46 protein-coding genes (2 of these 46 only partly in view) are annotated in these 57,671 nt (G+C 59.9%); 16 read left to right on the forward strand and 30 right to left on the reverse strand.

Features of this window, described 5'->3' with window-relative positions:
- The 4 genes in view from mukB to cmoM are tightly spaced (each overlapping or abutting the next) and all read right to left on the reverse strand, a layout consistent with a single transcriptional unit that may run on beyond the window.
- Window positions 1–1,888 carry the beginning of a chromosome partition protein MukB gene (gene mukB, locus WCL58_RS04035; protein ID WP_087762279.1) on the reverse strand. Its footprint begins 2,561 nt before the window's first position, so only the first 1,888 of its 4,449 coding nucleotides appear in the window; its start codon is at window positions 1,886–1,888; its stop codon lies off the left edge, out of view.
- Window positions 1,885–2,613 carry a chromosome partition protein MukE gene (gene mukE / locus WCL58_RS04040; RefSeq protein WP_033637863.1) on the reverse strand — a complete coding sequence of 243 codons (729 nt, stop codon included), beginning with the start codon at window positions 2,611–2,613 and terminating at the stop codon, window positions 1,885–1,887. The genes mukB and mukE overlap by 4 nt, the downstream gene beginning before the upstream one ends.
- Window positions 2,594–3,916: a chromosome partition protein MukF gene (mukF, locus tag WCL58_RS04045; RefSeq protein ID WP_004928228.1), complete on the reverse strand. Its 1,323-nt coding sequence runs from the start codon at window positions 3,914–3,916 to the stop codon at window positions 2,594–2,596. The genes mukE and mukF overlap by 20 nt, the downstream gene beginning before the upstream one ends.
- Window positions 3,913–4,698 carry a tRNA uridine 5-oxyacetic acid(34) methyltransferase CmoM gene (gene cmoM, locus WCL58_RS04050; protein WP_336850578.1) on the reverse strand — a complete coding sequence of 262 codons (786 nt, stop codon included), beginning with the start codon at window positions 4,696–4,698 and terminating at the stop codon, window positions 3,913–3,915. Before cmoM ends, mukF begins: the two co-directional genes overlap by 4 nt.
- Before the next feature lie 152 nt (window positions 4,699–4,850).
- On the opposite strand from cmoM, the gene elyC reads away from it, so the two are divergent.
- Window positions 4,851–5,624 carry an envelope biogenesis factor ElyC gene (elyC, locus tag WCL58_RS04055; RefSeq protein WP_336850579.1) on the forward strand — a complete coding sequence of 258 codons (774 nt, stop codon included), beginning with the start codon at window positions 4,851–4,853 and terminating at the stop codon, window positions 5,622–5,624.
- 7 nt (window positions 5,625–5,631) lie between these two features.
- Here elyC and WCL58_RS04060 read toward each other — a convergent pair whose 3' ends face one another.
- The 6 genes from WCL58_RS04060 to cspE all read right to left on the reverse strand — a co-directional run bounded on the left by WCL58_RS04060 (window position 5,632) and on the right by cspE (window position 9,896).
- Window positions 5,632–6,528, reverse strand: coding sequence for a YcbJ family phosphotransferase (locus tag WCL58_RS04060; protein WP_060421759.1), 897 nt, complete (start codon window positions 6,526–6,528; stop codon window positions 5,632–5,634).
- Between the two features lie 150 nt (window positions 6,529–6,678).
- Complete coding sequence (gene kdsB / locus WCL58_RS04065; protein ID WP_004928235.1) at window positions 6,679–7,428, reverse strand: 3-deoxy-manno-octulosonate cytidylyltransferase; 750 nt, start codon at window positions 7,426–7,428, stop codon at window positions 6,679–6,681.
- The gene (locus tag WCL58_RS04070; protein ID WP_004928237.1) at window positions 7,425–7,607 is read right to left on the reverse strand and encodes a Trm112 family protein; all 183 of its coding nucleotides are present in this window, start codon (window positions 7,605–7,607) and stop codon (window positions 7,425–7,427) included. The genes kdsB and WCL58_RS04070 overlap by 4 nt, the downstream gene beginning before the upstream one ends.
- A gap of 295 nt (window positions 7,608–7,902) precedes the next feature.
- Window positions 7,903–9,129: a winged helix-turn-helix domain-containing protein gene (locus tag WCL58_RS04075; protein ID WP_336850580.1), complete on the reverse strand. Its 1,227-nt coding sequence runs from the start codon at window positions 9,127–9,129 to the stop codon at window positions 7,903–7,905.
- Window positions 9,130–9,242: 113 nt separating this feature from the next.
- Window positions 9,243–9,464 (reverse strand): cold-shock protein, encoded by a 222-nt coding sequence (locus WCL58_RS04080; RefSeq protein WP_004928241.1) that lies wholly within the window; start codon window positions 9,462–9,464, stop codon window positions 9,243–9,245.
- Between the two features lie 222 nt (window positions 9,465–9,686).
- Window positions 9,687–9,896: a transcription antiterminator/RNA stability regulator CspE gene (cspE, locus tag WCL58_RS04085; RefSeq protein ID WP_019454537.1), complete on the reverse strand. Its 210-nt coding sequence runs from the start codon at window positions 9,894–9,896 to the stop codon at window positions 9,687–9,689.
- 525 nt (window positions 9,897–10,421) lie between these two features.
- Between cspE and hglS the strand changes: the two genes are divergently transcribed.
- Complete coding sequence (gene hglS, locus WCL58_RS04090) at window positions 10,422–11,828, forward strand: 2-oxoadipate dioxygenase/decarboxylase HglS (protein WP_060440278.1); 1,407 nt, start codon at window positions 10,422–10,424, stop codon at window positions 11,826–11,828.
- Window positions 11,829–11,830: 2 nt separating this feature from the next.
- Here hglS and lpxK read toward each other — a convergent pair whose 3' ends face one another.
- The 9 genes from lpxK to ansB form a co-directional block, all read right to left on the reverse strand.
- Entirely contained in the window at window positions 11,831–12,811 is a 981-nt protein-coding gene (lpxK, locus tag WCL58_RS04095) for a tetraacyldisaccharide 4'-kinase (protein ID WP_060421751.1), read from the reverse strand.
- Window positions 12,811–14,559: a lipid A ABC transporter ATP-binding protein/permease MsbA gene (gene msbA / locus WCL58_RS04100; RefSeq protein ID WP_047727931.1), complete on the reverse strand. Its 1,749-nt coding sequence runs from the start codon at window positions 14,557–14,559 to the stop codon at window positions 12,811–12,813. The genes lpxK and msbA overlap by 1 nt, the downstream gene beginning before the upstream one ends.
- 35 nt (window positions 14,560–14,594) lie before the next feature.
- Entirely contained in the window at window positions 14,595–16,865 is a 2,271-nt protein-coding gene (locus WCL58_RS04105) for a ComEC family protein (protein ID WP_336850778.1), read from the reverse strand.
- A gap of 276 nt (window positions 16,866–17,141) precedes the next feature.
- Window positions 17,142–17,426, reverse strand: a complete 285-nt coding sequence (gene ihfB / locus WCL58_RS04110; protein ID WP_004928264.1) for an integration host factor subunit beta — start codon at window positions 17,424–17,426, stop codon at window positions 17,142–17,144.
- A 62-nt stretch (window positions 17,427–17,488) separates the two neighbouring features.
- Window positions 17,489–19,162 (reverse strand): 30S ribosomal protein S1, encoded by a 1,674-nt coding sequence (gene rpsA / locus WCL58_RS04115; RefSeq protein WP_004928267.1) that lies wholly within the window; start codon window positions 19,160–19,162, stop codon window positions 17,489–17,491.
- A gap of 184 nt (window positions 19,163–19,346) precedes the next feature.
- The gene (cmk, locus tag WCL58_RS04120; RefSeq protein WP_004928270.1) at window positions 19,347–20,036 is read right to left on the reverse strand and encodes a (d)CMP kinase; all 690 of its coding nucleotides are present in this window, start codon (window positions 20,034–20,036) and stop codon (window positions 19,347–19,349) included.
- Window positions 20,037–20,302: 266 nt separating this feature from the next.
- A complete protein-coding gene (gene aroA / locus WCL58_RS04125; RefSeq protein ID WP_048233255.1) occupies window positions 20,303–21,589 on the reverse strand; it encodes a 3-phosphoshikimate 1-carboxyvinyltransferase in 1,287 nt (428 codons plus the stop codon).
- Between the two features lie 113 nt (window positions 21,590–21,702).
- Complete coding sequence (serC, locus tag WCL58_RS04130) at window positions 21,703–22,788, reverse strand: 3-phosphoserine/phosphohydroxythreonine transaminase (RefSeq protein ID WP_033637853.1); 1,086 nt, start codon at window positions 22,786–22,788, stop codon at window positions 21,703–21,705.
- A gap of 303 nt (window positions 22,789–23,091) precedes the next feature.
- The gene (gene ansB / locus WCL58_RS04135) at window positions 23,092–24,138 is read right to left on the reverse strand and encodes an L-asparaginase 2 (protein WP_070913952.1); all 1,047 of its coding nucleotides are present in this window, start codon (window positions 24,136–24,138) and stop codon (window positions 23,092–23,094) included.
- A 148-nt stretch (window positions 24,139–24,286) separates the two neighbouring features.
- On the opposite strand from ansB, the gene ycaO reads away from it, so the two are divergent.
- The 4 genes from ycaO (at window position 24,287) to pflA (ending at window position 30,731) form a co-directional block, all read left to right on the forward strand.
- Entirely contained in the window at window positions 24,287–26,050 is a 1,764-nt protein-coding gene (gene ycaO, locus WCL58_RS04140; protein WP_060421733.1) for a 30S ribosomal protein S12 methylthiotransferase accessory factor YcaO, read from the forward strand.
- A gap of 461 nt (window positions 26,051–26,511) precedes the next feature.
- Window positions 26,512–27,372 carry a formate transporter FocA gene (gene focA / locus WCL58_RS04145; RefSeq protein WP_019454548.1) on the forward strand — a complete coding sequence of 287 codons (861 nt, stop codon included), beginning with the start codon at window positions 26,512–26,514 and terminating at the stop codon, window positions 27,370–27,372.
- Window positions 27,373–27,426: 54 nt separating this feature from the next.
- Complete coding sequence (gene pflB / locus WCL58_RS04150; protein WP_016928324.1) at window positions 27,427–29,709, forward strand: formate C-acetyltransferase; 2,283 nt, start codon at window positions 27,427–27,429, stop codon at window positions 29,707–29,709.
- A 281-nt stretch (window positions 29,710–29,990) separates the two neighbouring features.
- Complete coding sequence (gene pflA / locus WCL58_RS04155; protein ID WP_015377324.1) at window positions 29,991–30,731, forward strand: pyruvate formate lyase 1-activating protein; 741 nt, start codon at window positions 29,991–29,993, stop codon at window positions 30,729–30,731.
- Between the two features lie 48 nt (window positions 30,732–30,779).
- Here the strand turns inward: pflA and WCL58_RS04160 are convergent, their stop codons facing one another.
- A complete protein-coding gene (locus WCL58_RS04160) occupies window positions 30,780–31,931 on the reverse strand; it encodes an MFS transporter (protein ID WP_033637849.1) in 1,152 nt (383 codons plus the stop codon).
- A 163-nt stretch (window positions 31,932–32,094) separates the two neighbouring features.
- Between WCL58_RS04160 and WCL58_RS04165 the strand changes: the two genes are divergently transcribed.
- On the forward strand, window positions 32,095–32,460 hold the full coding sequence (locus WCL58_RS04165) for a DUF1801 domain-containing protein (protein ID WP_102984912.1): 366 nt from the start codon (window positions 32,095–32,097) through the stop codon (window positions 32,458–32,460).
- A gap of 51 nt (window positions 32,461–32,511) precedes the next feature.
- Here WCL58_RS04165 and serS read toward each other — a convergent pair whose 3' ends face one another.
- From serS to lrp, 5 genes are all read right to left on the reverse strand, one after another.
- A complete protein-coding gene (serS, locus tag WCL58_RS04170) occupies window positions 32,512–33,804 on the reverse strand; it encodes a serine--tRNA ligase (RefSeq protein ID WP_038880767.1) in 1,293 nt (430 codons plus the stop codon).
- A 109-nt stretch (window positions 33,805–33,913) separates the two neighbouring features.
- Window positions 33,914–35,200 carry a replication-associated recombination protein A gene (locus WCL58_RS04175; RefSeq protein ID WP_060421860.1) on the reverse strand — a complete coding sequence of 429 codons (1,287 nt, stop codon included), beginning with the start codon at window positions 35,198–35,200 and terminating at the stop codon, window positions 33,914–33,916.
- A 67-nt stretch (window positions 35,201–35,267) separates the two neighbouring features.
- On the reverse strand, window positions 35,268–35,879 hold the full coding sequence (lolA, locus tag WCL58_RS04180; RefSeq protein WP_019454555.1) for an outer membrane lipoprotein chaperone LolA: 612 nt from the start codon (window positions 35,877–35,879) through the stop codon (window positions 35,268–35,270).
- 198 nt (window positions 35,880–36,077) lie between these two features.
- Entirely contained in the window at window positions 36,078–39,728 is a 3,651-nt protein-coding gene (locus tag WCL58_RS04185; RefSeq protein WP_336850583.1) for a DNA translocase FtsK 4TM domain-containing protein, read from the reverse strand.
- Between the two features lie 120 nt (window positions 39,729–39,848).
- Window positions 39,849–40,343 carry a leucine-responsive transcriptional regulator Lrp gene (gene lrp, locus WCL58_RS04190; RefSeq protein ID WP_004928318.1) on the reverse strand — a complete coding sequence of 165 codons (495 nt, stop codon included), beginning with the start codon at window positions 40,341–40,343 and terminating at the stop codon, window positions 39,849–39,851.
- A gap of 654 nt (window positions 40,344–40,997) precedes the next feature.
- On the opposite strand from lrp, the gene trxB reads away from it, so the two are divergent.
- The 5 genes from trxB (at window position 40,998) to infA (ending at window position 46,796) form a co-directional block, all read left to right on the forward strand.
- Window positions 40,998–41,969 carry a thioredoxin-disulfide reductase gene (gene trxB, locus WCL58_RS04195; RefSeq protein WP_047727946.1) on the forward strand — a complete coding sequence of 324 codons (972 nt, stop codon included), beginning with the start codon at window positions 40,998–41,000 and terminating at the stop codon, window positions 41,967–41,969.
- A 239-nt stretch (window positions 41,970–42,208) separates the two neighbouring features.
- On the forward strand, window positions 42,209–43,975 hold the full coding sequence (cydD, locus tag WCL58_RS04200; protein WP_070913958.1) for a heme ABC transporter permease/ATP-binding protein CydD: 1,767 nt from the start codon (window positions 42,209–42,211) through the stop codon (window positions 43,973–43,975).
- 2 nt (window positions 43,976–43,977) lie between these two features.
- Window positions 43,978–45,717, forward strand: coding sequence for a heme ABC transporter ATP-binding protein/permease CydC (gene cydC, locus WCL58_RS04205; protein WP_102984914.1), 1,740 nt, complete (start codon window positions 43,978–43,980; stop codon window positions 45,715–45,717).
- A gap of 29 nt (window positions 45,718–45,746) precedes the next feature.
- A complete protein-coding gene (gene aat, locus WCL58_RS04210; protein WP_084826495.1) occupies window positions 45,747–46,472 on the forward strand; it encodes a leucyl/phenylalanyl-tRNA--protein transferase in 726 nt (241 codons plus the stop codon).
- A 105-nt stretch (window positions 46,473–46,577) separates the two neighbouring features.
- Window positions 46,578–46,796 (forward strand): translation initiation factor IF-1, encoded by a 219-nt coding sequence (gene infA, locus WCL58_RS04215; protein ID WP_002211347.1) that lies wholly within the window; start codon window positions 46,578–46,580, stop codon window positions 46,794–46,796.
- 205 nt (window positions 46,797–47,001) lie between these two features.
- Here the strand turns inward: infA and clpA are convergent, their stop codons facing one another.
- Window positions 47,002–49,281, reverse strand: coding sequence for an ATP-dependent Clp protease ATP-binding subunit ClpA (gene clpA / locus WCL58_RS04220; RefSeq protein ID WP_004928343.1), 2,280 nt, complete (start codon window positions 49,279–49,281; stop codon window positions 47,002–47,004).
- A gap of 27 nt (window positions 49,282–49,308) precedes the next feature.
- Window positions 49,309–49,629 carry an ATP-dependent Clp protease adapter ClpS gene (gene clpS / locus WCL58_RS04225; RefSeq protein ID WP_004928347.1) on the reverse strand — a complete coding sequence of 107 codons (321 nt, stop codon included), beginning with the start codon at window positions 49,627–49,629 and terminating at the stop codon, window positions 49,309–49,311.
- Between the two features lie 356 nt (window positions 49,630–49,985).
- Here clpS and cspD point away from each other — a divergent pair, with 356 nt between their 5' ends.
- The gene (gene cspD, locus WCL58_RS04230) at window positions 49,986–50,207 is read left to right on the forward strand and encodes a cold shock-like protein CspD (protein ID WP_004928349.1); all 222 of its coding nucleotides are present in this window, start codon (window positions 49,986–49,988) and stop codon (window positions 50,205–50,207) included.
- Window positions 50,208–50,294: 87 nt separating this feature from the next.
- On the opposite strand, the gene macB is transcribed toward cspD, so the two are convergent.
- Both macB and macA read right to left on the reverse strand, forming a co-directional pair.
- Window positions 50,295–52,241, reverse strand: coding sequence for a macrolide ABC transporter ATP-binding protein/permease MacB (macB, locus tag WCL58_RS04235; protein ID WP_089185759.1), 1,947 nt, complete (start codon window positions 52,239–52,241; stop codon window positions 50,295–50,297).
- A complete protein-coding gene (gene macA / locus WCL58_RS04240; protein ID WP_060440293.1) occupies window positions 52,241–53,356 on the reverse strand; it encodes a macrolide transporter subunit MacA in 1,116 nt (371 codons plus the stop codon). The genes macB and macA overlap by 1 nt, the downstream gene beginning before the upstream one ends.
- A 194-nt stretch (window positions 53,357–53,550) precedes the next feature.
- Here macA and WCL58_RS04245 point away from each other — a divergent pair, with 194 nt between their 5' ends.
- On the forward strand, window positions 53,551–54,504 hold the full coding sequence (locus WCL58_RS04245) for a VirK/YbjX family protein (protein WP_060421702.1): 954 nt from the start codon (window positions 53,551–53,553) through the stop codon (window positions 54,502–54,504).
- Window positions 54,505–54,518: 14 nt separating this feature from the next.
- Here the strand turns inward: WCL58_RS04245 and WCL58_RS04250 are convergent, their stop codons facing one another.
- A complete protein-coding gene (locus tag WCL58_RS04250; protein WP_038880734.1) occupies window positions 54,519–56,177 on the reverse strand; it encodes an ATP-dependent endonuclease in 1,659 nt (552 codons plus the stop codon).
- Between the two features lie 187 nt (window positions 56,178–56,364).
- On the opposite strand from WCL58_RS04250, the gene WCL58_RS04255 reads away from it, so the two are divergent.
- Entirely contained in the window at window positions 56,365–57,261 is an 897-nt protein-coding gene (locus tag WCL58_RS04255; protein ID WP_197784657.1) for a LysO family transporter, read from the forward strand.
- Window positions 57,262–57,441: 180 nt separating this feature from the next.
- A protein-coding gene (gene hcp / locus WCL58_RS04260; RefSeq protein WP_197784656.1) for a hydroxylamine reductase crosses the window boundary here: on the forward strand, window positions 57,442–57,671 show its start. It continues 1,420 nt past the right edge of the window; 230 of the gene's 1,650 nt are visible here — the first part of the coding sequence; the start codon lies at window positions 57,442–57,444; its stop codon lies off the right edge, out of view.

Here is a 57,671-nt window from a genome sequence, read left to right on the forward strand (position 1 = left end):
CGGTCACCTGCTGGCTGTTTTCCAGCGGCTCTCCGCTCTGATCGCTGAGCTGGCCCAGGGCGTCCTGCGCCGCCAGCCACACCGGCGCGCGCGCCGTCAGCTCACGGATGCGCTGCTGGATCTGCTCCAGCTCCTGGCGCATCTCCATGCGGCGTTCGCCGGCTTCGCTGACGTTCTGCGACAGCGCTTCCAGGCGCTCTTCCAGCTCCTGCTGCAGCATATCGAGATCGTCAGGCTGGTACTCTTGGCCATGGCGTTTGCAAAACTCTTGCAGCAGACGCTCGGCGTCCTGCTGCGAGCGCAGGCGCTGTTCCAGTTCGCTCAGGCGCAGGCGCAGCGGCTGAACGCGCTCGGCGAGGTGCTGCTGCGAAGGCCAGTCGCGCAGCAATTCGCGCGCGCACTGCCAGGCTTCGCTGCGGCTGACCTGGCCGGCGATTTTCCCCACCAGCTGATAGGCCTGTTCGAACTGGCCGTGCGCGGCGTCGGCCACGCTCAGCTTCTGTTCCAGCATCAGCAACGCTTCGGTCGCTTCCTGTTCGCGGGCCTGGAAGGTGTCTAGCCACTGTTCGGCGTTATCGGCGGTCAGATCCGGCAGTTGGCACAGGGCGCGTGCGCGTTCCAACGCCTGCAGCGCCTGCTGGTACTGAATGGCGCGGGTCTGCTGCACGTCGAGCGCCTGCTGGTAGTCGGCCAGCTGGCTCTTCAGCTCATCCACTTCCAGCTCGGCCGCTTCGGCGCGCGCTTCGTTTTCGGCCTGCTGCTCGCTCGCCTCGGCCACCACTTCGTTCTGCTCTTCCAGACGGTAGGTCAGCTCTTCCAGATCGGCTTCATAGCGTTCGATCTTCTCCTGCTGACGCATCGCCGTCTGCACCAGATTCAGGTGATCGCTGGCGGCCTGGTAATCGGTTTCCAGATCGGATTCGGCACCGCTCTGTTCGCTCAGCTCACGCGCCATTTCCACATGGCGATACTGTTCGGCGGCCAGCTGCTTGCGGCTGCCCAACAGATCGCTGCGCAGCGCCAGCGCGCCGTCCAGATGGATGCGGCGTTCGTTGGCGTGGCGCATATAGTCCGCCGCCACATAGGAAGTGGCCTCGGAAATCAGATGTTTGAACAGATCGCGGTCCGACTGGGTGACGCGAATCGCCTCCAGCGTCATGCGGTTTTCGCGCAGCGCCGCTTCCATGTCCTGAAACGCCTTACGCACGCCGCTGTTTTCCGGCAGCAGGTAATCGCGCAGCGAGCGGGTGATGGCGCTGGAAATACCGCCGTACAGCGACGCTTCAATCAGACGGTAGAACTTGCTGCGATCGGCGGACGAACGAAGGCGTTTCGGGATCACGCCCAGATCGAACATCAGCGAGTGGTAATCGGTGATGGAGTTGAACTGCTTGAACTGCACCCCCTCCATCTCTTCCACGCGATCCTTCAGCTCCTGCAACGACAGCACGCGCGCCTGGCGATCCCCCACGGTCTGGGTCAGCAGCTCGGTCGGCTGCACCGCGGTCGGCAGGCCCTGGATGGTGAACGGTTTGATGTCGACCTTGCGATCGCGCCCCGCCACCTGCTGCAGGCGCACGCCCACCACCACGCGCTGGTGGCGCGAGTTGACGACGTCGAGAGTCGAGTAACACACGCCGGCACGCAGCTTGCCGTGCAGGCCTTTATCGCGCGAGCCGCTGGTGGCGCCCGCTTCGGTGGTGTTACGGAAGTGCAGCAGCGTCAGATCGGGGATCAGTGCGGTGACGAAGGCCGCCATGGTGGTGGATTTCCCTGCCCCGTTACCGCCGGACAGCGTGGTCACCAGCTCATCCAGATCAAAGGTGCGGGCGAAGAAGCCGTTCCAGTTAACCAGCGTCAGCGAGCGAAATTTACCGCGTTCAATCATTCCTGTTCATCCTCTGCACCGTCAGGAGCGTTATCAACCTGCTGATCCTCAGCCTCATTCTCATCGTTCAGCGACAGGCTGGTTTCAACCGGCATCGCCTCGCCGTCGCGAATCATGCGCAGCTGCGCTTCACGCGGATCGTCGCCGCTGCGCACGTCGGCGCCGAAGCGGAACACCGCCTCGGTAATGCGGAACTTGCTGCTGTCATTGCCCATGAAGTAGACCATGCCGAGGCGGCGCAGGCGGTTCAGCGAGGTGCGCACCTTTTCGTGCAGCTTCTGCCGATCGAGATCCGAGCCGGTGGAGCGCTGGTTGACGAACTTCAGCAGCTTGTTCTCATCGGCCAGGCTCAGCAGCTCGTCGTACAGCTCCTGATGGCTGAAAATACCCTCATGCGCCAGGCGCTCGGGGCTGAGATACAGGTAGCACAAGATTTTACCGACCATCATATCCAGCTCGGACAGCACCGAACGCGGGATCAGCGTGGTGGAGCGCGGGCGCAAATAGAAGAAACCTTCCGGCGCCCGAATCAGCTCGACGCTGTAACGGGTGTAAAATTCTTCCAGCTCATCCTGGAAATCCATTAAAAAGGCGTGGTTGTCCAGCTCATCGATACCGATGTGACGACCCGCGCGCAGTTGGCTGTCCAGCGCCGGGAACAGCGAGTTGGACAGTGCCTTGGCCAGCTTGACTGGCATTACTTGTTCAATATTTGTCGATGACATGGGCCTGGACCTTGGCTCCGTAATCATTGATTGCCTGCCATTCCGCCGGCAACCCTGAGAAATCTGCTTCAGCCACACCGAGGCGCACTGCCTGGTCGACCACTAAGCGTGCCACGTCGAAATGACGCGCACGCGGATATTGCGCCAGATAATCGCGCATCACCGCTGCAAGGTTGAGCGGCATCTGCTGTTCCTGATACACCTTCAGCGCCTCTTCGATCATCGCCGCCAGCTGTTCGCGAATTTCGCTGAACTCTTCGAACTCCAGATCCGGCGGCAGTTCCCCGGTCACTTCCTCACTGCGCAGTGCCAGTTCTTCGTCGCGCATGTCCAGCAGACGATCGGCATTGGCATGGGTCAGCGCCCACGGGTGGTCGAAATAGGTTTGCACCGACTGGCGCAGGCGTTGGGCGAACACGCGGTTTTTATCCATATCGATAGCGGTACGGATAAATTTATGTACGTGGCGATCGTAGCCGATCCACAGGTCGATCGCCTGCTGGCCCCAGCTGATGATGCGATCCAGCTTGCTCTGCAGATCGAACACCAGCTTGTCGACGAAGCCCAGCTCCACGTTGCCGAGGGTCGCGTCCTGGATGCGCAGCAGGTTGGCCTGCAGCTTATCGCCCGCCGCATCCAACGTATCCTGCAGCTCGCGCAGGGTGCCCGAGGTTTCCGACAGCAGCATCTCGCAGCTGGAGATCGCCGCCCGCCAGTCTTTGCTCAGCAGCGCCGCGATGTCGTTTTTCACGCTCTGCTGCTGCTCGTCCATCACGCGTTGGGTCATGTCTATGCTGTCGAAGATTTCCGCCACCGAATATTTCAACGGCGCGAACACGTTGCGGTGCCAATGGAAATCGTCGCCGCCCTCGTCGGCGGCGTCGGCGGCGCGCTTGAGTTCCTGCGCCACGATCGACAGCTGCATCGACAGACGCAGCGTGGAGAATTCGCGTTGGCGAATATAGTAATCGGTAATGCCGATACCCAGCGGCGTGAGGCGGTAAATCGCATTGCCGTCCGCCAGTTCGCTGGTAAAGCGGTTCAACAGGCGCTGGCGCACCATGTCGTTGATCGCATTGTTGGCGCGCATCGCCACCGTTTCATGCGTCTGTTCAAAACCCTTGCTGACATGGCGAAATGCATCAACCAGCTCACCTTCGCTCATCTCGCCGTCCAGCCGTTCGCCGTTCAGGGTGGCGATGGCGAGCAGAAATGCGAGACGCTCCGTAGGGAGCGAAATAGAGAAATCATTTTTCCGTGCCCAGGCGACCAGTTCGGGTACTGTCTGGGAAAATTCACTCATAGTTCGTCCTTCAGGTTTGGTTTATGCGCCATGACGTGAATATAGCGCCCCAAACTCACGTACGGCTCCTGCCGGCAATAGTGCTGTTCAAGCGCCAGTAACTCTTCAAATTTTTGTGTTTGCAGCTGTCTGCTCTGCAGATAGTCGTGGAACACCCGCACGCCGGTTTTACCGCCGATACGCATGCCCAGCTGTTCCAGCCAACCGTAGACCAATAGCGGATCGTGCGGATATTGCGGCGACAGCGAACGCTTGCGGCGCCGCCTGACCTCGGGATCCACCAGTTGGAAATTACCCAACACCACGTTGCGCATCAAGAGGCCGTTGGCGTTGAAGAACATCAGCGACAGCGCGCCGCCCGGCGTCAGGCAGTCATACAACGCCTGCAGCGCCGCTTCGGGCTCGGCGATCCATTCAAGCACTGCATGAAACAATATCAGATCAACCGGCTGTTCCAAATGTTGAGCGATATCCTGCGCAGAACTTTGTACGAATTGCATGTTCTGGCTCACACCTTTCTGTTCCGCCAGCTGCGCGGCGCGCTGGATCATCTCACCAGAAAGATCGCACAACAACACCTGATGTCCTAATTCTGCCAGCTGGCAGGCCACATGGCCTTCACCGCCCCCGGCGTCGAGGATGCGCAGCGGCCGCTGCGGCAACTGCGCCAGCAGCCCGGTCAGATCCTGCCAAACCACCGCCTGGCGGATTTTTCCTTTCGTGGTGCCGTAAATATTACGCGCAAATTTTTCAGCAATATCGTCAAAATTGCGATCCTGCATGGACAACGGCTCCGCTGATCTCATTCTTGTCGGCGGCAAAGCGCACGCCCATTCAAACCTGCTATTTTGGCACAGACTGGCTTAGAATGTATCTTCTTGCGGCCTGTTTATGCCTGGATGCCGCTTTTTCACCCAAAAGGATCTGATTTTCGATGCTGTTCAACCTGAAAAAGTTCTTTGGCGCCATGCTGATGCCGCTGCCGCTGTTGATGCTGCTGATGGGGCTGGCGCTGCTGCTGCTGTGGTTCACCCACTGGCAAAAAAGCGGTAAGACGATTTTTACGCTGAGCTGGCTGTTTTTACTGCTTTTCAGCCTGCAGCCGGTGGCCGACCGGCTGCTGAGGCCGATCGAAGCCCAATACCAGACTTATCGCGGCAACGATCCGGTCAGTTACATCGTGGTGTTGGGCGGGGGCTATACCTACAATCCCGATTGGGCACCCAGCTCGAATTTGCTCGGCAACAGCCTGCCGCGCGTGACGGAAGGCGTGCGGCTTTACCTTGCGCATCCCGGCGCCAGAATGGTGTTTACCGGCGCATCCGCCGGCAGCATGCAAAGCAACGCCGCCACGGCGGCGCTGGTGGCCGAAAGCCTGGGCGTGCCGCGCAGCGATATGGTGATCCTGAGGGAACCGCGCGATACCGAGGAAGAAGCCGCTCAGGTCGCCAAGTTGGTCGGCGAGCAACCGTTCATTCTGGTGACCTCCGCCAACCATCTGCCGCGCGCCATGCGCTTCTTCGAGGCGAAAGGCCTGCACCCGATCCCGGCGCCGGCCAACCAGTTGGCGATCGACTCGCCGCTGAATATCTGGGATCGCGCCACACCGTCCTCGATGTTCCTCGGCCATACCGAACGTGCCTGGTATGAAACGCTGGGCAGCCTGTGGCAGTGGCTGAAAGGCGCGGATCGCGCCGGCGCCGAGTAAGGCCCGTTCAACCGGCCAGCCAGGGCAGCAGCTGTTGCGACGCATAGTCGAACGGCCGCCGCTCCAGCTTGCCGGTATGAACCAAGCGCCCTACCGCTTCCCACACCACATACAGCCAGCGCCGCGCCAGGAAAGCGTCGGCGACCGGCGCGCGCTGCAGATAGCGGAACAGCAGTTGGCTGGGCATGCCCGCCTCGCACAGGCGAAAAAGATCGTATTCGCGCGGCGCCCACAGCACCACGCCGGGATTGAGCATCGCCAGCAGCTGATCGCTTTTGGGATCCTTCAGCATGCTGCGCAGCGACAGGTTACCGTGCACCAGAACACAGGGATCGTCGAAGCCGACGAAGAAATGGGTCAGCGCTTCGCGCGTGCGGTACAGCAAACGCCGATCCGCCATGGTCAGCTGCGGGGTGGTGAGATTGACTACCGTCGCCCACAGCACTTCGACCCGCTGTTGATACCAGCAAAACCAGTCGTTCTCCTGCGTGCTGTCAACGCTGCCGACGCTGCCGTGGCTGTCGATGCGGTGCCAGGCCAATATCCCGTCAACGATCTGTTCCATCAGCATGTTCCAGCGATCCGGCGAGCGCGTCGGCGCTTCAGCCGACACGCCGCGCAGGCGCTCGATCAGCAGGATTTCCTTATACGGCGTCTGTTGAGTACACACCACGCCGTACACCGTGGGCAGCCGAATATCCCCGTCACGCGCCAGCATTGACAGCTTGTAAGCCTCCTGCTGGGCGATGCCTTGGCAGATAAAGCTTTTCGCCATCAGCGGGATCGCGTTGCCCTGCCGATCGTACAGCGAATACATATGCGCATAAGGCTGTTCACTCACCCGCTCCAGCCGGCTGATGGACTCACCCAGCACAATGCTCAGTTCGGCGCGTAACTGCTCCATAAGGCATTCACCTCAGGCTAATAAGGGGATACGTAACATCATCGAACGGTGAGCGGAAAAATTCTTCAACGCAGATCAACAAAACGGGGAACAATCATGGGGGGGTGTTGCATCGTCGGCGCGTTGCGCGGCGCGCCGACGAACTCAGGCTCAGGGTTGGATGCTGTCGCGCACGCGCTGGAGATCTTCCGGCGTATCGACCCCCACGCTCGGGATCGCTTTCGCGACCGCCACGTGGATTTTTTCACCGTACCACAGCACGCGCAGCTGTTCCAACAGCTCGATCTGTTCCAGCTGGCTCGGCGCCCAGCTGACGTAGCGACGCACGAAGCCGGCGCGGTACGCGTAGATGCCGATATGGCGCAGCAGGCTGTCGCCGATGCTCTCTTTCGACGCGGCGAAACGCTCACGATCCCACGGAATGGTGGCGCGTGAAAAATAGAGCGCGTAGCCCTGCGCGTCCATCACGACCTTCACCGCATTGGGGTTGAAAGCCTCTTCGGCGCTCTCGATCGGCACCGCCAGCGTAGCCATACCGGCCTGGCTGCCCGCCAGGTTCTCCGCCACCTGACGCACGATCACCGGTGGGATCAGCGGTTCGTCGCCCTGCACGTTAACGATGATCTGGTCGTCGGCAAAGCCGTAGTGCGCGATCACTTCCGCCAGTCGCTCGGTGCCGGAATGGTGATCCGGGCTGGTCATGCACACTTCGCCACCGGCGGCTTCCACCGCTTTGGCGACTTCAGGGTGATCGGTCGCCACGATGACGCGGCTGGCGCCGGACTCGCGGGCGCGCTCCATGACGTGTACCACCATCGGCTTGCCGTGAATATCGGCCAGCGGTTTACCCGGCAAACGGGTCGAGGCGTAGCGGGCGGGAATAATAGCGATAAAACTCATGCGTGTTTCTCATCCAGCGACAGCGCACGCGCTTCATTTTCCAACAGCACCGGAATGCCGTCGCGCAGCGGGTAAGCCAACCCGTCCGCTTTGCACACCAGTTCCTGGTTTTCTTTATTGAAATAGAGTTTGCCGTTGCATACCGGGCAGGCAACGATTTCGAGTAAACGGTGGTCCATGCATCCTCCGTAAGGGGATAGGTCATCTGGGAAAGGCTGTGAGGATAGCATAACGCCCGGCCTCAGGTTAATCACCGGTGGCGCCAACCCACCGATATTTCCTCATCGCGCGGGGGCAACAGCTTGAACTGGGGCGCATCCCAGCGTAAAATTTTGTGATGCAAATCACAAAAAGGCCGTGATACGTGATCAAACGTCTGCATAAAATCATCGCTCTGTTCGCTAACTTCAGCCACTGAGCCCCTTTGTAACGAGCGGCGCTGAACTTCGTTTTACCCACCGACGGCGTCGTTCGTTATTCCACTTCCCAGCCGGTCCCCCATTCAGCGGCCAACGCCGCCGGAATGTCGCCCAGCGCGACGCGTTGCGCACCGTGCCATTTGGCCGTACGCGCGATGGCCTGCCGGATATCCTGCGCCCGCTGTTTGCCGAAGCGCACCTGCGGCTCCGCATGGAAACTGATGATCTCGAACACCCCCTGGCGACGGTGCGCCTTGGCGTCAATGCGCCCCACCAGCTCACCGCGGTGCAGCACCGGCAGGGTGAAGTACCCATAGCGACGTTTTTCTTTCGGCGTATAACACTCCAGCCGATAGTCAAAGTTGAACAGCTCCAGCGCCCGCCGCCGATCCCAAACTACCGGATCAAAGGGGGACAACAGGCTGGTGACCGTCGATTTGAGTTTGCTCTGTTCCGCCAGCGGCAGCAGTTCCGCCAGAGATTCATGCACATAGAACGGCCCTTCCAGCCCCTCTACCTGTACGGGCGTAATCTCCCCCTGCTCCTGCAGCTCTGCCAGCAAGGCTTTTGGCGCCACGCGTTTCAGCCGATAGTAATCTGCCAACCATTCAGCGCGAAAGATACCCAGATAGCGGCAGGTGCGGCGCAGCATCTGCCTGCGCGCCCGCTCCGCAGGCAGCGTATGACGCGCATCGTCCCAGGCCGGCAGCAACCTTTCGGTCAGATCGTAAACCCGGTGGAAGTTGCGGCGTTCGGCTACCATCAGCTTGCCGGCGGTAAACAGGATCTCCAGGTGTCGTTTCTCCGGTTTCCAGTCCCACCATCCGCTGTTGCCCTTTTTCTCGGCGCTGAAATCGGCGGAGCGCACCGGCCCCTGTTGTTCGATGTGCCGCAGCAGGCTGTCCATCGCCGCCTGGTGCTGCTGCACCCAGTCGGCGGAATATTTCCAGCCCATATCATGAGGCGCCAGCATGCGATGCCGCAGCAAACCAAAATCCTCAATCGGCAGGAAACAGGCTTCGTGCGCCCAATATTCGAACAGTTTGCGGCCGGCAAGCGCCTGCTCCAGCCACTCCGACTGATAGACGCCCAAACGGCTGAACAGCACCAGATACGGGCTGCGGGCGACGACGCTAATGGTATCGATTTGTAACAGCCCCATGCGCTGGATCGCGCTCACGACGTCATCGGGCTTAGCCTGGCGTTTAAGCGGAGAAAGCAGCCCCTGGGCGGCAAGGTGCAGCGCGCGAGCGGCGGTAAGGGAAATTATCGGGGTGGTCATCCTGATATCCGTGGCAAGTAGGCAGTGGCCTGATAATAGTGGATATCGAGGGATTTATCTTCGCCAGTGCTTGCGGGTGGCGACACCGGCACTGGCGAGGAAGGAGGGTGCGATCAGAACGCGATAACGTCTGCCGCGGACAGCCCATGCGAGCTGCGATAGATCGAGAACTCAACGTTCTGACCTTCGTTCAACGACTTATTTTTGGTGTTGGCGATAGCGTTGCGATTGACATAGATTTCGTCGCTGCCATCTACCGGTGAAATAAAACCATAGCCTTCGGCCTGATTAAACCATTTCACGCGGCCCATTTTTAACACAGTATTTTTAAACATAACTTATATCCTTTTACTTGAGCATCCTTGACAACGTCATTTTTTATATTGTCTGGACGCTACCAGCCCATCCTAAAGTTTTTCGTAACAAACCTCTCGTGAGCAAAAAAATAAAAAACCCGCACTAAGGCGGGCTTGTTGGACTTAATATCTTCCGCATGACTCGGCGCTAAAGCGTCACCATGGTTGTATTAAGATCTCTTATACGCGTTCCCTGTAATCTTACAGAGCAACTACGTTGGCGGCAGCCGGCCCGCGCGGGCTGTCCTGGATGGTGTACTCGACGCGCTGGCCTTCAGCCAGGGTCTTGAAACCGTCGGTCATGATTGCGGAGAAGTGTACGAATACATCTTTGCCGCCGTCGTTCTGCTCAATGAAACCAAAACCTTTGCTTTCGTTGAACCACTTAACCTGACCAGTCTTCTTAGACATTACATTTACCTTTAAATATATTTACAAAACCTGCCATAAGAGGCAATTGGGGCCATTTCAGAAACATTACTTATGGGAGGTACTTAGAAGGTTCGTCTTTGAAGCGGAATCGGATGATAACGTTTTTGGAGGAACTGCTTAACTCTAAACTCGAACATAAATAGGTCTGGATTACAGGCCGACTTGCATTTACTCATAAATCTGGTGAATGCACAAGAGGTTTATTGCATTAAATTCGCCATTACGCCGAATTTATTTTTATCCCCCTGAATATACATGAATTAATTTACCGTTCTTCGCAGCCCATCCACCGCCTCTTCCCCCAGGCCGGCGCATCATTTGTCCGTCTGTGCGCTGCAAATGAGAGCTAACGCATAAAACTCTAATATGCTTGGCGCCTCTATAACAAATCCCAAATCAGATGGCTAAACTTGAGGGGAAAACAAGGCAGAGGGCTTTTTCGCCAGCACTTTTGCCGCTAAAAACACGATTTTTCAGATTATGCTGAATCAAGGAGCTATGCGCATGACCGCCCAGCAGTTCGTTTCACCTAATGAAATCCGCGCCAGATTCTCCCACGCGATGTCGGACATGTACCAAAAGGAGGTACCGCTGTACGGCGATCTGCTGGAGTTGGTGGCGGAAACCAATCGACAGGTTCTGCGCGAAGACGCCGCACTGGCTCATCAGTTGCAAATCACCGGCGAGATAGAGCGCCTCGCCATGGAGCGCCACGGCGCGATCCGGGTCGGCACCGCGGATGAGCTGGCCACCCTGCGCCGCCTGTTCCGGGTGATGGGCATGGCGCCGGTCGGTTACTATGACCTGTCGGTAGCGGGCGTTCCGGTGCACTCCACCGCTTTTCGTGCCGTACATGAAGACGCGCTGCAGATCAGTCCTTTCCGCGTGTTCACCTCCCTGCTGCGCCTGGAACTGATAGAAGATCCCGCGCTGCGTGAGCTGGCCGAGCGCTTGCTGGCGCGCCGCCGCATCTTTACCGATCGCGCGTTGGAACTGATCGCGCTGCAGGAAACGCAAGGCGGATTGAATGCAGCGCAGGCGCAAGAGTTTGTCGAACAAGCGCTGGAAACCTTCCGCTGGCACAATCAGGCGACGGTCAGCGCCGAAGAATACCGGCAGTTGCACGATCAGCATCGCCTGATCGCCGACGTCGTGGCGTTTAAAGGGCCGCATATCAACCACCTGACGCCGCGCACGCTGGATATCGATCGCGTTCAACAGGCGATGCCCGGCCGCGGCATTACGCCCAAAGCGGTCATCGAGGGCCCGCCGCGCCGCCGCCGTGCAATCCTGCTGCGCCAGACCAGCTTCAAGGCGTTGGAAGAAAGCGTCGATTTCGTTGAGCACGACGGCCACGCCATCGCCGGCCACCATACCGCGCGCTTCGGCGAGATCGAACAGCGCGGCGTGGCGCTGACGCCTAAAGGGCGCGCCCTCTACGACCGCCTGCTGCAGGCGACCAACGATGCACTGCAGGCACCGCCAAGCGAGAAGAACGCCGAGCGCTACTATCAACTGCTGGAGGAAAACTTCCGGGCGTTTCCGGATGATTACGCCACGCTGCGCGAGCAACAGCTGGCCTGGTTCCGCTATTTCCCGACCGAATGCGGCCTGGCGGCCAAAGAGTCGCTGGATAAGCACAGTACCCTGGAGCAACTGATCGAGAAAGAACACGTTCGCTTCCAGCCGCTGGTGTATGAAGATTTTCTGCCGGTCAGCGCAGCGGGGATTTTCCAGTCAAATCTGGGGGACAGCCGCCACGCGCAGTACAATGCCGCTTCCAGCCGGGCTGCGTTTGAACAAGCGTTGGGCAGTGAGGTGATCGACGAGCTGGCGCTGTATCAGCAAACCCAGCAGCGTTCGCTGGAGGCCTGCGCGCAAGCCCTGGGGCTTGTCACGCTGGCATCCTGAGGTTACTTGGTCAGCAGAGATTCGATACCCTGCAGCAGTTGCTCAGCCTGAGCGGACGGTAGCACCGCATCAACCGGTAAATACCACCAATTAGGCTGGGCAAAGGCGCGGCACTTCACCGCGTCCTTCTCCGTCATCAGCAGCGTTTGATCGGCTGCAACCAGCGCCGTCAGCTGCGGCTGCTGATATTCCTGATGATCGGCAAACGCCACTTCCTGCACCACCTCGACGTTCAGCTTTTCCAACGTCGCGAAGAAACGCGGCGGATGACCGATGCCCGCCATCGCCACCACGCGCGGCAGCTCGGCCGCCGGGCGACGTTCGCCGCTCAGCAGGTTCACCGCGTCACGCGCCTGGAGGCGCATGGCAATCTCCCCCGCCTGCGCCACGCCGCCATTGGCGACGCGCGCATCGACGCTGCCAAGCCGCGCGGCACGCTCGCGCATCGGCCCGGCCGGTAACCACCAGCCATTGCCGAAACGGCGCACGCCGTCGATGACCACCAGCTCGAAGTCACGCTGTAAGGCATAGTGCTGCAAGCCGTCGTCGGTGATGATCGCATCCAGCGGCTGTTGTTGCAGCAAGGCCTGTACCGCCTCGGCTCGCTTGGGCGCGATCGCCACGGGCGCGCCGGTGCGCTGATAAATCAGCACCGGCTCATCCCCCGCCTCGCGGGTCGAGGTATTCTGATTGAGCACCAGGGGATAGACCGCCGACTTGCCGCCGTAGCCGCGCGAAACCACGCCAACGCGATAGCCCCGCTGCTGCAGGTGTTCCACCAGCCAGATCACCATCGGCGTTTTGCCGTTGCCGCCGGCGGTGAGATTGCCCACCACCACCACCGGCACCGGCGCGCGCCAGCTTTTGCGCAGGCCACAGCGGTAGCTGAGGCGAATCAGCCAACTGAGCAGGCCATACAGCCAGGAGAGCGGCAGCAGCGCCAGATAAAGCAGCGAACCGCCGGACCAGATGCGCTCAATCATTATTGACCAAACTGCATGCGGTGCAGCTGCGCATAGGCGCCCTGCCGTTCAAGCAATTCGGCGTGCTCGCCGCGTTCGACGATGCGGCCGTCCTCCACCACCAGGATCTCGTCCGCCTTCTCAATCGTCGACAGACGGTGCGCGATCACCAGCGAAGTACGGTCTTTCTGCAACTCGTCCAGCGCAGCCTGGATGGCACGTTCGGACTCGGTATCCAGCGCAGAAGTCGCTTCATCCAGGATCAGGATCGGGCAGTCGCGCAGTAACGCACGCGCGATGGCGATACGCTGACGTTGGCCGCCGGACAGCATTACGCCGTTCTCACCGATCACCGTATCCAGGCCGTTCTCCATCTTGTTGATGAAGTCCATCGCGTACGCCATTTCGGCCGCTTTCTCAATCTGCTCGCGGCTGTATTCGCTCTCGCGCGCATAGGCGATGTTGTTGGCGATGGTGTCGTTGAACAGGTGCACGTTTTGCGAGACCAGCGCCACCTGATTACGCAGTGAGGCCAGGGTATATTCACGCAGATCGTGGCCGTCCATCAGGATTTCGCCTTCCTGAATATCGTAGAAACGCGTCAACAGGTTGGCGATGGTGGATTTGCCCGAACCGGAACGGCCCACCAATGCGACGGTCTTGCCTTCGGCGATTTTCAGGTTGATATCACGCAGCGCCGGCGTTTCCTTGGACGGGTAGTAGAAGGTGACATTGCGGAATTCGATATCGCCTTTCGCACGCTTCACTTCGCGGGTGCCGGTGTCTTTTTCCTGTTCCATATCCAAAATGGAGAACAGCGTCTGGCATGCCGCCATCCCGCGTTGGAACTGGGCATTGACGTTGGTCAGCGACTTCAGCGGGCGCATCAGCGCGATCATCGACGAGAACACCACGGTAATGGTACCGGCGGTCAGGGTTGACATCACGCTTGGGAAGCTGGCGGCAAACAGCACGAACGCCAGCGCCAGCGAAGCGATCAGCTGAATGATCGGATCGGAAATCGAAGACGCGGAGACCAGTTTCATGCCCTGTTGACGCATGCGGTTGCTGACCGAGTTAAAGCGCTCGGTTTCCACCTGCTGGCCACCGAAGATCAGCACTTCTTTATGGCCTTTCAGCATCTGCTCGGCGCTGGTGGTCACCTGTCCCATGGTGTTCTGCATGTTCTTACTGATGTTGCGGAAACGCTTGGACACCAGGCGAATGGCGATGGAGACGATCGGCGCCAGCACGATCAGGATCACCGACAGCTGCCAGCTGTAGTAGAACATCATGATGAACAGGCCAATGATCGAGGCCCCTTCACGCACCACGGTCACCAGGGCGCTGGAAGAGGAGGAAGCCACCTGCTCGGAGTCATAGGTAATGCGCGACAACAGCGTCCCGGTAGACTGCTGATCGAAGAAGGCCACCGGCATTCTCATCATGTGGCCAAACAGGCGGCGGCGCATCTGCATCACCACCATGCCGGAAACCCAGGAAATGCAGTAGCTTGAAACAAAGCTGGTCACGCCACGCATCAGCATCAGCGCAATCACCGCCAGCGGCATCCACACCAGCACGCTGCTGTCGGTTTTTCCAAACCCATCGTCCAATAGCGGTTTAAGCAGAGACAGCATCAGCGTGTCCCCCGCTGCGTTCATAATCAACGCAATGGCGGCCACAATCAGCCCGGTCTTAAAAGGAGTGATCATCGGCCAGAGTCGACGGAACGTCTGCCAGGTCGAGAGATCTTTATCATTCATCATGCAAATACCAGCATCGGAAGAAATAGCGGCCTATTTTACTCATTATCACCCTCTACGCCAAACCGCTGATGGTACCAACGGGGCATTAATTGTTCGCGAAAGCCTTTAATTTGCCAATCGTTGTCGAAAAAAAGTACCGATAACTGGCCGGAGCGCGTCGTATCACGCCATGTAATGCCATTTGCCCGGTATCTGGCGACCACTTTACGCGCCGGCAATCGCCATTTGTTGTAACGAGATGCTGACGCCAGCGCCACCTCAGGATTGACCGCGCGCAGAAACGGCGGCGTCGAAGACGTTCTGCTGCCATGGTGCCCCACCTGCAATACCGTGGCCGCTAAACGGTCGCGGCGCAATCGAATCAGCTGTGCCTCCGCCTTCTTTTCCGCGTCGCCGGTAAGCAGCAGGCTGTATTTCCCGTCGTCGATGCGAATCACACAGGAGTCGTCATTGACCGGCCTTTTGAGCGTTTTCGGCGGCCACAGCACCTCGAATTGCAACGACTGCCATCGCCAACGCTCTCCGGCGACGCAGGGCAAGTGCCCCTCCCCGCGTATCGGGCTGCGCACCGTCGCCTGTGGAAACGCACTCTGTACCGTCGACAGCCCGCCGATATGATCGAGATGAGCATGGCTGATAATGATCTGTTCCAGTTCAATACCCCGCCAGTTCAGCATCGGCAAAATATGCCGCTCGGCGGCGCTGCCTGCAGGCCAACGATCGCCGGTGTCATACAATATGCCTTTGCCGTTTTGCTCTATCACCATCGCCAGGCCGTGCCCGACATCGAGCATATCGACGCGCCAGCGGTATCCCGGCTCTTTTCCTCGCCACAGCACGCAGCATATCGCGATCGTCGCCAGGCCCGGCGCATAGCGCCACCACCAATGAAAGCGCCAACAGATAACGATAAGCCATCCCGCTATGCTGGCCAGCAGCGAGGCAGCCCCCAAATCTACCCAACCGCGCTGCAGGTAATGCAGCGGCACAAACACCCCGCTCAACGTGAAATCGGCCAACCACCAAAGCCCGTAACTTAGCGAGGGGAAGACGCCGCCGATCACCGCCAGCAAAATCAACGGCACCGTCACCAATGAGACGATGGACACCGCCCAGAGATTGGCCGGCAATGAGGTCAGCGTCAGGCCTAAAAACAGCGCGACCTGCATCGGCACCAGCAGCAGCGTCATGCCCAGCTGAATATGCAGCCAGCGTACCGGCGCCCAATACCAGGCGGAACGAAATCGCTCGCCGAGCGGCGCCCATTCGAACCAAAAAATCAAACACCCTACCGCCAGCACCGACAGCCAAAAACTGTCTGACAATACCGCCAGCGGATCGCACAACAAAATCAGCCCGACGCACCACAGCCACACTTGCCAGGAAGAACAATGAACGCCGCGCAAGCGCAGCAGCATCCACAGCGTCATCGCCAGCGCGGTGCGTACCGCCGGTGGCTGGGCGCCCACCAACCAGACATAGATCAGCGTCGCCACCCAGCCCGCGACCAGCGGAAAGCGATAACCAATCAGATGGGCGGGAAGAAAAAACTGCAGCGCACGCAGCACCGCCCAAAACAAAATGGCGACCATCGCCACATGCAGCCCCGAAATAGCCATCAGGTGCGCAATGCCGGTTTTCAGCATCAGCGTGCGCAAAGCCTGTTCCAGTGCGGTGCGTTCCCCAAACGCCAGCGCCAGCAACACCGCCTTGTAACGCAATTCACCGATGTTGGTTTCCGCATGGCTGATTATGCGCTGGCGCAGGCCGCAATCGCCATCCAGCAAACGAGCCTGCCTGACCTGCGCGGTCAAAGGTTGGCGCTGCGCGATTGCCCAACGCTGGCTGTCAAAGCCGCCTTCATTGAGCTTGCCGTGCACCGGCCGCAAACGCAGTTTCAACTGCCAGCGCTGCCCGGCGCACAGACGCTGCCGTTCTGGGGCCCACGTCGTGGTAAACGTCAGCGCAGGCACCAACCAATGGCCGTCGACTCGCTCGATGCGCATCAGCGTCTGCTTACTGGCGGCAGGCTCCAGTGCGACACTACTCACCTGCGCCACCGCCGTTACATCCGGCATGCGGCTTAGGTGCTCCATTTGCCCAAGCAGGCTTCCGGCGTTGAAAACCGCCCATATGAATCCCAAACCCAGACAGGCCAAATAACGACAGATCGGCCAACGGGTGCGCAGCAGTAAACCGGCGACAAACAGCATCGGCCACAGCAGCCATGGCTCTGGCAACCGCGGTAAAACCAGCAGCGGCAGGATGCCGCAGATAACGGCGAATATCGCCAGATCCAGCGAAATTTTGATCGCTCTTCTCCCATCGGCTCCACCATGAGCAAAAACGCGTCACGGCAAGCAAGCAGGATCGTTGAGGCGATATGTCGCCGCCAGCGGGCTTTAACGAAGATGCGGTGAGCATGGCAGGATAAGAGAGGCCTATGCAGCAGCCACACCGCAAATGCGGCGCAGTACGCAATTCACTTGCGTGTCATGGAGAATCGCAGGCGAAAAAAAACGGCGCCTTAAAGGCACCGTTTTATATTCTTTACAAGCAACAACGCTATGAGCAGTCAGCGACTAGCCATAGATATTGGCGCGGTCACGCAACTCTTTGCCAGGTTTGAAGTGAGGAACGTACTTGCCGTCCAGCTCAACTTTGTCACCGGTTTTCGGGTTGCGGCCTACACGCGGGGCACGGTAGTGAAGAGAAAAACTGCCGAATCCGCGGATCTCAATGCGTTCGCCCTCGGCCAGCGTTGCGGCCATGTGCTCAAGCATCTCTTTCACTGCATCCTCAACGGCCTTCGCCGGAATATGAGATTGCTGGCCAGCAAGTCTTTCAATAAGTTCAGACTTGGTCATAGTACCTCCAAGCTTTGCAGCTAAACTACCGTATCGGGGCGGTCAGAAACCGCCCCCCGTCATTACTCGCCTTTAGCCGCTTTGAAAGCTTCAGCCATTGCGTTAGAGAAGTTGCCTTCTTCCTGTTTGTTGTTAACAGTTGCGATGGCGTCTTTCTCGTCAGCTTCGTCCTTAGCACGTACGGACAGGCTTACAACGCGGTTCTTACGGTCAACGCCGGTGAATTTAGCTTCAACTTCGTCACCTACGTTCAGAACCAGAGTTGCATCTTCAATGCGGTCGCGAGAGGCTTCAGATGCACGCAGGTAACCTTCTACGCCGCCTGCCAATTCAACTGTAGCACCTTTGGCGTCAACTGCAGTGACTTTACCAGTAACAATAGCACCTTTCTTGTTCATAGACAGGTAGTTATTGAACGGGTCTTCAGCCAGCTGCTTCACGCCCAGGGAGATACGCTCGCGCTCTGCGTCAACTTGCAGAACAACCGCTGCGATTTCGTCGCCTTTCTTGTATTCACGTACTGCTTCTTCGCCTGCAACGTTCCAGGAGATGTCAGACAGGTGAACCAGGCCGTCGATGCCGCCGTCCAGGCCGATGAAGATACCGAAGTCAGTGATAGACTTGATTTTACCTTCAACGCGGTCGCCCTTGTTGTGGGTTTCTGCGAACTGCTGCCATGGGTTGGATTTGCACTGCTTCAGGCCCAGGGAGATACGACGACGCTCTTCATCGATGTCCAGAACCATCACTTCCACTACGTCGCCCACGTTAACAACTTTGGACGGATGGATGTTTTTGTTGGTCCAATCCATTTCAGAAACGTGTACCAGACCTTCAACGCCTTCTTCGATTTCTACGAAGCAGCCGTAATCAGTCAGGTTGGTTACACGACCAGTCAGCTTGGTGCCTTCTGGGTAACGTTTCGCGATAGCAACCCATGGATCTTCGCCCAGCTGTTTCAGGCCCAGGGATACACGAGTACGCTCGCGGTCGAACTTCAGCACTTTAACAGTGATTTCATCGCCAACATTGACGATTTCGCTTGGGTGCTTAACGCGTTTCCAAGCCATGTCAGTGATGTGCAGCAGGCCGTCTACGCCGCCCAGATCAACGAATGCACCGTAGTCAGTGAGGTTCTTAACGATACCTTTAACTTCCATGCCTTCCTGCAGGTTTTCCAGCAGTTGATCGCGCTCAGCGCTGTTCTCGGATTCGATAACCGCACGGCGAGAAACGACAACGTTGTTGCGCTTCTGATCCAGCTTGATGACTTTGAACTCAAGCTCTTTGCCTTCCAGGTGCAGAGTGTCACGTACCGGACGCACGTCAACCAGGGAACCTGGCAGGAACGCGCGGATGCCGTTCAGCTCGACGGTGAAGCCACCCTTCACTTTGCCGTTGATAACACCGGTTACAGTCTCAGCTTCTTCGTAAGCTTTTTCCAGCGTGATCCAAGCTTCGTGACGCTTAGCTTTCTCACGGGACAGCAGGGTTTCACCGAAGCCGTCTTCAACAGCATCCAGAGCAACGTCAACTTCGTCACCAACCTGGATTTCCAGCTCGCCCTGGGCGTTTTTGAATTGCTCAGCCGGGATGGCAGACTCAGATTTCAGACCGGCGTCAACCAGTACGATATCTTTGTCGATAGCAACAACGACGCCACGAACGATGGAACCCGGGCGGGTTTCGATTTCTTTTAAGGATTCTTCAAAGAGTTGAGCGAAAGATTCAGTCATGTTGTTAATCTTCAGGGTTCTTTAGTTTAACGTCCATTTAGCGTCCCGCCGAATGGGGTTGTTTCACATACCCCGCCATTGGCTCCATGCCGACAGGGTTTAAGGTTACAGGGGTAAAATTTTACCCGATATATTGCGATACCGCTATGACAAATATGACAAAAAGCCAATAGCGCCGCCGCGCTTATTGCTGCGGCAACGCCAACACTTTCTGTGCATACGTCAACGCCTGCCGGATCACTTCTTCGATCGACATGCTGGTAGAGTCCAGCACGAGGGCGTCAGAAGCGGGCACCAGAGGCGCGATAGGCCGATTACGGTCACGGTCGTCCCGTTCCTTTATCTCGGCTAAAAGACGTTCAAAGTTAACATTAAAGCCCTTCTCCTGCAACTGCAGCATGCGGCGGTGCGCGCGCTCCTCCGAGCTGGCGTCGAGGAAAATCTTGACCGGTGCGTCCGGGAACACCACCGTGCCCATGTCGCGGCCATCGGCAATCAGGCCGGGCGCCTCGCGGAATGCACGCTGGCGGCGCAGCAGCGCCTCGCGCACGCGCGGAAACGCCGCCGCTTGCGACGCGGTGTTGCCGACGGTTTCGGTGCGGATCTCATTGCTGACGTCCTCACCTTCCAAAATCACCTGCAGCTTGCCGTCCTGGGCAACGAAGCGAACATCGAGATGTGCGGCCAGCGGAACCAGCGCTTCCTCAGAAGTGATATCCACCTGATGATGCAACGCCGCCAGCGCCAGCACGCGATAGATCGCGCCGGAGTCCAGCAAACGCCAACCAAGGGACTCGGCCAACGCTTTACACAGCGTGCCTTTGCCTGCGCCACTTGGTCCATCAACGGTTATCACCGGGGCTGTAGCCGTCATTTCTCTCTCCTTCAGGTAGAAAACCTCACAGAGACACGGTGCGCTTCGGCTCAAGGCCCGCGCGCCGCACTCTCTGTCACCTGCCCAATCAGGGGCAAATACGGTGGCGTATTATACGCTGCCCTACGGCGATCTGTTACCCTGGAACTGTCCGGTTGTTGAAAATAAGCGCACAACCGCGAAAAAGTATAGAAGAAACGCCGGTCGCCAAACGTTAAAAATGATAAAGGCCCACTAAGGGGCCTTAAAATAAACGATTTGACGGGTTACGCCGGCTGGCTGATGCGCGCCAGCTGTTCGAAATAGTCCGGGAAGGTTTTCGCGGTGCATTTCGGATCGAGAATGGTGACCGGAGTATCCGACAGCGCCACCAGCGAGAAACACATCGCCATGCGGTGATCGTTGTAGGTGCCAATCTCGGCAAACTGCAGTTTGGCCGGCGGCACGACGTGAATGTAGTCTTCGCCTTCGTCCACTTCCGCCCCCACTTTACGCAGCTCGGTGGCCATCGCCGCCAGGCGGTCGGTCTCCTTCACCCGCCAGTTGTAGATATTGCGGATGGTGGTCGGCCCCTCGGCAAACAGCGCTGCGGTGGCGATGGTCATCGCCGCGTCCGGAATGTGGTTCATGTCCATGTCGATGCCGCGCAGTTCACCGCGGCTGCATTCGATGAAATCGTCGCCCCAGGTAATGCGCGCGCCCATTTTCTCCAGCACGTCGGCAAACTTGGTGTCGCCCTGCACGCTTTTGCGGCCGATGCCGGTCACGCGCACGGTGCCGCCCTTGATAGCCGCCGCCGCCAGGAAGTAAGAGGCGGAAGAAGCATCGCCCTCAACCAGGTAATCGCCCGGCGCGATATACGTCTGACGCCCCTGGATATGGAACACCCGGTAGTTGTCGTGGCTCACCGATACGCCGAAGGTGCGCATCAGATGCAGCGTGATGTCGATGTACGGCTTGGAAACCAGCTCGCCCTTGATGTGGATCTGCGTATCCTGCGGCGCCAGCGGCGCGGTCATCAGCAACGCGGTCAGGAACTGGCTGGAGACGCTGCCGTCAACGGTGACGTCGCCGCCCTGGAAGCCGCCGCGCAGGCGAATCGGCGGGTAATCGGTCTGCTCGAGGTAATCAATCTGCGCCCCGCCCTGGCGCAACGCGTCCACCAAATGGCCGATCGGGCGCTCTTTCATGCGCGGTTCGCCGGTCAACACCACGTCGCCTTCGCCGAGGCACAGCGCCGCCGCCAATGGGCGCATCGCCGTCCCGGCGTTGCCGAGGAACAGTTCCAACGGCTGCTCGGCCACCAGCGGCCCGGCCACGCCGGTCACTTCGCACACGGTGCGATCGGCAGAAAGCTGATAGTTCACGCCCAACGCCTGCAGCGCGTTCAGCATATGACGCACGTCGTCGCTGTCCAGCAGGTTGGTCAGCCGGGTCGTGCCTTTCGCCAGCGCCGCCAGCAGCAGAGCGCGGTTAGAAACGCTCTTGGAGCCGGGTAAGTTGACGGTGCCATTGACCAGGGCGACCGGGTGTAACGTCAGGGAATCCACCATGTGAACAAAACTCTCCAATTCTGATAAACGAAACGGCTCCGGAATAATGCCGGAGCCGCTTTAATGCAAAAGGACAACAGCCTGAGCAGCCCGCACCGGGCGGGCTGACGGAATCAACCGTGACGACGTTCGAAGTCGGCCATGAAGTCGGTCAGCGCCTGCACGCCGGCCAGCGGCATGGCATTGTAAATAGAAGCGCGCATCCCGCCAACTACCCGGTGGCCTTTCAGCGCCTGCAGGCCGATGGCTTCGGCTTCGCTGAGGAACACCTTGTCCAGCGCCGCATCGGCCAGCTGGAACGGCACGTTCATCCAGGAACGGTTGGCGATCGCCACCTGGCTGCGGTAAAAGTCGGATTTATCGATGGTCGCGTACAGCAGTTCGGCCTTGGCCTGATTGCGTTTTTGCATCTCCACCAGGCCACCCTGCTCTTTCAGCCATTTGAACACCAGCCCGGACAGGTACCAGGCGAAGGTTGGCGGGGTGTTGAACATCGAGTCGTTTTCGGCCAGCACGGTGTAGTCGAGGATCGACGGCACTTCTTTGCGCGCCTTACCCAGCAGATCGTCGCGCACGATCACCAGCGTCAGGCCGGCCGGGCCGATATTTTTCTGCGCGCCGGCGTAAATCACGCCGAAACGGCTGACGTCGAGCGGGCGGGACAGGATGGTCGAGGAGTAATCGCCGATCACCACCTTGTCGCCGAAGTCCGGCGTTTCATCGATGGCCACGCCGTCGATGGTCTCATTCGGGCAATAGTGGACATAGGCCGCGTCGTCGCTGAGCTGCCACTCTTTCATCGGCTTGATGCCGCTCAGGCCGTCGATACGGGTTTTCACGTCGATGACGTTCGGGGCGCAATACTTTTCCGCTTCCTTGATGGCGCTGTGCGCCCAATAGCCGCCGTCGATATAGTCGGCGGTGGCCTTGTCGCCCAGCAGGTTCAGCGGCAGCGCGGCGAACTGCGCGCGGGCGCCGCCGTGGCAAAACAGCACTTTATAGTTGGAGGGGACTTTCAGCAGATCGCGCAGATCCTGTTCCGCCTGCTCGGCAACGGCGATGAATTCTTTGCTGCGGTGACTGATCTCCATCACTGACGTGCCCAGCCCGTGCCAGTTGCACAGTTCCTGTTCCGCACGACGCAACACTTCCACCGGCAGCATCGCCGGGCCAGAGCTAAAATTATAAACCTGAGTCATTTCCCCTCACCACATTCACTGTTCGCCGCAGAAAAGCGACCTGTCGAAAAGACGCCCGAAGTTAACGCTCGCGTTAACCAACCCATCGGTTTTATCACTCACGCCCCATGGCTGCAACGCTTATTCACCCGTCGGCGGCAAACGGCCGCGCCGGGTGATGACAGGCTCTGCGGCCGTCGCGATTGTTTGGACGATAAAACCCTGCGACATGGGGAAATTCAGCGGGTTAACGCGGTGTTTTATGCTGTATTCAGCCAAGATGGCTGCGGGAGCCCCGGTCGGCCCCCGCAGAAGAGAAAACGATCAGTACTGATTAAACATCTGCTGGATTTGCTTCGCATCTTTGGTTTGCGTCAGCGCCAGCTGCAGCAGAATGCGCGCTTTTTGCGGATTCAGCGTGCCGGCGGCAACAAAGCCGTACTTGGCGTCGTCCACTTCCGCATCTTCGGTGGTGGCGCCGGTTGGCACGCGCGATGAACGCACCACCGCCACACCGTTGTGCGCCGCCGTCGCCAGGGTGTCGAACACCGTTTTATACAGGTTGCCGTTGCCGACCCCGGCGCTGACGATGCCCTGATAGCCTTCGGCGATCAGCGCCTTGGCCGGCGCATCGGAGGCGTTGGCATAGTTGTAGACGATGCCGACCTTCGGCAGTTCGTTCAGCTTGCTGACGTCGAACGGCGTATCCCGGGTATGCTTACGCTGCGGCGAGCGCTGGTAATCGATCTTGCCGTTGTGGATATATCCCAGCGGGCCGTAGTTTGGCGACTGGAAGGTCTGCACGGCGGTAGTGTTGGTCTTGGTGACGTCGCGCGCATCCAGCACGGTGTCGTTCATCGCCACCAGCACCCCGCGGTTGGCCGATTGCGGATCCGCCGCCGTCACCACCGCATTATACAGGTTGAACGGACCATCGGCGCTCATCGCTGTCGCCGGCCGCATCGCCCCCACCAGCACCACCGGCTTGTCGCACTTCACCGTCAGATCGAGGAAGTAGGCCGTCTCTTCCAGCGTATCGGTGCCGTGGGTGATGACGAAGCCGTCGGTCTTGCCGCAGTCGGCGTCAATTTTCTTCGCCAACGTCAGCCAGACCCGATCGTTCATGTCCTGCGAACCGATGTTCACCACCTGCTCCCCCTGCACGTTGGCGATGTTTTTCAGCGCCGGCACCGCATCGACCAACGCCTCGACGCCCAGCTTGCCCGCCGTATAGTTGGATTTCGTCGCCGAATCGCCGCCGCCGGCGATGGTGCCGCCGGTCGCCAGCAGGGTGATGTTGGGCAGCGCCAGCGCCGAGGCGCTGAAGCCGGTCAACAGGAGGGTTAACGCGCTGAGTTTCACTGATTTCATTAGATTTCTCCGTGACAGATAACTCGCTGAATTATGGCCTTTATCCTTAAAAAAACTGTGACTTTGCCGCCGCTTTAGGAATACGTGGAGCTCCAGCGTAAAACCCCGTATCATTGCGCGTTTTTAGTACGCGCAAAAAGTGAAGACAATGACGCAAACTTTTATCCCCGGTAAAGACGCCGCCCTGGAAGACTCCATCGCCCGTTTCCAGCAGAAACTGAGCGATCTCGGTTTCAACATCGAAGAAGCCTCCTGGCTGAACCCGGTGCCGCACGTGTGGTCAGTGCACATTCGCGATCGCGATTGCCCGCTGTGCTTCACCAACGGCAAAGGCGCCAGCAAAAAAGCCGCGCTGGCCTCCGCGCTGGGTGAATATTTCGAGCGCCTGTCCACCAACTACTTCTTCGCCGATTTCTATCTGGGCAAGCAGATTGCCGAAGGCGATTTCGTGCACTACCCGAATGAGAAATGGTTCCCGATCCCTGAAGACGACGCGCTGCCGGCCGGCATCCTCGACGAACGCCTGCACGCCTTCTACGATCCGCAGCAAGAGCTGAGCGCCAGCGATCTTGTCGATCTGCAATCCGGCAACGCCGATCGCGGCGTGTGTGCGCTGCCGTTTACCCGTCAGTCCGATCAGCAAACCGTGTACATCCCGATGAACATCATCGGCAACCTGTATGTTTCCAACGGCATGTCCGCTGGCAACACCGCCAACGAAGCGCGCGTGCAGGGCCTGTCGGAAGTGTTCGAGCGCTATGTGAAAAACCGCATCATCGCCGAATCCATCAGCCTGCCGGCGATCCCGGACGACGTGCTGAACCGTTACCCGGGCGTGGTGGAAGCCATCGCCAAGCTGGAAGAGGAAGGTTTCCCGATCCTCTCCTATGACGCCTCGCTGGGCGGCAACTACCCGGTCATTTGCGTGGTGCTGTTCAACCCGACCAACGGCACCTGCTTCGCTTCGTTCGGCGCGCACCCGGACTTCGGCGTGGCACTGGAGCGCACGGTAACCGAACTGCTGCAGGGCCGCAGCCTGAAAGATCTCGACGTGTTCACCGCACCGACCTTCGATGACGAAGAAGTGGCGGAACACACCAACCTGGAAACGCACTTCATCGACTCCAGCGGCCTGATCTCCTGGGATCTGTTCAAGCAGGATGCGGACTATCCGTTCGTTGACTGGAACTTCAGCGGCAGCACGCAGGAAGAGTTCGCCACCCTGATGAGCATCTTCGACAAAGAAGACGCGGAAGTGTACATCGCCGACTACGAGCACCTGGGCGTCTACGCTTGCCGCATCATCGTGCCGGGCATGTCCGACATTTATCCGGCGGAAGACCTGCTGCTGGCCAACAACAGCATGGGCGCGCACCTGCGCGATACGCTGCTGGCGCTGCCGGGCAGCGAGTGGGAGCCGGAAGAGTACCTGGCGCTGATCGAGCAGTTGGACGACGAAGGGCTGGACGACTTCACCCGCGTACGCGAACTGCTGGGCATTGCCAGCGGCAAAGACAACGCCTGGCATACCCTGCGCGTGGGCGAGCTGAAGTCGATGCTGGCGCTGGCGGGTGGCGATCTGGATCAGGCGCTGATCTGGACCGAATGGACGCAGGACTTCAACGCCTCGGTGCTGAGCCCGGCGCGCAGCAACTACTACCGCTGTCTGCAAACGCTGCTGCTGCTGGCGCAGGAGCCTGAACGCGAAGCGGCGCAGTACTACACCGCGTTCGTGAAGATGTACGGCCAGGAAGCGGTCGACGCCGCCTCCGCCGCCATCAGCGGTGAAGCGCGCTTCAACGGGCTGTTCGCCGTCGATGCCGATCTGAAGGCGCTGCCGGCCCATCAGGCGCTGCTGGCGGCCTACGAGAAGCTGCAGGCGGCCAAACGCCGCCACTGGGCCAAGGCCTAAGCATCGTCAGGGGATACTGCCACTTTGGGAGTACCCCTGCTGCCAAACGCCGCACTTCGCTGCGGCGTTTTCATTTTTGCGGTGTATTTCAACGCATTCGCTTTTATTTTCTCGCCGGAAAATTGGCGGTTAAACGACCATAAAAATAAATAAACCGTCAATTGTTGCCGGACGGTGAAATAATAATTAACCGATAATTAAACTTTCAGCGCTGCGCGGCGACAAAACGCCTAAAAATTTAACTTTACCCTACGCCGTCCACCCGGTGGATTCAAAAAAATTTGCAAACATTAAAAAAATGTTTTTATTTAAAAATCAATAAATTAACCATAAAAACCACACAAAAAACACGTCATTTCGCCGCTCTACTTCCCCGCCTTATGATCCAAATCAAATTTTCCCCTATACTGCTTTGCTAGTATCTCATTGCGTTGTTTTAACCCTTAAGAGCGAGAGTTAGTTTGAAAACTGACAGCCCCTTCGATCTGATTTTACCTGCGGCCACGGCGAAAATCGCTGAAGATGCCGGCGTGTATAAAGCCACCAAACATCCGCTGAAAACGTTTTATTTGGCGATCACCGCCGGTGTCTTCATTTCCATCGCCTTCGTCTTCTACATCACGGCGACCACCGGCACCGCCGGCGTGCCTTTCGGGCTGGCGAAACTGGTCGGCGGCATCTGTTTCTCTCTCGGGTTAATGCTGGTGGTGGTGTCAGGCGCCGACCTGTTCACCTCTACCGTACTTATCGTCATCGCCAAAGCCAGCGGCCGTATCAGCTGGGGCCAGCTGGGCGCCAACTGGCTGAACGTTTATCTCGGCAATCTGGTCGGCGCACTGTTCTTCGTGGCGCTGATCTGGTTCTCCGGCGAGTATATGGTCGCCAACGGCCAGTGGGGCCTGAATGTCCTGCAAACCGCAGACCACAAGCTGCATCACACCTTTATCGAAGCCGTGTGCCTCGGCATTCTGGCTAACCTGATGGTCTGCCTGGCGGTCTGGATGAGCTACTCCGGCCGCACTCTGACCGACAAGATGCTCGCCATGGTGCTGCCGGTCGGGATGTTTGTCGCCAGCGGCTTCGAACACAGCATCGCCAACATGTTTATGATCCCTATGGGCATCGTGGTCAAACACTTCGCCACGCCGGAGTTCTGGCAAGCCGTAGGGGCGGTACCTGAGCAATTCGCTCATCTGACAGTAAGCAATTTCATCATCGACAACCTGATTCCGGTCACCATCGGCAACATCATCGGCGGCGGTCTGCTGGTTGGGTTGACTTACTGGGTAATTTATCTGCGCGGGGGCCGCGAACAGCACTAAGCTGTGAGTTACCGCGCGCAGAGTTAGAAATCCACAATCAAAGGTAGGTGTACAATGACCGAACTTAACGAGAAATTAGCCAACGCTTGGGAAGGTTTCAGCAAGGGTGACTGGCAGAATGAAGTCAACGTTCGTGACTTCATCCAGAAAAACTACACGCCTTATGAGGGTGACGAATCCTTCCTGGCTGGCGCAACTCAAGCCACCACCACCTTGTGGGACAAGGTTATGGAAGGGATCAAACTGGAAAACCGCACTCACGCGCCGGTTGATTTCGACACCAACGTTGCTTCAACCATCATTTCTCACGACGCGGGTTACATCGCCAAAGAGCTGGAAACCATCGTAGGTCTGCAGACCGACGCCCCTCTGAAACGCGCGCTGATCCCGTTCGGCGGCATCAAAATGGTCGAAGGTTCGTGCAAAGTGTACGGCCGCGAACTGGATCCGCAGCTGAAAAAAGTGTTCACCGAATACCGTAAAACCCACAACCAGGGCGTATTCGACGTTTACACCAAAGACATCCTGAACTGCCGTAAATCCGGCGTGCTGACCGGTCTGCCAGATGCCTACGGCCGTGGCCGCATCATCGGCGACTACCGCCGCGTGGCGCTGTACGGTATCGACTTCCTGATGGCCGACAAACTGAACCAGTTCAAATCGCTGCAGGAAAAACTGGAAAACGGCGAAGATCTGGAAATGACCATCCAGCTGCGCGAAGAGATCGCTGAACAGCACCGCGCTCTGGCTCAGATCAAAGAGATGGCCGCCAAATACGGTTACGACATCTCCGGCCCGGCCACCAGCGCGCAAGAAGCGGTGCAGTGGACCTACTTCGGCTACCTGGCCGCGGTAAAATCCCAGAACGGCGCCGCCATGTCCTTCGGCCGCGTGTCCACCTTCCTCGACGTGTTCATCGAGCGCGACATTAAGGCGGGCAAACTGACCGAAGAACAAGCGCAGGAACTGATCGACCACCTGGTGATGAAACTGCGTATGGTGCGTTTCCTGCGTACCCCTGAGTACGATGAGCTGTTCTCCGGCGACCCAATCTGGGCAACGGAATCCCTGGCCGGTATGGGCGTCGACGGCCGTACCCTGGTCACCAAAAACAGCTTCCGCTTCCTGAACACCCTGTACACCATGGGGCCGTCTCCGGAGCCGAACATGACCATCCTGTGGTCTGAGAAGCTGCCGCTGAACTTCAAGAAATTCGCGGCGAAAGTGTCCATCGACACCTCTTCCGTTCAGTACGAAAACGACGACCTGATGCGCCCTGACTTCAACAACGATGACTATGCCATCGCTTGCTGCGTCAGCCCGATGATCGTCGGTAAACAAATGCAGTTCTTCGGCGCCCGCGCCAACCTGGCGAAAACCATGCTGTACGCCATCAACGGCGGCGTTGACGAAAAACTGAAAATGCAGGTCGGCCCGAAAGAAGCGCCGATGATGGACGAAGTGCTGGACTATGACAAAGTCATGGCGCGCATGGACCACTTTATGGATTGGCTGGCCAAGCAGTACGTGACCGCGCTGAACATCATTCACTACATGCACGACAAGTACAGCTACGAAGCTGCGCTGATGGCGCTGCATGACCGTGACGTTTATCGCACCATGGCTTGCGGCATCGCCGGTCTGTCCGTGGCGGCCGACTCCCTGTCTGCCATCAAGTACGCGAAAGTCACCACCATTCGCGACGAAGACGGCCTGGCCATCGACTTCAAAGTGGAAGGCGAGTATCCGCAGTTCGGTAACAACGACGCTCGCGTCGATGACATCGCCTGCGACCTGGTGGAACGTTTCATGAAGAAAATTCAGAAACTGCGCACCTACCGCAATGCGGTACCGACTCAGTCCGTACTGACCATCACCTCCAACGTGGTGTACGGTAAGAAAACCGGTAACACCCCGGATGGCCGCCGCGCAGGCGCACCGTTCGGCCCAGGTGCCAACCCGATGCACGGCCGCGACCAGAAAGGCGCAGTAGCCTCCCTGACCTCGGTAGCCAAACTGCCGTTTGCCTACGCGAAAGACGGGATCTCCTACACCTTCTCCATCGTGCCGAACGCGCTGGGTAAAGACGACGACGTGCGTAAAGCCAACCTGGCGGGCCTGATGGATGGTTACTTCCACCATGAAGCCTCCATCGAAGGCGGCCAGCACCTGAACGTCAACGTGATGAACCGCGAAATGCTGCTGGATGCGATGGAAAACCCTGAGAAATACCCTCAGCTGACCATCCGCGTTTCCGGTTACGCCGTGCGCTTCAACTCGCTGACCAAAGAGCAACAGCAGGACGTCATTACTCGTACCTTCACTCAAACGATGTAATACGCCAACCGGGCGGGAAACCGCCCGGTGCCAACGTCGGGGCCGGTTCTGCCGGCCCTTTTCTCCCACCGCTCTCCCCTGACTCTGTACGAGTCTGTTTTGCCGGACATCTATACTGAATGGATAGCCGGCAAAACAGTTATCCGGCAACTGACCTGCCGACAGGCATCATTACCCCCGGTGGCGGGCTCACCCCGCCACTGCATCGCAGATACCTGGCCGGCGGCCACGCGCCTATTTTTAGACTGCGTTTGACAGTCAATATTGGAGAAAACCCCGCAATGTCAGTAACTGGTCGCATCCACTCCTTCGAATCCTGCGGCACCGTCGACGGGCCCGGGATCCGCTTTATCGTCTTTTTCCAGGGCTGCCTGATGCGCTGCCTCTATTGCCATAACCGCGACACCTGGGATACCCACGGCGGCAAAGAAGTGACCGTCGAAGAGCTGATGAAAGACGCGGTGGCCTACCGCCACTTCATGAACGCCTCCGGCGGCGGCGTGACCGCGTCCGGCGGCGAGGCGATCCTGCAGGCTGAATTCGTGCGCGACTGGTTCCGTGCCTGCCACGCCGAAGGCATCAATACCTGCCTGGACACCAATGGCTTCGTGCGCCGCTACGATCCGGTGATCGACGAGCTGCTGGACACCACCGATCTGGTGATGCTGGACCTGAAACAGATGAATGACGAGATCCACCAGAACCTGGTCGGCGTCTCCAACCACCGCACGCTGGAATTCGCCCGCTACCTGGCGAAACGCAATCAGCGCACCTGGATCCGCTATGTGGTGGTGCCGGGTTGGTCAGACGACGATAAGTCGGCGCACCTGCTGGGCGAGTTCACCAAAGACATGACCAACATCGAGAAAATCGAGCTGCTGCCCTACCACGAGCTGGGCAAGCACAAATGGGTGGCGATGGGGGAAGAGTACAAGCTGGACGGCGTTCATCCGCCGAAGGCCGAGACCATGGATCGCGTCAAAGGCATCCTGGAAAGCTACGGCCACAAAGTCATTTACTGATTGGCGCAGCGCCAAAGAAAAACCGGCTCATAGCCGGTTTTTTTATGCTCAGGCGGCGGCGAACGGCGTGTGATGGTGATCCGGCTTCTGCTTCTTCAGCAGCATCAGCAGGTAAACCAGCGCCACGGCGGCGATCATCACGAACAGCACGCGATCGGAGTAGTTTTGCATCAGCAGCGCCGTCATCGACGGGCCCAGCAGGCTGCCGATGGTGTAACTCATCAGCAGTGCCTGGTTCATCGCCACCAACTCGTGCGGTAGCGCCTTCTCGCAGGCCCAGGACATCGCCACCGGGTACAGGGTAAAGCCGGCGCAGCCGAGGATGAACAGCGAAGGCGCCATGGCGTAGTTGCCGAGCATCGCTACGCTGGCGAGGATCACCACGAACACCTGAATGCGCAGCACCAGCAGGCGCCCGTAACGATCGGCCAGCCGCCCGACCGGCCACTGGCCGACGATGCCTGAGCTGACCAGCAGCGCCATCCAGTAACCGACGTTGGCGTCGCTCATGCCCTGATGGGAGAGGTACAGCGGCATCAGGCCGTACAGCGAACCGAGCACGATGCCGGAAATGATGCAGCCATTGATGCCGAGGCGCGCGCTGCGGCGTCTCAGCATTGTCCACACCGCCGCCTGCTGCGGCTCGTCTTCATGGCGGTTGACCCGCGCAAACAGCATCGGCAACATCGCGCTGATCACGATGGCAGTCACCCACGGCACCACGTGCAGCAATTCCGTCGAGGTCATGCTCAACAGCAATTGGCCGGTCACCGTACCGAGGTAATAGACAATCATATAGGCCGCCAGCAGCTGGCCGCGGTTGCTGAGATTGCCGCTGCGCAACAGCGCGCTTTCCACGATCACCCAAATCCAGGCGCAGCCGACGCCGGCGAAGAAGCGCCAGCCCAGCCAGCTCCAAAAATCGATCGACAGCACCATGCCGGCGGTCGCGGCGGCGAACACCAGACAAGAAAGATGATAGCTGCGGGTAAAGCCGACGCGCTGGATCAGTTTGCCCGCCACCAGCGTGCCCAACAGGTTGCCGCTGAAATAAGAGGAGCTGACCATTCCCACCTGCCAGGTCGACAGCTGAGCATGGGTTAACCAAAGAGGCACGAGCGTATTCAAAACGGCAATGGATACCGTGAGCAGCAAGAGACCGCAGAGCAATAAGAGCACTGGGCGGGAGTATGCGGACATAGTGAAATTGTGACCGAACGCGCAATGAGAGTGCGCGCATCATGCCACTGGCGATAAAAAAGTCAATCGCCTCTTATCATTCCACCGCACGATTTGTTTCCGGCTAACTGGCTGAAAAAGCGCTATGCTCAGCGCAGAGCGAATTTGACGACAAAGAGGCAAGATGAGTCAGGCAAATGATGCGGCGGTAGAGGCCCTGCTGGCAGACATCGGCAGCACGCAAGGTGACCTGCTGGCCATTGTGCAGCAGGTGCGGCGGATCGCTGCGGCGAGCGGCAACGGCGTCACCGAATCGGTCAAATACGGCGGCATCATGTTCTCGCATAGCCAATTTTTCTGCGGCGTTTTCGCCTATCGCCACCACGTTACAGTGGAGTTCGGCCACGGCTCCCGTTTGGAAGATCGTTATCACCAGCTCGAAGGCAGCGGCCAGTATCGGCGACACATCAAGCTCCACTCGCCCGACGAGGTGAAAAGCAAGCATCTGGCGGACTACATTCAACAGGCTTATACGCTGGCGACGGGCTGAATTCTCGGCATAAAAAAAGCGCCCTCAGGCGCTTTTTTCGTGGTTTGTCGTTTAGCCGATGTATTCCAGGCCGCCCATATATGGACGCAGCACTTCAGGTACCTGAATGCGGCCGTCGGCCTGCTGGTAGTTTTCCAGCACCGCCACCAGCGTACGGCCAACCGCCAGGCCGGAGCCGTTCAGGGTGTGGACCAGACGCGGCTTCTTGTCGGCTTTGCTGCGGCAGCGCGCCTGCATGCGGCGTGCCTGGAAGTCCCACATGTTGGAGCAGGACGAGATCTCGCGATAGGTATCCTGCGCCGGCAGCCACACTTCCAGATCGTAAGTTTTGCATGCGCCGAAGCCCATGTCGCCGGTGCACAGCAGCACCTTGCGGTAAGGCAGGTTCAGCAGCTGCAGCACTTTTTCCGCGTGGCCGGTCAGCTCTTCCAGGGCATCCATCGAATCTTCCGGACGAACGATCTGCACCATTTCAACCTTGTCGAACTGGTGCATGCGGATCAAACCGCGGGTGTCACGGCCGTAAGAACCGGCTTCCGCACGGAAGCATGGCGTGTGTGCGGTCATTTTCAGCGGCAGAGATTCCTCTTCCACGATCTCGTCGCGCACCAGGTTGGTCAGCGGCACTTCCGCCGTTGGGATCAGCGCATAGTTGCTGCTGTCGGCTTCTTCTTCCAGCGGACGGGTATGGAACAGATCTTCGCCGAACTTCGGCAACTGGCCAGTACCGTACAGCGTGGCGTGGTTGACCAGGTAAGGCACGTAGGCCTCCAGGTAGCCGTGCTGCTCGGTGTGCAGATCCAGCATGAACTGGGACAGCGCGCGGTGCATGCGGGCGATTTGCCCTTTCATCACCACGAAGCGCGAACCGGTCAGCTTAACCGCAGCGGCAAAATCCAGCCCGCCGGCCATTTCACCCAGATCGACGTGATCGCGCACCGCGAAGTCGTACTGGCGCGGTTCGCCCCAGCGGGTCACTTCCAGGTTTTCGCTGTCGTCTTTACCATCCGGCACGGCGTCGTCCGGCAGGTTAGGCAGCGTCAGGGCGTAATCGCGGATCTCGCTCTGCAGCGCATCCAGCGCCGCCTTGGCGGCATCCAGCTTGTCACCCAGCTCGTTCACTTCGCGACGCAGCGGCTCGATGTCTTCCCCACGCGCTTTGGCCGCGCCGATGGATTTCGATCGGGAGTTGCGTTCCGCTTGCAGCGTTTCAGTTTCTACCTGCAGAACTTTGCGACGTTCTTCCTGCGAACGCAGCAGATCCAGATCGAGTTTAAAGCCTCGGCGAGCCAGTTTGACGGCGACTGCGTCTAGCTCATTACGCAGCAGATTGGGATCGAGCATGCTAATCCTGTGCTTGTTGTTATTGAAAGAAGTGTTGTTGTTCTATGCGGCTGATTTATAGCCGCATAAAAGAAGAGTGATACCCGCTAACCTTACCGCAACGGCCTCGCTAGCGGTAGCGTTTTGTCGGGCTATTTTGATCCTGCTCAGCCAGCCATGCCAACTTTTCGCCGATTTTCCCTTCCAGCCCACGCGAGGTCGGTTGATAGTAGCGCGTATGGGCCATTTCAGGCGGGAAATAGTTCTCGCCGGCGGCGTAGGCGTTGGGTTCGTCGTGGGCGTAACGGTACTCCGCCCCCAGCCCCATCTCCTTCATCAGCTTGGTCGGCGCGTTGCGCAGGTGCTCCGGCACGTCATAATCGGCCTGCTCTTTGGCGTCGCGCATGGCGGCCTTGAACGCGGTGTAGACCGCGTTGCTCTTCGGCGCGCAGGCGAGATAAACGATCGCCTGCGCGATGGCGCGCTCGCCCTCCGCCGGCCCCACGCGGGTGAAGCAATCCCAGGCGGCGATCGCCACCTGCATGCCGCGCGGATCGGCATTGCCCACGTCTTCAGAGGCAATCGCCAGCAGGCGGCGGGCCACATAAAGCGGATCGCCGCCGGCGGTAATGATGCGCGCATACCAGTACAGCGCGGCGTCCGGCGCCGAGCCACGCACCGATTTATGCAGCGCGGAAATCAGGTCGTAATAACGGTCGCCCTTGTTGTCGAAGCGCGCGCTGCGTTCGCCCGACACCTCTTTCAGCAGCTCCGGTGTCAGCACCCGCACGCCTTTGGCGTCTAACTCCGCCATGTCCGCCATCATTTCCAGGCTGTTCAGCGCCCGGCGCGCGTCGCCGCCCACCAGCTCCGACAGCAGGCGGCGCGTTTCCGCCGGCAGTTCGACGTTCTGATTGCCAAAGCCGCGCGCCTTGTCGCCCATCGCCTGATCCAGCACCTGGCCGATATCTTCGGCGGTCAGCGCCTTCAGCAGGTAAACGCGGGCGCGGGACAACAGCGCCGAGTTCAGCTCGAACGACGGATTTTCGGTGGTGGCACCGATAAAGGTGATGGTGCCGTCTTCAATGTGCGGCAGGAAAGCGTCCTGCTGGCTCTTATTGAAGCGGTGCACTTCGTCGACGAACAGGATGGTGCGGCGGCCGGCGTCGCGATTTTGCCGCGCCCGCTCGATCGCTTCGCGGATCTCCTTGATACCGGAGGTCACGGCGGAGATCCGTTCGACATCCGCCTGACCGTAACGGCCGATCAACTCTGCCAGCGTCGTCTTCCCGGTGCCCGGCGGCCCCCATAAAATCATCGAGTGCAGCTGCCCGGCCTCGATGGCGCGCGGCAGCGGCTTGCCGGCGGCCAGCAGGTGCTGCTGGCCGATATACTGCGCCAGCGTGGTCGGCCGCATACGCGCGGCCAACGGCTGGAACTCGTTCTGGGAAAAATCGAGCGACAGATTATTACTCACTTGCACCTCACTGGCGCTGGTCGTCCAGCGTCACCCCCTTCGGCGGGGTAAATTTGAATTTGGCCGGATCGGCGGCGACGTTCTGCTGGCTTTTCAGCGTGTAGGAACTGCGCTGGCCATCCTGCTCCACCGCAGCGAAGCTACGAATGGTACCGCTGTTGGTCACGCTGATGGCGAACTGCTTCAGGTTGCCGCTGGCGGACTTCGGCGTCAGCTCGAAATCATCGCCCTTTTGCTTCACGTTGTACTGTTTCCAGTCGCTGGCATTATTGCGGGTGATCAGCATAAACGGCGTATTGCCGGTGGCGTTCTTCAGCCAGGTCGCCGTCACCTGCTCGACGAACGGGTTATAGAACCACAGGGTCTGGCCATCGGAGACCAGCACGCTCTCATCGGGCGACGTCATATGCCAGTTGAACAGGTTTGGCCGCTTCACCCACAGCTCGCCTTCCCCCTGTTGCACCGCGGCGCCGTCGGCGCTGGTCACGGTTTGTGAGAAGCTGGCGTGGAAACTGTTCACCTTCGCCAGGCGACTTTGCAGATCCTGCGCGGCATCAGCCAGCACGGAGGTAGAAGCGAATCCCGAAAGCAGACAGCAGGCAACTAACAGTTTTTTCATTATTCCAGATACCTTATGAAATGCGTTAACCGCAGGGCGACGCCGTGCGGGTCAAATCAACCCTTTACCCGCTTACTTTACCCGAAGCCGGCGATCGGCCGGTAGGCCAATGTTCCGAGAAGAAACGGGTTTACGCTTCTTTGCACAAGGGCCGCTTAAGCGGCCCTTTCTTATTGAATTGCAATGGCTAAACGACCATCAATCGTGCCGAGGCGGCGCCAGCACCTCGCGGTTGCCGTTGTGCCCCTGCTCGCTGACGATGCCCTGCGCTTCCATCTGTTCGATGATGCGCGCCGCGCGGTTATAACCGATACGGAACTGGCGCTGCACGCCGGAGATGGAGGCGCGGCGTTTATCCACCACGAAATCCACCGCCTGGTCAAACAACGGATCCAGCTCTTCGTCACCGTCCATTCCGCCGCCGGCACCGCCCTCGCCGTCTTCGCCGCCGCTGAGAATGCCCTCTTTATATTGGGGCCGCTCGCGCGCTTTCCAATCCTTGACCACCGCGTGCACTTCCTGATCGCGCACGAATGCGCCATGTACGCGCACCGGAATCGAGGAGTTCGGCGCCAGATAGAGCATGTCACCCATACCCAGCAAGGACTCGGCGCCCCCCTGATCGAGGATGGTGCGGGAGTCGATTTTGCTCGACACGGTAAAGGCGATACGCGTCGGGATGTTGGCCTTGATAAGACCCGTGATCACATCCACCGACGGACGCTGGGTCGCCAGCACCAGGTGGATACCCGCCGCACGCGCTTTCTGCGCCAGACGAGCGATCAACTCTTCGACCTTCTTGCCGACCGTCATGATCAGATCGGCGAATTCGTCGACCATCACTACGATGTACGGCTCCTTCTCCAATACCGGCGGCGTGATGTCCATGCTGTCGGTCGGCTTCCAGAACGGATCCGGGATCGGGCGCCCCATCGCTTCGGCCTGATCGACGCGCTCGTTGTAGCCGGCCAGGTTACGCACGCCCAAGGCAGACATCAGCTTGTAGCGGCGTTCCATTTCACCCACGCACCAACGCAGCGCATTGGCGGCGTCTTTCATGTCGGTGACCACATCGGTCAACAGGTGCGGAATGCCTTCGTAAACCGACAGCTCCAGCATTTTCGGGTCGATCATGATAAAGCGCACTTCTTTCGGCGTGGCTTTATACAGGATGCTCAGGATCATGGCGTTGACCCCGACCGACTTACCGGAACCGGTGGTACCGGCGACCAGCAAGTGCGGCATTTTGCCCAGATCGGCCACCACCGGCTCGCCGGAGATGTCTTTACCCAATACGATGGACAGCGGCGACGGGTTGTCACGGAAGGCCGGGCAATCCAGCACTTCGCGCAGGTACACCGTTTGCCGCTTGGCATTCGGCAGCTCCAGACCGACGTAAGGCTTGCCGGGGATCACTTCCACCACGCGCACCGCCGAAGTCGACAGCGAGCGCGCCAGATCGCGCGACAGGTTGGAAATGCGCGCCGCTTTAACGCCCGGCGCCAGATCCAGCTCGAAGCGGGTGATGACCGGCCCCGGCAGGATGTCCACCACATCGGCTTTCACGCGGTAATCGGCCAGGCTGGCCTCCACCAGGCGCGCCTTCTGTTCCAGCGCGAAGGAGTCGACCGGCTCCACCTCTTTCGGCGCTTCGGTCAGCAGATCCAGCGTCGGCAGCGGCGTGGTCGGCTTCTGCAGCGGCTGATCGTTGCGCATCAGGAACGGGTGAATCAAGCTGTCCATCGCCGGATGTTGCTCGGCCTGAGTTTGCTGAGGCGGCTGCTGCACCGGTTGCTGCGGCTGCTGATATTGCGGCTGCGACGGCTGCTGATACTGCTGTTGCTGCGGCTGTTGGTACTGTTGAGGCTGCGAGTGCGATTGCTGAGGTTGGGCAACCGGCGCGGCAGGCTCAAACTGGCCGAACGGCACGTCGTCCTCTTGCTCGCTTTGCTGTTCAATGCGCTCTTCAAGCTGCGGGGACAGCGTGAACATCGGCTCGCTCGGGCCATCGTCCACTAAATCCGCCATCGGCGAGAAGCTGAAAGCATTGCGGGTATCGACCGGGCTGGCAGCCGGCGCCTGCGGGGCCGGTTCTTGCTGGCCGTAGCGCGCCTGCTGCTGCTCGGCGAACGCCTGGCGCAGCGCGGCCTCTTGCAGCGCCTCTTCGTCGTTCTGTTGATAACCTTCGCCGTAACGTTGGCTCTGCTGTTCGGCAAACGCCTTGCTCAGCTCAGCTTCCTGCAGGGCGCTCTCGTCATCTTGCTCCGGCGCATAGCTTTCGCCGTAGCGTTGGCTTTGCTGCTCGGCAAACGCCTGACGCAGCGCAGCTTCCTGCAGCGCCTCTTCTTCCTGCGGGCTCACCGCCGTCGGCTGCTGAGGCTCCACCTCGGCCTGGCGCTGTTCCTGCTCGGCCGCACGCTGCGAAGGCAGCTTGATGCCGTAAGAAGCCAGCTCGCGGCGGGTCGGAATACGTACCGGATTCGGCCGAGGCAGCTCAGGACCGATGCCCTGTTTAACCTGCGGATTGCCGTCGCTGGTGGCCGTGAAAGCCGGCATGAAGGTCGCCGCTGCGGCGCCCGCAGCGGCAGCGGCTGCCGTATCCAGCTGTGGCTTGGCGCCGGTGGCGCTGAAACCACCCGCTCCGCTGACGTCGGCACTGTCGCGCTGCGCGGCAGTAAAATCAAAGGGAGAACGCGCCGGCGGCTGCGGCGCAGCCGGCTCTTGCCAATTGCCCAGGCGCGGCTCATCGTCGTCCCGATAAGGGTCGACGGGACGCGTCGCCTTAGGCGCAGGCGTTTCTTCCGGGATTTCGAAGGAATACAGCGGCGGCGTGGCGTCTTGCGCCGGGGCGCTCACCGGGTGCTGATTGACCGAGGTCGGCGCGGCCGGCGCCACCGTTACCGACGGCGCCTGTGTGGCGATCGGTGCGGCAACGGGCTCGTGGATCTCTGCCGTCACCGCCGGTGCAGGCGAAGCCGCCGGCGCGATTGGCGCGGCGTCGGCTTCAACCTCACCATCGTCGGCTCGCAGGCCGCTGAGCAACGGATCGGCGGCGTCTTCCGCCGCCTCTTTGGCGCTTTCGGTGACCGAAGGCGCGGAGAACAGCACGTCGTCATCGGCGGCCGCGGCTCCGGCGGCGGTCGCGCCAACCGCGGCTGCGGCGCCCTTCCCTGCCAGCTCAGGCTCGTCGTCAACGTAACGTTCGTCATCCTCGAAATAGCGCTCTTCGCGGCGTGAGCGGTTGGTCATCACCGTCGCGACGCCCAGCACAGCACCGCCGATCTTCTCGGCGATCACCAGCCAGGACCAGCCGGTAAACAGCGTCAGCCCCGCCGCCCACACGCACAGCAGCGCCAGCGTGGCGCCGATGCCGTTGAACCACGGCAACATGGCGTTGCTCAGCAGGCTGCCGATCACGCCGCCGGAAGCGAAGTAATAGAGATCGTCAACGTTCAGCGCCGCCAACCCACAGGAGGTAAGCACTAACGCCAGGGTGCCGATCAGGCGCAGGGAGAGCGCGAAATAGTCGATGTAGTCTCTGTTGCCGCGCTGGCGATAGGCCGCCCAGCACAGGACCAGCATGATCGGCGGTATCGCGTAGGCGAGCACCCCGAAGGTGAAGAACAGCGTGTCGGCCAACCAGGCCCCAACACCGCCGCCCAAATTGTGAATCGGCTCATGCCACGCGGTCTGTGACCAGCTTGGGTCAGACGGGTTGAAGCTGACCAGCGCAGCCATGAGGTAAACGGCAAAAATCGCTACCACGATAAGCACAGCTTCCAGCAAACGCCGGCCACTGCTGAGTCTTTTCAGGGTAACTTCTTTATCTTCTGTATATTCCTGGCTCAAGAAAGGCTCTCCAGGTTCCTGTTAGCTGACATAGCAACAGCGCCGAGAAGCTTCCCCGGCGCCGAAACTGTATGAATAAACAGGAGTGTAACCAATTTAATCAGGTTTTGCACCTGCACCTTACCGTGTTTTGATAACCAGACGGTTACTCTGTTTCACTTCTTCCATCACTACGTAGGTACGGGTGTCGTTGACCCCCGGCAAACGCAGCAAGGTTTCACCCAACAGTTTGCGGTAAGCCGACATGTCCGGTACGCGGGTTTTCAACAGGTAGTCGAAATCGCCGGAAACCAGATGACACTCCTGAATTTCTTCAAGCTTCTGCACTGCCGAGTTGAATTGCTCAAACACATCCGGCGCGCCGCGGTTCAGCGTGATCTCCACGAAAACCAGCAGGGACGCATCCAGATAATGCGGGTTGAGCAATGCGGTATAGCCATGAATGAAACCCTGGCGCTCGAGACGGCGCACGCGTTCTAAACATGGTGTCGGGGATAACCCCACGCGCTTCGAAAGCTCGACGTTCGAAATACGCCCATCCTTCTGCAGCTCATTCAGGATGTTGCGGTCGATACGGTCAAGATCTTTACCCGGGCGTTTCTTGTTGTCTGCCATTATTATTGTCTCTCTTATTTTCTTCCGTGCACTTGCCACACCCTAGCCAACGTCAATGTGTAAGGGTTCGTTCCAAGCGAAGACCCGATGCCTGTCATATGCTTCTTCACTACCATCATTCCACGCCGCGCAGCCTGTCTGTCCAACCCCGCGCGACGCCGGTAACGACGTTTAGGTCGAGAAAAAATCTGCAAACGCTTGCGCGCCCTGCTCCGCACATCCACCGCGCATTGCCGCCTCGCGGCGCAAATACGTACGATTTGCTGGTGTTACGGGGATAATTTCTTCTTCCTATGATGTTTTCGCAAATGCGCAGCGGATTGTCAAAGTAAAAGAAGCAAAATCAGAACAACGTACCGTCACGAAAAGTCTGCATCCCATTTTTGGTTATGAATCGCTGGCAGATAAACCCCGGCAGGGAGCGGCTGAAGTCGCAGAAGGCGCCGTTTTTGCGCGGTTGGCGATTCGGCAGCCGAATGCGGCTTTGATAAGGTAAATTTCTGCGTTCAGCGTACGATTTGCCGACAGCGGGTGCATTAATAGGCGACAACTATCATACAAATCGTTAACAACGTCGCCCGGCGCTTTTTTTACTGCGCCATTTTCCCTACAATCGGTTCCATTGTCCGCCATTGTGGAATAAAGAGGTTATTCATGGGCACGGCTAAACATAGCAAATTACTGATTCTGGGCTCCGGCCCGGCCGGTTACACCGCCGCCGTTTACGCGGCGCGCGCCAACCTGAGCCCGGTGCTGATCACCGGTATGGAACAAGGCGGCCAGCTGACCACCACCACCGAAGTGGAAAACTGGCCGGGCGACGCCGAAGGCCTGACCGGCCCGGCGCTGATGGAGCGCATGCGCGAGCATGCGGAGAAGTTCCAGACTGAAATCGTCTTCGATCACATCAACAGCGTTGATCTGCAGCAGCGTCCGTTCCGCCTGTTCGGCGACAGCGGTGAATACAGCTGCGACGCGCTGATCATCGCAACCGGCGCCTCCGCCCGCTACCTTGGCCTGCCTTCCGAAGACGCGTTCAAGGGTAAAGGCGTTTCCGCCTGTGCGACCTGCGACGGTTTCTTCTACCGCAACCAGAAAGTCGCCGTGGTCGGCGGCGGCAACACCGCCGTTGAAGAAGCGCTGTACCTGTCCAATATCGCCGCCGAGGTTCACCTGATCCACCGCCGCGACAGCTTCCGTTCGGAGAAGATCCTGATCGACCGGCTGATGGAAAAAGTGAAAAGCGGCAATATCGTGCTGCACACCGACCATACGCTGGACGAAGTGCTGGGCGATGAAATGGGCGTGACCGGCGTGCGTATCCGCAGCACCAAAGCGGAAAACGAAACCCGCGAACTGGAACTGGCCGGCGTGTTCATCGCCATCGGCCACAGCCCGAACACCGGCATCTTCGGCGGCCAGCTGGAGCTGGAAAACGGCTACATCAAGGTGCAGTCCGGCATTCACGGCAATGCGACCCAAACCACCATCCCCGGCGTCTTCGCCGCAGGCGACGTGATGGATCACATTTACCGCCAGGCGATCACCTCCGCCGGCACCGGCTGTATGGCGGCGCTGGACGCAGAGCGTTACCTGGACGGCATCGCCGGCGCAGAAGTCTGCTAAGACTTTCTCGCCACCAGCAAAAAGCGGCTCTCGAGCCGCTTTTTTTGTTCCTTTCTTCAGCGATCCCCTATCGCGTCTGTTATAGCCACATTTGGCCGCTTTATTATTTTCAGTCTGCCGGGTGACGAGGTAACATGGGACCTCGCTTGTTTGCCGCCGATTGCGCCAAACACTATTATTTAACAGTACGTTAACCCAGCCCGTAACAAACGGGCGCCGGCGATGCAGACGCATATCTGATGAAAAAAACCAGACAGCAACAGTTAACCCGTTGGCTTAAAACCCAGAGTTCGTTAGCGCAGCGTTGGCTGCGCCTTTCCATGCTGTTGGGGCTGTTCAGCGGCCTGCTGATCGTGGCGCAGGCCTGGCTGCTGGCCAGCCTGCTGCACGCCCTGATCATCGAACATACCCCGCGCGAACAGCTGATCCCTTCGTTTATCTGGCTGGCCGCCGCGTTCGCGCTGCGGGCGCTGTTAAGCTGGCTGCGGGAACGGATTGGTTTCCTGTGTGGGCAGGTGATCCGACAGCGCATGCGCCAACAGGTGCTGGATAAGCTGCAGCAGCTCGGCCCGGCCTGGATCCAGGGCAAACCGGCGGGCAGCTGGGCCAGCATCATCGTCGAACAGATCGAGGATATGCAGGACTATTACTCGCGCTATCTGCCGCAGATGTATCTGGCGGTTTTCATCCCGCTGCTGATTTTGATCGCCGTCTTCCCGATCAATTGGGCCGCGGGCATCATTCTGCTGGCAACCGCGCCGCTGATCCCGCTGTTTATGGCGCTGGTCGGCATGGGAGCCGCCGACGCCAACCGCCGCAACTTCGTGGCGCTGGCGCGCTTGAGCGGCAACTTCCTCGACCGCCTGCGCGGCCTGGACACCCTGCGGCTGTTCGACCGCGCGCAGGCCGAAACCGCGCAGATCGCCAAATCCTCCGAAGACTTCCGCAGCCGCACCATGGAAGTGCTGCGCCTGGCCTTCCTCTCTTCCGGCGTGCTGGAGTTCTTCGCCTCGATCTCCATCGCCGTGGTGGCGGTGTACTTCGGCTTTTCCTACCTCGGCGAACTCAACTTCGGCAGCTACGGCCTCGGCGTGACGCTGTTTTCCGGTTTTCTGGTGTTGATTCTGGCACCGGAGTTTTTCCAACCGCTGCGCGATCTCGGCACCTTCTACCATGCCAAAGCGCAGGCGATCGGCGCGGCGGAAGCGCTGGAAACCTTCCTCAGCGCCGAAGGCGAGCAGATGGGCAACGGCACGCGGCAACTGCCCGCCGATCAACCGTTGACGCTGCAGGCGAACGCGTTGGAAATCCTGTCGCCGAACGGCGTACTGCTGGCCGGGCCGCTGAGTTTCACCCTGCAACCGCAGCAGCGCGTGGCGCTGGTCGGGCTGAGCGGCGCCGGTAAAAGCTCGCTGCTGAATCTGCTGCTCGGCTTCCTGCCCTATCGCGGGTCGTTGACCGTCAACGGCATTGAGCTGCGTGAACTGTCCGCCGAAACCTGGCGCCAGCAGCTGAGCTGGGTCGGCCAGAACCCACATCTGCCGGCGCAAACCCTGCGCGCCAATATCCTGCTGGGCTGCCCGCAGGCCGACGAAGCGCAGCTGCAGCAGGCGGTGGAACTCGCCTACGTCAGCGAACTGCTCCCTTATCTGCCGCAGGGGCTCGACACCGAAGTGGGCGACAACGCCGCTCGCCTGTCGGTCGGCCAGGCGCAGCGCGTGGCGGTCGCCCGGGCGCTGATCGGCCCGCGCAGCCTGCTGCTGCTGGATGAACCGGCCGCCAGCCTCGACGCCCACAGCGAACAACGGGTGATGCAGGCGTTGAATGCCGCTTCGCATCAGCAAACCACCCTGCTGGTAACGCACCAGCTGGAAGATACCGAAGACTACGATCAGATTTGGGTGATGGATAACGGGCGCATCGTGCAACAGGGCGATTACGCCACCCTCAGCGCCCAACCGGGCCTGTTTGCCACTCTGATCGCCCATCGCCGCGGGGAGCTTTAATCATGCGCGTTTTGCTGCCGTTTTTGGCGTTGTATCGCCGCCATAGCCTGCTGATTAGCCTGGGCATCCTGTTGGCGATCGTCACTCTGCTGGCCAGCATCGGCCTGCTGGCACTCTCCGGCTGGTTCCTGGCCGCCTCGTCGCTGGCCGGATTGGCGGGCCTGTTGACCTTCAACTACATGCTGCCGGCCGCCGGCGTGCGCGGCGCGGCGATCTTCCGCACCGCCGGGCGCTATGCCGAGCGAGTCGTCAGCCACGACGCCACCTTCCGCGTACTGTCGCATCTGCGGGTGTTCACCTTCAGCAAGATCCTGCCGCTGACGCCGGGCGGCATCGCCCGCTTCCGCCAGGCCGAGCTGCTCAACCGCCTGGTGGCGGACGTGGACACGCTGGATCATCTTTATCTGCGGGTGATCTCGCCGTTGATCAGCGCGGCGGTGGTGATCCTGGTGGTCACCTACGGCCTGAGCTGGCTCGATCCTGCGCTCGCCCTGACGCTGGGCGGCATTCTGTTACTGTTGCTGCTGCTGGTGCCGCCGGTGTTTTATCGCGCCGGCAAGCCGATCGGCGGCCAGCTTACCGCCCTGCGCGGCCAATACCGAACCGACCTGACCGCCTGGCTGCAGGGGCAGGCCGAGCTGGTGGTGTTCGGTGCCGTCAACGACTTCCGCCAGACGCTGAACGCCACCGAACAGCGGTGGCAACGCCGCCAGTGGCAGCAGGCCTCGCTGAGCGGCAAGGCGCAGGCGTTGATGATCCTCGCCAGCGGGCTGACGGTGACGCTGCTGCTGTGGCTGACCGCCGCCGGCATCGGCGGCGATACCCAACCCGGCGCGCTGATCGCACTGTTCGTCTTCGCCGCGCTGGCGTCGTTCGAAGCGCTGATGCCGGTCGCCGGTGCCTTCCAGCATCTCGGCCAGGTGATCGCCTCCGCCACGCGGGTCAAACAGATCATCGATCGTCAGCCGGAGGTCACCTTCCCGGCCACCGGCCCGGCCGCCGCCGATCGCGCTCAGCTTAGCCTGCGGCAGCTGAGTTTCACCTACCCCGACCAGCCGCAACCGGTGCTGCGCGACGTCACGCTCGAGGTCGCGGCCGGCGAACACATCGCCTTGCTCGGCCGCACCGGCTGCGGCAAGTCCACCCTGCTGCAGCTGCTGACCCGCGCCTGGCGCACCGACGGCGGCAACATTCTGCTCAACGGCGAACCGCTGGAGGATTATGATGAAACCACGCTGCGTCGGATGACCACGGTCGTCAGCCAGCGGGTGCATATCTTCAGCGATACACTGCGGGAAAACCTGCGGCTGGCCGCGCCGGACGCCGACGACGCTAGCCTGAGCGAGGTACTGCAGCAGGTGGGGCTGGGCAAATTGCTGGACAGCGACGGCGGGCTGAACGCCTGGCTGGGCGAAGGCGGCCGACAGTTGTCCGGCGGCGAGCAGCGCCGTCTGGGCATCGCCCGCGCGCTGCTGCACCCTGCCCCGCTGCTGCTGCTCGACGAACCGACCGAAGGGCTGGACGCCGAAACCGAGCAGCAGATCCTGGCGCTGCTACGCCGGCATTGTCAGGGCAAGACGCTGATCCTGGTGACGCACCGTCTGTATGGCCTGGAGCATCTCGACCGCATTTGCGTGATGGACGACGGCCGGATTGTCGAACAGGGCGATCACGCCACCCTGATGCGCCGGCAGGGCCGCTATGCCCGCTTTCGCAACCGTATCAGCAACCTGGCGCCGTAATCGGCCCGTAGAGGACGCAGAGAGCCTGTATGCGCATCGTTAAGCTTTCCCCCCAATCGCTGGCGTTTCCCTCGCCTGAGGGCGCCCTGCGCGACCCTAACGGCCTGCTGGCTATCGGCGGCGACCTGACGGCGCCGCGGCTGCTGGCGGCCTACGAGCGCGGCATTTTCCCCTGGTACTCGCCGGGGGAAGCGATTCTGTGGTGGTCGCCCGATCCGCGTGCGGTGCTGTTCCCGACAGAGTTTCATCTCAACCGCAGCCTGAAACGCTTTTTGCGCCACGATCCGTTTCGCATCACGCTCAACCACAACTTCGCCGCGGTGATCGCCGCCTGCGCCCATCGGCCGGATGAAGGCACCTGGATCGGCCCGGAGGTACAGCGCGCCTATCAGCATCTGCACCGCCTCGGCTACGCGCACTCGGTGGAGGTGTGGCAGAATGATCAACTGGTCGGCGGCATGTACGGCGTGGCGCAGGGCGCGTTGTTCTGCGGCGAATCGATGTTCAGCCGCGTTACCAACGCCTCAAAATGCGCATTGATGGCCTTTTGCCGCCATTTTGCCGCTTATGGCGGGGAATTGATTGACTGCCAGGTGCTGAACGCTCACACTGCCCGCCTTGGCGCGCGTGAAATTCCGCGCCGTCAATTTTTGCAGCAGCTCAGCACCCTTCAACGGCGGCCTTTGGCGCCGGCGTGCTGGGAGCCGCAAGTCATATCCCCACAGCCGGCTGAACCGCCCTCTCCAGTAAACTAATTGGTGGAAACGGTGCAATGTTCACCGACACATCTTTACATAATGGGGGTTTTTCGGCATTATCTTGCCGGTTAAAAACTAAGGTAGTTAGACCTAGAGGATTCGATGGCCAAAGAAGACAATATTGAAATGCAGGGCACCGTTCTTGATACGCTGCCGAACACCATGTTCCGCGTTGAATTGGAAAACGGGCACGTGGTAACCGCACACATCTCCGGTAAAATGCGTAAAAACTATATCCGCATCCTGACGGGCGACAAAGTCACTGTAGAGCTGACCCCGTACGACCTGAGCAAAGGCCGCATTGTCTTCCGTAGCCGTTAATCGGCTCACCGCGCGCCACACGCTGGCGGCATCGAGGATGTAATCCCTCGGGAGCCCTTTCCGTTTACCCCCGCAGCGACGTTACACAACGGGTTGCAGGTGCGCAGGTAAACTGAGAGGGCTCACTCGTTTCTGTTGTACGGTGAATCTCACCCATAAAAAAAGCGATGCCGAAGCATCGCTTTTTCTTTGCCTGAAGGCAGCCTTAGTGTACCGCGCCCTCATCCGCCTTGCGTTTGGCGGCGCTGAGGAAGTGGTAGGTCAGCTGTTTCTTGTCCTTGTCCAACTCGACCTTCACGGAACCGCCGTCCACCAGCGAGCCGAACAGCAGTTCGTTGGCCAACGGTTTTTTCAGGTTCTCCTGCATGACGCGCGCCATCGGGCGAGCCCCCATCGCACGGTCGTAGCCCTTCACCGACAGCCAGTCGCGCGCTTCGTCGCTCACTTCCAGCGAGACGCCCTTCGCATCCAGCTGCGCCTGCAGTTCGACGATGAACTTGTCGACCACCTGCTGGATCACCTCGGTAGACAGATGGTTGAACCAGATGATGTTGTCCAGACGGTTGCGGAACTCCGGCGTAAACACCTTCTTGATCTCTTCCATCGCGTCGGTGCTGTTGTCCTGCTGCACCAGGCCGATCGACTTGCGTTCGGTTTCCCGTACCCCGGCGTTGGTGGTCATCACCAGGATCACGTTGCGGAAGTCCGCCTTGCGGCCGTTGTTGTCGGTCAGCGTCCCGTTGTCCATCACCTGCAGCAGCAGGTTGAACACGTCCGGGTGCGCCTTCTCGATCTCATCGAGCAGCACCACCGCATGCGGATGCTTGATCACCGCATCGGTCAGCAGCCCGCCCTGATCGTAACCGACATAGCCCGGAGGCGCGCCGATCAGACGGCTGACGGTATGCCGCTCCATGTACTCAGACATGTCGAAACGCAGCAGCTCGATATCCATCGCCTTGGCCAACTGTACGGTGACCTCGGTTTTCCCGACCCCGGTCGGCCCGGCGAACAGGAAGGAACCGACCGGCTTGCGCTCGTGGCCCAGACCGGCGCGGCTCATCTTGATCGCTTCGGTCAACGCTTCGATCGCCTGATCCTGGCCGAACACCAGCATCTTCAGGCGATCGCCCAGGTTTCTCAGCACGTCGCGATCGCTGGCCGACACGGTTTTCTCCGGGATGCGAGCGATACGCGCCACCACGGATTCGATATCGGCCACGTTGACGGTTTTCTTGCGCTTGCTGGCCGGCATCAACCGGCTGCGGGCGCCCGCCTCGTCGATCACGTCGATCGCCTTGTCCGGCAGATGACGATCGTTGATGTATTTCACCGACAGCTCCACCGCGGCGCGGATCGCCTTGGCGGTATAACGCACGTCGTGGTGCGCTTCATACTTGGCCTTCAGGCCGTTGATGATCTGAACGGTCTCTTCCGCCGTCGGCTCGGTGATGTCGATCTTCTGGAAACGGCGCGCCAGGGCGCGATCCTTTTCGAAGATGTTGCTGAACTCCTGGTAGGTGGTCGAGCCGATCACCCGGATCTTGCCGCTCGACAGCAGCGGTTTGATCAGGTTGGCGGCATCCACCTGCCCACCGGAAGCCGCGCCGGCGCCGATGATGGTGTGAATTTCATCGATGAACAAAATGCTGTTCTGATCCTGTTCCAGCTGCTTGAGCAGCGCCTTGAAGCGCTTCTCGAAGTCGCCGCGGTATTTGGTGCCGGCCAGCAGTGAGCCGATATCCAGCGAATACAGCGTGCAGTCCGCCATCACTTCCGGCACGTCGCCCTGCACGATACGCCAGGCCAGCCCTTCGGCGATGGCGGTCTTGCCGACGCCGGATTCGCCGACCAGCAGCGGGTTGTTTTTACGACGGCGGCACAGCACCTGAATCGCGCGCTCCAGCTCACGATCGCGGCCGATCAACGGATCGATGCCGCCCACACGGGCCAACTGATTGAGGTTGGTGGTGAAGTTTTCCATACGGTCTTCCCCTCCGGACTGCTCTTCGTTCACCGGGTTTTCCGCATTCGGCGCTTGGCCCGGCTCGTCTTTACGCGTGCCATGTGAAATAAAGTTCACCACGTCGAGACGACTGACGTCGTGTTTGCGCAGCAGATAGGCCGCCTGCGACTCCTGCTCGCTGAAGATGGCCACCAACACGTTGGCGCCGGACACTTCGCTGCGGCCGGAAGATTGCACATGGAAGACCGCGCGCTGCAGCACGCGCTGGAAGCTGAGCGTCGGCTGAGTGTCGCGCTCTTCTTCGCCGGCGGGCAGCGTCGGTGTGGTTTGTTCGATGAAGGCTTCCAGCTCCTGGCGCAACGCGGCCAGATCCACCGTACATGCCTCAAGCGCTTCTCGCGCGGCAGGGTTGCTCAGCAACGCCAGCAACAGGTGCTCCACGGTCATAAACTCGTGTCTGTGCTCACGCGCCCTGGCGAAAGCCATGTTGAGACTGAGTTCCAGTTCTTGATTGAGCATAAGCACCTCCCCAATAGATTGCCTTATTCAGGCTTTTTCCAGCGTACAAAGCAACGGATGCTCGTTCTCCCTTGCGTACCGGTTCACATGGACGACTTTGGTTTCCGCCACCTCGGCGGTAAAAACACCACAGATCGCCTTGCCTTGATAGTGGACCGTGAGCATCAGTTGCGTTGCGCGTTCAATATCATAAGAAAAGAACTTTTGCAGAACGTCAATCACAAATTCCATCGGTGTGTAATCGTCGTTGTTAAGTATAACTTTATACATAGACGGCGGTTTTACCGCATCGATTTGTTTTTCTTCGGCCAAGTGTTCAAAGTTTAGCCAGTCGTTGTTATTGCCCATCGCTGCTCATCTTCTCTGCTCTGCCCTCTTATATGGGGGCAGGTTTCGGTTATTCAAAGTGGGGGATAGTTACTATTTTATCATCTTCGGCTTCGTCCCGCCGCACTGTAACGTGCGCAAAAAAACGGGCCAATTGTGACTGAATCGTGGCAATAGCGTTATCTGCTTCAAACTTTGGTGAACTGCTCCCCGCCGACAAAAGCCGATCCCTTGACGGCCCGATCATTTGCTCTAGAGTGTAAATTCGTGGCTGGTGGTCTTTTAACCACCCTTTGTCCACGCTGCTACCCGCCCACGGCGGGTGCGAAATCAGTTATTCATCTCACTTAAAATAGCGTTGCGAGGGATGTAAAAGCATGGAGACGGGTACTGTTAAATGGTTTAACAACGCCAAAGGTTTTGGCTTCATCTGCCCAGCCGGCGGTGGCGAAGATATTTTCGCGCATTATTCCACCATCAAGATGGATGGTTACAGAACGTTGAAGGCGGGCCAGCAGGTCAGCTTCGACGTGCATCAAGGGCCAAAAGGGAACCATGCCAGCCTTATTGTGCCGGTGGAAAGCGAGGCGCTGTCCTAAACGCTTCCGGCAGCGTCGCGCTGCATTGACCGTGACTGCGATAAAAATGCCAGCCGCCGTGTGACTGGCATTTTTTATGCCTTTTACTTACTCGCGCGCCAGCGCATCGATCGGATTCAGCCGCGCGGCATTGCGCGCCGGCAGATAGCCGAACACCACCCCGATGCCGGTGGAACAAAGGAACGCGCTCAGCAACGCCGCCGGCGGGAAGCTGATCTGCCAGCCCGGCAATACCAGCTGCACCGCCAGACCGATGGCGAACGACAGCGTAATCCCCAGCGCGCCCCCCACCAGGCAGACCAACACCGCCTCGATCAGGAACTGCTGCAACACGTCACCGGAACGGGCGCCCACCGCCATGCGGATGCCGATCTCGCGCGTGCGTTCGGTCACCGACACCAGCATGATGTTCATCACGCCGATACCGCCGACCACCAGCGAAATCACCGCCACCAGCGTCAGGAACAGCTGCAGCGTGCGGGTGGTTTTCTCGGCGGTTTGCACCAGGCTGTCCATGTTATAGGTGAAGAAGTCCTTCTTGCCGTGGCGCAGCGTCAACAGACGCGACAGCTGCTGTTCCGCTTCCTTGCTGTCGTAGCCGTCGCGGATGCGAACGGTGATAGAGTCGAAATAATTGTTGCCCATCAGCCGGTTGGCCATGGTGCTGTAAGGCACCCACACGTTCAGCGTCTTGCTGCTGCCGAACATCGACTGCTTCTCCTTGGCCACGCCGACCACCGTCGCCGGCATGTTGCCTACCAGGATCACCTCGCCCACCACGTTCTTCTGGTGCGGGAACAGCCGCCGCTGGGTATTGGCGTCGATCACCACCGTCTGCGCTTGCGACTGCACCTGCAGCGGATCGATGCCGACGCCCTGGGTAAAGCTCATGCCGTACACGCGGAAGAACTGCTCGCTGACGCCGTTGACGTTGGCCGCCGCGTCGACGTTGCCCAAGCGCAGCCGCATGCTGCTGCTGATGCTCGGCGACAGCGCGCTGATGTAAGGCTGTTCGCGCAGCGCATCGAGATCGCCGTATTTCAACGATTGCCGGTAGGTCGGATCGTCATCGCCGAAGTCCTTGCCGGGATAGATATCGACGGTGTTGGTGCCGATGGATTTGATGTCCGCCAGCACCATCTGCTTGGCGGCGTCGCCGATCACCAGGATCGACACCACCGAGGCAATGCCAATAATGATGCCAAGCATGGTCAGCGCGGTGCGCATCTTGTTGGCCGCCATCGCACGCCAGGCCATCACCAGCGCCTCGCGGAAACGACCGCCCATCTGCCGCCAGGAAGCCGCCGCCGCGGCCAGCGCCAGCGGCTTGGCCTGCGCATTCTCCTGCGGTGCCGGACGCGAATCGGCGATAATCTCGCCGTCGCGGATCTCGATGATCCTCTCCGCCTGGCGCGCTACCGCCGGATCGTGGGTCACCAGGATCACGGTGTGGCCCTGGGCGCACAGCTGTTTGAGGATCGCCATCACTTCTTCGCCGGAGTGGCTGTCGAGCGCGCCGGTCGGTTCATCCGCCAGGATCACCTGCCCGCCATTCATCAGGGCGCGGGCGATGCTGACGCGCTGCTGCTGGCCGCCGGAAAGCTGGCTCGGCCGGTAGTTGACGCGCTCCCCCAGCCCCAGACGCCGCAACAGCGCCACCGCCCGTTCGCGCCGCGCCGCTTTGCCCAGCCCCGCGTACACCGCCGGCACTTCGACGTTGTGCGCCGCGCTCAGGTGCGGCAGCAGATGATAGCGCTGAAAGATAAAGCCGAAATGCTCGCGCCGCAGCTGCGCCAGCGCATCGTCGCTCAGGGTGGCCACATCCTGCCCGGCCACCCGATACACGCCGGCGCTCGGTTTGTCCAGACAGCCGAGAATGTTCATCAGCGTCGATTTGCCGGAGCCGGAGGCCCCCATGATCGCCACCATTTCACCGGCTTCAATGCTCAGGCTGATCCCCTTCAGCACCTCCACCGTCTGCTCGCCGGAACGGTAGCTGCGGCGGATGCCGCTCAGCTGCAACAGCGCCGCCATCAGCCGGCCTCCACGCCGCCGCGGCTGACGATCACCTCATCGCCCGCCTCGAGGCCGCTGAGGATCTGCACGTCGATATTGTTGCGCAGGCCGATAGCCACCTCGCGCTTCTCTTCCTTGCCCTGTTTCAGCACCGAGACGTGGTAGCGATTGTCGGCGATCTGATCGCCCAGCGCCGCCAGCGGGATCACCAGCGCCTGCTCGACGCCGGCCAGCTGAATATGCACCTGCGCCGTCATTTGCAAGCGCAGCAACCTTTCCGGGTTGGGCACTTCGAAACGCGCATAATAGAAGATGGCGTTGTTGACCTTTTCCGGCGTCGGCTGAATGTCTTTCAGCACGCCGTCGAAGCGCCGGGTCGGATCGCCCAGCACCGTGAACCAGGCCTTCTGACCCGGCTTGAGATTAATGACGTCGGCCTCCGATACCTGCGCCTTCACCAGCATGGTGCCGAGATCCGCCAGCGTCAGAATGTTCGGTGCCTGCTGCGCCGCGATCACCGTCTGGCCCTGCAGCGTGGTGATCTGCACCACGTCGCCATCCATCGGCGCCTCGATGCGGGTATAGGCCAGGTTGATCTTGGCGGTATCCAGGCTGGCCTGGTTCCGCGCGATCTGCGCATTGATGGTGCCCACCTGCGCTTTCTTCACCGCCAGCTGCGTCGCCGCCTGATCCAGATCCTGGCGCGACACCGCCTGCAGCTTGGCCAGCGCCTGGTTGCGCTGCAGCGTGACCGCCGCCAGCTGCTGTTCGGCCTGCGCCTGCAGCAGTTGCGCATGCAGTTCACGCAGCGTCGCCTCGCCTTCGCGGATGCTGTTCTGCGCCTGTTGCGGATCGATAACCCCCAGCAACTGGCCTTTCTTCACCTTGTCGCCGATCTCGACATACAGCTTTTCCAGCTGTCCGCTGACCTGCGCGCCGACGTCGACCTTGCGCACCGCGTCCAGTTGGCCGGTCGCCAACACGTTCTGCTGCAGATCGCGCTGGGTGGCCTTTACCGTTTTGAAATCGGTTGGCGCCGGATGGCGAAAGTGCCAAACGGCCGCCGCGGCAAGCGCCGCAATGACCGCCAGAACGAGTATCCAGCGGCGTTTATGTCCTTTAAACCCTGTCAAAATTGACCTGCCTGTGCTTGTGAATATCAACCGCCCATTGCGGCGGCGGAGCTAAATTAGCACGCACCGTAGGGAATAACTAAACCTTAGCTCAACACAATGTGGAGACACGCCTGGTTACAGTTCAGCATTGAACTCCCGTTTAGTGAAGCCTTGATGAAATAGCGCCATTCAATACAGCCAAGGATTTCATCATGTCACAGCTCAGCTACCCACTCGCCTCCGCCCGGCCGCTTAACGGCTGGCAACTGATGACGGCGCTGATCAATGGCGAAAAGGCACCGAGCAACGCCTGGAAAAAAACCTCGTTTCGCCTGAAGTTTCTCGGCCGTTCGCTGCTCAACTGGCGCACTACCAGCGGCCTGCTCAGCACCCTGGCCAGCAACCCGCTGCTGGAAGAGATCCTGAGCGCGCAGCCGAACCTGCCGTGCAAACTGCATCGCCCGTATCTGGCGGCCAACATGAGCAAGATCGAATGCCTGTTCGCCCTGCGCGATCATTACGATCTCATCGCGCAGCGCATGCCGCTGAAGATGCGCCTCGGCCACCTCGGCCCGCAGTCTTTCGTGCTGGCCAGCGCGATGGGCAAAAACGAAGCGCCGATCGCGCTGGAACTGGCGGCGATCGACAAGCTGAATAAGGAAGGGGAAGCCACGCTGCTGCTGCGCAACGCCAACGGCGTGATGCTGGCGGAGATCACCTTTGCGCTGATGCATTATCAGCAGCAACCCACGCTGTTCATCGGCGGCCTGCAGGGCGCCAACCATGAGGTGCCGCACGCCGAGATCCAGCACACCACCAAAGAGTGTCACGGCCTGTTCCCCAAACGCCTGGTGCTGGAAGGCATCTGCACGCTGGCGCGGCACCTCGGTATCCGCCAGATCGTGGCGGTCGGCAACGCCACCCATATCTATCAAAACTGGCGTTACCAGAGTAAGAAGAAGGACAAACTGCACGCCGATTACGATCAGTTCTGGCTGTCGATGGGCGCCAAACCGCTCGACAGCGGCTATTTCCTGCTGCCCGAACGCATCGCTCGCAAGCCGATCGAAGAGATTGCCAGCAAGAAGCGCGCCGAGTATCGCCGCCGCTATCAGCTGCTGGACGAGCTGGAACAAGGATTGGCGGCGCATTTCTGCGCCCGATAACGCCCGGCGGGCCGTCAGTCCGCCCGGCCGCGCGCCAGCCAGATCACCCGTGAGAACATTTTCTTCAGCAGCGGCGGCACCGAGTCCGTGCCCCATTCACCGGCCTGCATCGCGACCTCGATCGCCAGATCCGGTTTGGACGAGTGGTGGACCGCTTTCAGGATCACCTTGCGCACCGGCATCTGCGCGTTGAGCGGCACCGACGCCATCCGGTGATAGACCGGGCCGAACCCTTCGCGGAACATGAAGTGCTCCATGTCCGGCGCCGGCAGCGCGGTCAGCCGATCGCGCTCGTTGTCTTCATGATTGTCCAGCAGGCTGCGCACGGTATTGGCGTACTTTTTGCCCGCCTCGTCGCCGTCCACCAGCGCATGCCACTCGATGCCCATGCGGCGGGCAAAGCGCAGCAGCGGCTTCAGGCCGCACTGGGCGAATTCGATGACCCTTACCCCTTCCGCCTCGAAATGGTAGCCGCACTGGCGCGCCAGCTCGTTCAGCAGCCACACTTCAGTCTCGCCTTCCACCAGCAGCCAGCAGCGGGCGAACAGCGACGACGGCCGGTTGAAACGGATGTGAAACGCGATGCGCCGCCCGTCTTCGGCGCTCAGCCCGCGCGGCCCGAGACGGTAGGTCGCGACCCGCCCCGACTCGCGCACCAGCCGGCAGACGTGCTCCACCGGCACCAGCGACACCAGTTCGCTGGAGTTGGTGGTGGTGATGCGCTGCAGCGGCAGCTGATTGAGCAGCCCCCAGGCCACCGACAGCATGATCGGGTGCAGGCGAGTTTCCGGGTCTTCCACCAGCAGCAGCGGCCGGGCATGCGGATCCAGCTTGACGTCGCCCTTGGCCTGCAGCAGGGTGGAAAACATCCCGAGCAGGATCAGGCGCATGCTGCGGCTGTTCGGTTCGGCCACCATGCGGTTGATGCCATCCAGCGCACGCCAGGCATCCTGCTCCGGTTCGCCGCCGCGGCGGCGCGGCCGCGCCACCTGCGAACTCTGCTCGGCAAAATAGTGCTCCAGCAGCTGCTGCATGGCCGCCAGGCCCTGGCGCAGCTCGCCGTTGGTCAGCTTCTGCGGATTGCGCACCAGCTCGCGCGTCAGCTGATCCAGCTGCTGCGCCAGCGCCTGGGTATCGGGTTTGCGTTCATCGCCGAGGCTGCTGGGGCGCAGGCGGCGAATAAAGCGCGCGTCGCGCAGGCGCAATACCGGGTGGATGCGGATGATGGCGTGGGCCAGCTGTTCGATATGGTGCAGTTGAAAGGCGTTGCCGTCGGCGTCGAGAAAACCGCGCCAGGTGCACACCGTGCCGTCGTCGGCCAGCTCGCCTTCGCAGCGGTAATGAATGCGGCTCAGGCCATCCTCGCCCTTGACCCACAGCGGCGTCAGGTGGCGATAGCGCGGCAGGTGCGCATGGCCGATGTCTTTTTCGCAGAAGGTGAACACCACCTGCAGGTGGCGCTCTTTGGCCGACTCTTCACCGGGGGGGAAATGGAAGTCGTGCGCTTCAAACCGATACAGCTTCTGCTCCGGCGCCAGCAGCAGCGTCAGCGCATCCAGCAGGCTGGATTTACCCCAGGCGTTTTCGCCGAGCAACAGCGTGTTGTCGTCCAGCATCAGGGACAGCCGATTAATGCCGCGAAAACCTACAATTTCGATACGCTCCAAGAACATCCGCCGCCTCCCGTGCGCGCCGTCGCCTCTTCAATGAGGTGACCTTCACAGAGCATGGTCAAAAAACCCCTTGCAGGTCAAGCGGCCAACGTCAAATCTGCCGCTTTACTCCAGCCGGGCTTTTGGTTAGCGTGTGCTCCTCGCCGCCGTTCGGCGCGCTTCAAAACTCAAGGACACAAGCTGCACCATGTACTCAGGACTGTTGATTATTCTGTTACCGCTGATTGTCGGTTACCTCATTCCCTTACGCCATCGCCCGCTGCTGGTGCTGATCAACCGGCTGCTGAGCTGGATGGTGTACGTGATCCTGTTTTTCATGGGTATCAGCCTGGCGTTCATGGAAGATCTCAGCAGTAACCTGGTGCTGATCTTCCAGTACAGCGCGGTGTTCTTCTTCTGCATTCTCTGCGCCAATCTGCTGTTGCTGGCGCTGCTGGAGCGGCGCATGCCGTGGCGCAGCAGCCATAAACAGGAAAAGCTGCCTTCGCGCGTGCACATGGCGCTGGAGTCGCTCAAGCTGTGCGGCGTGGTGCTCGGCGGCTTCCTGCTCGGCCTGACGCAGTGGCAATGGCTGAAGTTCGCCCATAAAGGCAGCGAATATGCGCTGATCTTCCTGCTGTTGCTGGTCGGCATTCAGCTGCGCAACAGCGGCATGACGCTGCGCCAGATTGTGCTCAACCGCCGCGGCACGCTGGTGGCGTTGGTGGTGACCGTCGCGTCGCTGGCCGGCGGCGCGCTGGCGGCGCAGCTGCTGGGGCTGCCGGTCAAGGCCGGGCTGGCGATGGCCTCCGGCTTCGGCTGGTATTCGCTGTCGGGCATTCTGATCACCGACGCCTACGGCCCGGTGATGGGCAGCGCCGCGTTCTTCAACGATCTGGCGCGCGAGCTGGTGGCGATCATGCTGATCCCGACGCTGGTGCGCCGCAGCCGCTCCACCGCCCTCGGCCTGTGCGGCGCCACCTCGATGGACTTCACCCTGCCGGTGCTGCAGCGCAGCGGCGGGCTGGACATGGTGCCCCCCGCCATCGTGCACGGCTTCCTGCTCAGCCTGCTGGCGCCGGTGCTGATCGCCCTGTTCTCCTGATCCTTTCCCCTGGGGGCCGCCCGGCCCCCAAAGGGTAATAATTCCCATCCGCACGGCAAAATTGCGCTAAATCAAACTTGCCCGCAGTAGTCGCACAAAAGCCTTTTGCAACCCCGAGCGCCGATCTATGCTTTTAAACAAGCATTACAAATGCAACTTTAAAAATAAAAGGAAGCGACTATGTTCTGTGTGCAATGTGAACAAACCATCCGTACCCCAGCAGGCAACGGCTGCGCGTATGCTCAGGGCATGTGCGGCAAGACGGCGGAAACCTCCGATCTGCAGGATCTGCTGGTGGCGGCGCTGCAGGGGCTCTCCGCCTGGGCGCTGCAGGCGCGTTCGCTGGGCATCGTCGACCACGAGATCGACAGCTTCGCCCCGCGCGCCTTCTTCTCCACCCTGACCAACGT

It is taken from the genome of Serratia sp. TMDUHS_CL (assembly GCF_037137105.1).
Taxonomy (GTDB): Bacteria; Pseudomonadota; Gammaproteobacteria; order Enterobacterales; family Enterobacteriaceae; genus Serratia; species Serratia nevei.

Coding starts and splice junctions, on each gene's coding strand:
- mukE (WP_033637863.1), bottom strand. CDS start 2,613: ATGTCATCGACAAATATTGAACAAGTAATGCCAGTCAAGCTGGCCAAG.
- mukF (WP_004928228.1), bottom strand. CDS start 3,916: ATGAGTGAATTTTCCCAGACAGTACCCGAACTGGTCGCCTGGGCACGG.
- cmoM (WP_336850578.1), bottom strand. CDS start 4,698: ATGCAGGATCGCAATTTTGACGATATTGCTGAAAAATTTGCGCGTAAT.
- elyC (WP_336850579.1), top strand. CDS start 4,851: ATGCTGTTCAACCTGAAAAAGTTCTTTGGCGCCATGCTGATGCCGCTG.
- WCL58_RS04060 (WP_060421759.1), bottom strand. CDS start 6,528: ATGGAGCAGTTACGCGCCGAACTGAGCATTGTGCTGGGTGAGTCCATC.
- kdsB (WP_004928235.1), bottom strand. CDS start 7,428: ATGAGTTTTATCGCTATTATTCCCGCCCGCTACGCCTCGACCCGTTTG.
- WCL58_RS04070 (WP_004928237.1), bottom strand. CDS start 7,607: ATGGACCACCGTTTACTCGAAATCGTTGCCTGCCCGGTATGCAACGGC.
- WCL58_RS04075 (WP_336850580.1), bottom strand. CDS start 9,129: ATGACCACCCCGATAATTTCCCTTACCGCCGCTCGCGCGCTGCACCTT.
- WCL58_RS04080 (WP_004928241.1), bottom strand. CDS start 9,464: ATGTTTAAAAATACTGTGTTAAAAATGGGCCGCGTGAAATGGTTTAAT.
- cspE (WP_019454537.1), bottom strand. CDS start 9,896: ATGTCTAAGAAGACTGGTCAGGTTAAGTGGTTCAACGAAAGCAAAGGT.
- hglS (WP_060440278.1), top strand. CDS start 10,422: ATGACCGCCCAGCAGTTCGTTTCACCTAATGAAATCCGCGCCAGATTC.
- lpxK (WP_060421751.1), bottom strand. CDS start 12,811: ATGATTGAGCGCATCTGGTCCGGCGGTTCGCTGCTTTATCTGGCGCTG.
- msbA (WP_047727931.1), bottom strand. CDS start 14,559: ATGATGAATGATAAAGATCTCTCGACCTGGCAGACGTTCCGTCGACTC.
- ihfB (WP_004928264.1), bottom strand. CDS start 17,426: ATGACCAAGTCTGAACTTATTGAAAGACTTGCTGGCCAGCAATCTCAT.
- rpsA (WP_004928267.1), bottom strand. CDS start 19,162: ATGACTGAATCTTTCGCTCAACTCTTTGAAGAATCCTTAAAAGAAATC.
- cmk (WP_004928270.1), bottom strand. CDS start 20,036: ATGACGGCTACAGCCCCGGTGATAACCGTTGATGGACCAAGTGGCGCA.
- aroA (WP_048233255.1), bottom strand. CDS start 21,589: ATGGTGGATTCCCTGACGTTACACCCGGTCGCCCTGGTCAATGGCACC.
- serC (WP_033637853.1), bottom strand. CDS start 22,788: ATGACTCAGGTTTATAATTTTAGCTCTGGCCCGGCGATGCTGCCGGTG.
- ansB (WP_070913952.1), bottom strand. CDS start 24,138: ATGAAATCAGTGAAACTCAGCGCGTTAACCCTCCTGTTGACCGGCTTC.
- ycaO (WP_060421733.1), top strand. CDS start 24,287: ATGACGCAAACTTTTATCCCCGGTAAAGACGCCGCCCTGGAAGACTCC.
- pflB (WP_016928324.1), top strand. CDS start 27,427: ATGACCGAACTTAACGAGAAATTAGCCAACGCTTGGGAAGGTTTCAGC.
- pflA (WP_015377324.1), top strand. CDS start 29,991: ATGTCAGTAACTGGTCGCATCCACTCCTTCGAATCCTGCGGCACCGTC.
- WCL58_RS04160 (WP_033637849.1), bottom strand. CDS start 31,931: ATGTCCGCATACTCCCGCCCAGTGCTCTTATTGCTCTGCGGTCTCTTG.
- WCL58_RS04165 (WP_102984912.1), top strand. CDS start 32,095: ATGAGTCAGGCAAATGATGCGGCGGTAGAGGCCCTGCTGGCAGACATC.
- serS (WP_038880767.1), bottom strand. CDS start 33,804: ATGCTCGATCCCAATCTGCTGCGTAATGAGCTAGACGCAGTCGCCGTC.
- WCL58_RS04175 (WP_060421860.1), bottom strand. CDS start 35,200: ATGCGGCCGACCACGCTGGCGCAGTATATCGGCCAGCAGCACCTGCTG.
- lolA (WP_019454555.1), bottom strand. CDS start 35,879: ATGAAAAAACTGTTAGTTGCCTGCTGTCTGCTTTCGGGATTCGCTTCT.
- lrp (WP_004928318.1), bottom strand. CDS start 40,343: ATGGCAGACAACAAGAAACGCCCGGGTAAAGATCTTGACCGTATCGAC.
- trxB (WP_047727946.1), top strand. CDS start 40,998: ATGGGCACGGCTAAACATAGCAAATTACTGATTCTGGGCTCCGGCCCG.
- cydD (WP_070913958.1), top strand. CDS start 42,209: ATGAAAAAAACCAGACAGCAACAGTTAACCCGTTGGCTTAAAACCCAG.
- cydC (WP_102984914.1), top strand. CDS start 43,978: ATGCGCGTTTTGCTGCCGTTTTTGGCGTTGTATCGCCGCCATAGCCTG.
- aat (WP_084826495.1), top strand. CDS start 45,747: ATGCGCATCGTTAAGCTTTCCCCCCAATCGCTGGCGTTTCCCTCGCCT.
- infA (WP_002211347.1), top strand. CDS start 46,578: ATGGCCAAAGAAGACAATATTGAAATGCAGGGCACCGTTCTTGATACG.
- clpA (WP_004928343.1), bottom strand. CDS start 49,281: ATGCTCAATCAAGAACTGGAACTCAGTCTCAACATGGCTTTCGCCAGG.
- clpS (WP_004928347.1), bottom strand. CDS start 49,629: ATGGGCAATAACAACGACTGGCTAAACTTTGAACACTTGGCCGAAGAA.
- cspD (WP_004928349.1), top strand. CDS start 49,986: ATGGAGACGGGTACTGTTAAATGGTTTAACAACGCCAAAGGTTTTGGC.
- macB (WP_089185759.1), bottom strand. CDS start 52,241: ATGGCGGCGCTGTTGCAGCTGAGCGGCATCCGCCGCAGCTACCGTTCC.
- WCL58_RS04245 (WP_060421702.1), top strand. CDS start 53,551: ATGTCACAGCTCAGCTACCCACTCGCCTCCGCCCGGCCGCTTAACGGC.
- WCL58_RS04250 (WP_038880734.1), bottom strand. CDS start 56,177: ATGTTCTTGGAGCGTATCGAAATTGTAGGTTTTCGCGGCATTAATCGG.
- WCL58_RS04255 (WP_197784657.1), top strand. CDS start 56,365: ATGTACTCAGGACTGTTGATTATTCTGTTACCGCTGATTGTCGGTTAC.